Origin of the sequence: Rossellomorea sp. NPDC071047 (assembly GCF_050270195.1) — a bacterium.
Lineage (GTDB): Bacteria > Bacillota > Bacilli > Bacillales > Bacillaceae_B > Rossellomorea.
This window is the reverse complement of record NZ_JBNNJT010000001.1, coordinates 1-57,671: the sequence shown is the minus strand read 5'-3', so window position 1 is coordinate 57,671 and position 57,671 is coordinate 1. Positions and strand designations below refer to the sequence as shown.

Sequence of the window (57,671 nt, the reverse complement as noted above, 5' to 3'; positions counted from 1 at the left end):
TTCAACAGAGAGCATTTAAATATTAGGAGAGGAAATTTCCTCTAGTTCCGTAAGTCTTGCTAGAATCCACTGACATTGTTTGTTTTCAACCTGGTCTTTTAGCTCTTCTTCAAGGATTGCATCGGCAAACATCCCTGCCGTGTAGTAAGCATACACCGAAGCGATTGCTTTCGGTTCCTCCTCAATTGTAAAAGGATAGAGAAGAAAGGCATGCCTTTTCAGTAGTTCTTGAGCGTGCTGAAATAGAGTGGGATTCTTTTGTGCCAGAAGATCGTCCAAAGAGTCTGTGACCATCTTAAAGAAATCAGAATCGAACACATCTTCCAAAGCGGAAGGAGACACCTTCTCCTCCAACCCGAACTTCGCTACCTCTACTTCTTTATCCATTCCATGCTCCCTTAAAACATTTAAGATCATCGTTTGCAGAAATGGGTGGGCGCTTGAATCCTTTAAAACTGATTGCAACTCCTTAACGAACGGTTGAATGTTTCGATGAACCAGCTGCGCTACTATCAGCGTCTGTTCCTCCAGGCTCTTACCGGATAAAATAGACGATTGATCCTCTTCTGATGCTTCTTCTTCAGGAATTTGCGCTTTTCCGTTCACTACTTTTTCACTGAATTGGAGTAGTTTCCTGAAATGTTCTTCCTTTTCAAAGGGCACTTCTTTTTCATCAAACAGGGCGTTGATCGTGTCGACCACTTCCCTGTGCTGATGAAGCTGGATAAGAATCATCAAATACATATCAACTACTTCGAAGTAGTCCCCGATCCCTTCAAGGAGCATCTCTTTACATATGTATCTGGCTTTGTCGTACTGCTTGCTTTCATAAAGAGAAAGCACCAGTGCAGTATTAATATCGGGATTATCAGGTTCTAATTCATAGGCTTGCGTGAGCAACTGAGAGGATTCATGAACCTCTCCTTTCTCAAGTGCCTGCACACCCTTTTCCAGCAGTCGATCCTTCAATCCTGGAAACTGTACGATTTTCCCTTTTCCTTCATGATTTCCCTTAGTCATAAAACGTACCTGCCTAACTTTTTAGTTGCCTTTAGTTTAGCACGATATCTTTTGGATAACAAAAAAAGCCTACCCTTTTCAGGTAAGCTTTGTGTATGTAGGATTTATGGCGTCCCAGGAGAGATTCGAACTCCCGACCTACAGTTTAGGAAACTGTTGCTCTATCCTGCTGAGCTACTGGGACATAATTAATAAAATGTAATCACTCATAGACTACTATCTTAGATCAGATAAAAAAGGGATACTCTCACAGTAAACTGTGTCAGTACCCCTTGTTAGTCAATACCCTAATATAAAGGTATGTATGTAATGAGTATGGCGTCCCAGGAGAGATTCGAACTCCCGACCGACGGCTTAGCTTACCACTATGACTTTCGGCACCAGCATGGAGTCGCTGTTTGTGGTCTGGACTATATCTTCACCAATTTCAGGTGCGACACGTGTAGTCTCTACGGAACCTCACGATAATCAAAAGCATAGCGAATATGTTCTTTTTGATTATTCTTCGGAACATTTACCCTCAGAGTCAATGACTTCAAAAAGAGTTTCGGGTCAAAATAATAGCATTCATCCGTTTGCGGGCAATATACACAGTAAACATCAATTTCTTCTTTATTCACCTCTTTAGATTGAACACCTTTAGAAGTAGAATAATTAGAGCGAAATCTAATTTCGAGTGTACCTTTACTATTAAGTTCCCTATACTTTACTTGCACCCTTTTGAATACTCCATCTTTATAGATAACTATATCGAATGGTGAATGTTCAGTTGAGGGATTAAGTATCATATAACCTTTTTGGTATAAATCAACTTGAGCCTTTAATATTCCTAAATCCCCTTTATCTTTGGTGTGATGATTCAATGTTAATCACCTCACTGGAGATCGTAAGTTTCCTCGGTATTACCATCAGCATTACCTGTTAAGGCTTCACCGATATAGTGTCGTCCACTCTATAGGTTTCTGTTTCCCTAATAGAGGCTCCTATTCTTGAAGGCCGTTGCTCTATCCTGCTGAGCTACTGGGACGTGATTTGTTTTTCAAGGACAATATTTATTATATTCACATAGCATCAATAAGTCAACAGATTTTCAAAAAAAGTTTTATTTATTTTTCCGGGACCGTTTTTTCTATCTGTACTATTGGAAGAGAACCCGCCGCGGCAGGTTCTCACTATGATTTTACAATTGAAAGGATTGAGTCAATTCATCAAGAACCACATGAGCATGCGTTAAGAATCTAACCTTTATTTCCTGATCGTTTGCTTCTACCAATGCGTAGGTTCGTTCTCTCCTGCCTCTTGGCAAAAGAATGCTTCCAGGATTCAAGAACAATATGCCATTATTCAATTCTGCACCGAGTGTGTGTGAATGGCCAAAGAAAACAAATTGCGCGCCAACTTCTTCAGCTTTATAACGCAACTTCATCAGTGACATTTTTATTCCATACAGATGACCGTGCGTCACCATGAGTGAATGGCCCGCTACCTTTTCAACAAGGTCTTCGGGTAACCTGGCATCCATATCACAGTTCCCCCTCACAGCAAGGTAGGGGGATAATGACTGGTCGTCTGCACTTAATTCAGAATCTCCGCAGTGAATCATGGCATCTACTGTAGATTGATATTTCTCTGACAGTTCCAATAGCTCTTCTTTTGATCCGTGACTATCACTTACAACCAAAAGTTTCATTCTGCTCACCCTTTAAATAAAGTCTGAGATTATGTTCTTAAGTTTTATTAATGCATTTCCACGATGGCTGATTTGACTCTTCTCGTCTTGAGTTAGTTCAGCCATGGATTTTCGTAGAGTGGGAACGTAGAAAATCGGATCGTACCCAAACCCATTCGTCCCTCTTTTTTCTTTCAAAATCATGCCTTCGCATGTTCCTGTAACGGTTCTGGTCTCCCTGTTTGGCCCAGCAATCGCTAATACACAGTGAAAACGTGCGGTACGGTCAGATTCTTCAACAGATTCAAGCTCGCTTAAAACCTTCTCCATGTTCGCCTCGTCACTCTTTTCTTCACCGGCATAGCGTGCAGAATACACTCCCGGCCGACCTTCCAAGGCATCGATGGCCAATCCGGAATCATCAGCGATCACCAGTGCACCTAATTCTTCCGCAACCGTTTCGGCCTTTAAGATGGCATTTTCCTCAAACGTTTCTCCGGTTTCTTCAACATCCTCAATGTGAGGAAGGTCTAGTAATGTCTGTACCTCATATCCGTATGGAGCAAACATATGTTGAAATTCTTTTGCTTTTCCCCTGTTTTTCGTGGCTATGATCACTCGTTTTGTCATCTGAAATCTCACCCTTTATTGAAATCTTTTTACTATTTCACCTAATGATTGCTGTTGGATTTGGAATAGTTCGTGGATTCCTTCTTGTCCAAGTTTTAACAGTTGATGCAATTGGTCCATTGTAAAGGTTGCTTCTTCCCCTGTTCCCTGCAGCTCAACAAATTCGCCTTCACCCGTCATGATGATGTTCATATCCACTAATGCGCTGCTATCTTCAATATAATTCAAATCAAGAACCGCACCGTGCTCTTCAACAATCCCCACACTTGTGGCTGCCAGGAAACTTTTCAGTGGAAAAGAAGAGATTTTTTTACTGTCTTGAAGCTTAGCCACTGCGATTGCCGTGGCAACGAAAGCTCCCGTGATCGAAGCCGTTCTGGTCCCGCCGTCTGCTTGTATGACATCGCAATCAATCCAGATCGTGCGTTCTCCCAATGCATCCAAATCGACTACAGATCTTAACGCCCTTCCAATAAGACGTTGAATTTCCATTGTTCTTCCTGAAACCTTCCCTTTAGAAGATTCACGAATGTTTCTCGTTTCCGTTGCTCTTGGCAACATGGAATATTCAGCCGTGATCCACCCTTTTCCACTGTTTCTCATAAATGGAGGCACTCGTTCTTCAATGCTGGCATTACAAATGACCTTCGTTTCTCCAACCGTGATGAGGACGGAACCTTCCGGATGTTTCACATAATCTGTCTCGATTTCAATATTCCGCAATTGATTCTTTTCTCTACCATCTGTTCTCATATCATTACCTCCTGTATTTTCGTACGTTATGTAAAAAAGGTCTAATCAAAAATAGAAGAGGCGGCATTATGCCAACCTCTTTTCCGATGCTTCTATAATAGTATATCAAAAAATTGTTATTTAAAAACTAATTGCATTCACATTTTCTGGTCTTGTCACTGGTTCCGTGATGGTTTCGCCGTCTTTAGACACTGCCGTTGCTTCACCATTCACTAAAACGGAGACTCCTTTAATTCCTTTTTGCTCTGTCAAAGATAGAACGAGAGAATTCAACATATGTTCAGAAACCATTTTTTCTTCAAGGCTTCCATAGACCGCTTCGTTAAAGTTCAAAGTAACGGTCCCGTCTTCAAGCTTCGGATCATCCAATAGTTTGGCACCTGTAAAATCACTTGCAAGCGATGAGGAATATCCTGGTCCATCAATCAATTCATTCACAACTGCAGTGACTTCATCCACTGAATTTGAGCTCACGCGCTTGGTAACAGGGACGTAATACGATTTATCATCGGTTTGGGACACATAATACACCGTTAACGGCTTTGTACTGGTAGGGTCCACCACACCTGAAGTATCCACGTTAATACCGACTTTTCTTGTTAATCCTTTTTCATCAATCGGTGTTCCGTTAACAGGCATTTCAGTCAGTGGATATCCGTTCACTCTAAGCTCTACTTTTTCAACAGATTCAAATTGAGTAAGTGTCCACGTGACGGATTGAAGAATTTTCTGCTCATCTTCAGGCTGGTAGTTATTGAACTCCGGTGAGAAATCGGCAACGGCCGTTCCGTCTTTAATATCGACCGTCACTTGCGTATCTGCGGGAAGAACGGCTCTAAAACCATTCGGCAGCACATTTTGAACCGGTCCATTTACGACCAGATACTCAAGAGCTTGTTTAGCCACACTCTCTTCACCTGGAAGGGGCAGGGATTGTGAGACAACATACCCATTTTTATCGATTAGATAAAGCTCTGTCATGACCGTTTCAGCATTAGCTTCTTCCTTGCTCACCTCTTTTTCTGCGTCTTCTCCTTTAGCCGTATCCACTTTCTCCCCTTCCTTTAAGTAGGATAGGTCTTGAGGAGGATCGATTTTCTCTTTATCATCACCGAAACTAAGTAATCCACAACCTGAAAGATATACAGAAGAAGCTAAAACCGTTACAGCAATTGACACCTTTGCTTTTTTTGCCATTGGGAAACCTCCTAAAAGACAGTTTGTACTAACATATATACGAGCCTTCTCTATAAAATAGACCGAAACTTTTTGAAAATAAAAGAACCATCCGATCACAAGATCCTAATCCTGTAATCGAATGGTTTCTGCTTTCACTTCTCCAACTGTCAGCCAATCAAAGGCAATGCGTGAAAAGATGGCCGAAGACCCTGTGTTGAAAAAGCGGTGTTCCGGCTTTTGTACTCCCCTGTATAGGAGATTGTAGTAATCAAGAATCGTACTCACTTCCCGTGCCGTTTCATCCCCAGAGCTTATCACACTGATCCCAGGACCCATGTAGGCTTTGATCTTAGGCTGTAATAGCGGGTAGTGGGTGCACCCCAGGATCAACGTATCAATATCCGTATCTTTAATAGGGCGTAGAGTCTCTTCTACTATTTCATCCGCCATGGAGCTATAGTATTCTCCACTTTCAACTAAAGGGACAAACTTCGGACAGGCGAGTGATGTGACATCCAAGCTGCCGTGCAGGGAGTGGAGCGCTTCTACATAGGCACCGCTATTAATCGTCCCCACTGTTCCAAGGACACCGATTCTCTTATTATGAGTATGCTTGATTGCCGCTCTGGCCCCAGGGTGAATGACGCCTATGACCGGGATGTCCAAATGGGTCTGAATTTCATCCAGCACAACGGCAGTTGCGGTATTACATGCGATGATCAGCATTTTCATATCATATTGCATTAGATATTGGGTCATTTCCCATGTGAATGTTTTCACTTCTTGAGCTGTTCTGGGTCCGTAGGGACAGCGGGCTGTGTCACCAAGATAGTAGATGGTCTCTTTCGGTAACTGACGCATCACTTCCCTGGCAACCGTAAGCCCCCCAACCCCAGAATCAATGATGCCAATTGGTTGAATCACGTTATTCCCTCATTCTGGTTTCATTTCTTGATGAAGCTTTGCTAAATTATCTTTTAATAGTAACACTTCTTGTTCTGAGAAATCCGTCAGGACACTCTGTAAATAATTTTGCCTCTTATTGATGACTTCTTCAATAATTCTTTCGCCCTCTTTTAGCATATGAATCCGTACGACCCTGCGATCATTTTCATCCTTTACGCGTTCCACCAACTGATTTTTCTCCATTCTATCAACGAGATCGGTTGTGGTACTGCAGGCAAGGTACATTCTATTCGATAGATCACCAATGGTCATATCACCATACTCAAATAACCACTGTAGTGCAATGAACTGCGGCGGCGTGATGGTGTACTGACTTAATATTTCCCTTCCTTTTTGCTTGATGATTGATGATATGTAGCGCAGGTCTTTTTCTATATCTGCAACAACTTGTAGTTCTCCAATGATTTCTTTAGAATTCGTCATGATTACTCTCCTTTTAAAGTCAGAAACTGGACATGTACTCCTTATTGAAAACGGGAATCGATCACATTAGACCTTCCTGTTTTAGCTTCTATTTATATTATGGGACAAAAGCGGCCTTTCTTTCAGCCTAGACTTCCCCTACTAGCATTTTCGCTCTTTTACTGTAAAAATTCAAGACAAGTTCTCAAATGGTCCAGAACTAAAAGAGACTGACTCTCATTCAAACATTAATAGGTATCCGCGGAAGACCCGTTAATTGTTTGCCATTAGAATCAGTCCCTTACATTTAAAGCTTGAGTTCCCCCATGCGAAGAAGCTCTACAACAGCTTGAGATCGCCCCTTCACTCCAAGCTTTTGCATGGCGTTGGAAATATGATTTCGAACTGTTTTCTCGCTAATAAATAGATCACTAGCAATTTCTTTAGTTGTTTTGTCTTGAACTAACAGTTCGAATACTTCTTTTTCTCTTTTGGTGAGCAACGGTTTGTGTGTAAAATCATTGTCCTTCAATTATGGTAACCCTCCTTGCCTTCGCCAGCTTTAAACCGCGGGGATGGGTATTGTTGGTCGTCAGAATATCATATGTGAAGGGAGGGTTTAGAGTGACATAGAGGAGGAAGTTAAATGAAAAATAGGCAACGGTTTTTATAACACACTACAATGGGCTAAGAAACCGCCATTTTGCAGTCAAGCTTCGCCTTCATTTCTTCCGTCCAAGGGACACCTTTTCCAGTCTGTTTTGATATTTGGACCATGGTTCCTCTACCTGTAAAGCAAACCTCTTCTTTTTCATTCAGACCCATATAGTGTAAATCCACTGAAGATTTCCCCACACTATTTGCCTTTACACACACCTTGAGCTGTTCGTCGAAGAATACTTGTTTGACAAAATCACATTGTAAATCCGCAACGACAGGAATCGTATCGTGTTCAGGTTTTACCCAGTTTTGCATAAACCCTTTGTGTTTAAAAAATTCGATTCTAGCTTCTTCGAAATAAGTGAATGGAATTGTATTGTTCATATGTCCAAACATATCAGTCTCGGAAAACCGAACCTTTATATGGATTGAAAACGAAAATTCTTTTTGCCATGTTACTATATCTTCAATGTATGTAAAATGTTTCAAATTGGCTCCTCCTTTTAGGAAATGAATATAGAATAAGAAAATGAATAGTCATTCATTATTATAAGCTTTTTCTGAAAAATAAGAAACATTAAAAGCAAAAAAAGCACTCCCCCTAAGGAAAGTGCTTTTTGTTTAACGGTTAATCAACCATATGGTCGCTTCCGAAGAAGTTTTTAAACATTTGGAAAGTTGTCTCTCTGTTCAGTGCTGCAATCGAAGTCGTCAGAGGAATCCCCTTTGGACATGATTGAACACAGTTTTGAGAGTTCCCGCAGTTTGCAAGGCCTCCGTCGCCCATGATCGATTCAAGACGCTCATCCTGGTTCATGGCACCCGTTGGATGGGCATTGAACAAGCGGACTTGAGATAACGGGGCAGGACCGATGAAATCTGACTTACTGTTTACGTTAGGACATGCTTCCAAACAAACACCGCATGTCATACATTTAGATAATTCATATGCCCATTGACGTTTTTTCTCCGGCATACGCGGTCCGGGACCAAGATCGTATGTTCCATCAATCGGAATCCATGCTTTTACTTTCTTTAAGCTGTCGAACATGCGACTGCGGTCTACCTGCAGGTCACGAACAACAGGGAAAGTACGCATAGGCTCCAAGCGGATCGGTTGTTCCAATTGATCAACTAAGGCAGTACAAGACTGTCTTGGTTTCCCGTTGATCACCATTGAACAAGCTCCACATACTTCTTCCAAACAGTTCATATCCCAGTTAATAGGAGTAGTTTGTTCCCCTTTTGCATTGACCGGATTACGACGGATTTCCATCAGTGCAGAAATAACGTTCATATTCGGACGGTAATCAAGCTCGAACTCTTCTTGGAAAGGGGCTGTTTCCGGGCCGTCTTGACGAGTAATGATAAAACGGACTCTTTTGTTTTCACTCATCATTTATTTCCCCCTTTTTTCTTAGAATAGTCACGCTTCCGTGGTGCAATCAGTGAAGTATCTACTTCCTCATAATGGAATTCAGGTGAATTCGTTGCAGCATTGTATTTAGCCATCGTTGTTTTAAGGAATTCTTCATCATTACGTTCTGGGAAGTCAGGTTTATAGTGAGCTCCACGGCTCTCGTTACGATTTAAAGCACCGATTGTAATAACACGGGCCAGTTGCAGCATGTTCCACAATTGACGGGTGAATGTTGCCCCCTGGTTGCTCCATTTAGCCGTATCATTGATATTGATGTTTTGGTAACGTTCCATTAATTCCTGGATCTTTTCATCTGTCTGTTTCAGCTTATCGTTATGACGCACAACGGTCACGTTATCCGTCATCCACTCACCAAGTTCTTTATGAATGACATAGGCATTCTCAGTACCATTCATGGACATGATGTTGTTCCATTTTTCTTCTTCCTGTTTTACATAGCGGTCGAATAGAGAAGAAGGTACGGATTCAACAGTTTTCTCAAGCCCTGCTATATATTTAATAGCATTAGGACCTGCAACCATACCACCATATATAGCGGATAGTAATGAGTTCGCTCCTAAACGGTTTCCTCCGTGCTGAGAATAATCACACTCACCAGCAGCGAATAAACCAGGGATATTGGTCATTTGATCATAATCCACCCATAGTCCACCCATTGAATAATGAACAGCAGGGAAAATTTTCATTGGTACTTTACGTGGGTCATCACCCATGAACTTCTCATAGATTTCGATGATCCCTCCAAGCTTAATATCAAGCTCTTTCGAATCTTTATGAGAAAGATCCAGGTAAACCATGTTTTCACCGTTAATACCTAGCTTTTGATTTACGCACACATCAAAGATTTCACGTGTTGCGATATCACGGGGTACAAGGTTTCCATATGCAGGATACTTCTCTTCAAGGAAGTACCAAGGCTTTCCGTCTTTATATGTCCAGACTCGTCCACCTTCACCACGGGCCGATTCACTCATGAGGCGAAGCTTATCGTCCCCAGGAATGGCTGTCGGGTGAATTTGAATGAACTCACCATTTGCATAATAAGCACCTTGTTGATAAACGATCGATGCGGCTGAACCTGTATTAATGACAGAGTTCGTGGATTTACCGAAGATAATTCCAGGGCCTCCAGTTGCCATGATCACGGCATCAGCTGCGAACGATTTAATTTCCATCGTTTGAAGGTTTTGAGCAACGATTCCTCTTGCCACTCCTTCGTCATCCACGACGACTCCAAGGAATTCCCAACCTTCGAACTTATTCACTAGCCCAGCTACTTCATGACGACGAACCTGCTCGTCCAAGGCATACAATAATTGTTGACCAGTCGTAGCACCGGCGAAAGCTGTTCTGTGATGCTGCGTTCCACCGAAACGACGGAAGTCCAGCAAGCCTTCCGGTGTACGGTTAAACATTACTCCCATACGATCGAGTAAATGAATAATTCCCGGTGCCGCTTCAGTCATTGCTTTAACAGGCGGTTGATTAGCTAAGAAATCCCCACCATACACTGTATCATCAAAATGTTCCCAAGGAGAGTCTCCTTCTCCCTTGGTATTAACGGCTCCGTTAATACCACCTTGTGCACATACAGAGTGAGAACGCTTAACGGGTACCAGTGAGAATAAATCTACTTGCGTTCCTTTTTCTGCTGCTTTAATTGTGGCCATCAGGCCGGCTAAACCGCCACCGACAACGATGATTTTGCCTTTACTCATCGTGACTCACTCCTTTTCCTACCATACTTCGAGAGCACTTATTTAATCTATTAGACTCGTATCTATTTCTCCTTATACGAAGGCGAAAATTGCACGCATACCGACAACCGATAACGCTACAAAGATTCCGATCGTAACATATGTAGCAATTAATTGAGAACGAGGTGAAACTGTAATTCCCCAGCTCACGCAGAATGACCATAAACCATTCGCAAAGTGGAAGATCGTGGAAAGAACACCCAGCACATAAAATCCTAGCATAAATGGATTCGATAAGATGTTTTCCATCATTTGAAAGTTCACTTCAGCCCCAAATGCTGCTGCTACCCTTGTTTCCCATACATGCCAAGTAACAAAAATAAATGTGATTACTCCAGACACACGTTGAAGTAAAAACATCCAGTTACGGAAATAACCAAACTTACTTGCATTGTTCTTAGAAGTGAATGCAATGTAAATTCCGTAGATTGCATGGAAATACAATGGAAGGAAGATGATAAAAATTTCAAGGATATAACGGAAAGGTAAACTTTCCATGAAGTGTGCCGCCTGGTTAAATGATTCTTCCCCGCCAGTGGCAAAATGGTTCACGACTAAATGTTGTGTTAAAAATAATCCAACTGGAATAACACCTAGCAATGAATGAAGCCTGCGATAATTAAATTCTCGATTTCCAGCCATGATTTACCCCCCTTAATGATAAAATATGAATTCGTTTTCTAATGCATTTATAAGAATGATTAGACGACGATACATATTTTATATTGTAACAATAATGTGACATGTCCATTTTACTCCCAAGGAGTGGAAGCGTCAAGAAAACGTATACATAATTTCGACAATACCGCAAAAATATTTTCAATTTATTGATAACAGAAAAGATGAGGTATTGCCACGTTAAATGTTCGAAAATTCAAATAAATATCAAATAAAAATTATATCACCAAAATATCCCAAGGTCATTTTTCAAGGTATGGGATGATAAATCCCCTTTTCATGTATATAATAGTTTTATAGAAAGAGGGGATTTACTTGGAACAGAAAAAAGAAGAAGTACATCAACCGTCCGTTCCAATCTTCGGATATGAAATGTTACGTGACATATTGATTCCAGAAATTTTAGGAAAGCACACACCCGATATACTATACTGGGGTGGAAAACAGCTTTCTCGGAAATTCCCCCTTCAGTCATCAGAAGAACTGATATCGTTTTTCGCTGAAGCCGGCTGGGGAACCCTTACACTGCTGGAACAAAAAAAGAATGAGATGACCTTTGAAATAAGTGGACCGGTGTTAGAACGACGCCTTGCTTTAAAGTCGGATGTAACATTCAAACTGGAAACTGGCTTTCTAGCCGAACAAGTACAGTTGCAAAAGAAATGTGTGGCAGAGGCTGCCGACGAACTACATAAACGGAGTCATTCAGTGAAAGTGATTGTTAGATGGGACGAGAAAGATAAAGTAGAATAGTACTTACCAACATCCTTTTCCTACTCTAATAAAGGGTTGCCCATGACGGGGCAACCCTTTTTCACTTGTTGCGTACTGTTCCTTTAGTATTATAACGTGATTTCTTCCATCTTCACCGCGTCCAGGTTAAATGCAGTATGTAGGACGCTTGCTGCTTTTTGCATATTTTTCTCGTCTACGACAGCAGATACTTTGATTTCAGACGTGCTGACCATTTTCACCACAATGTCGTTTTGAGCTAACACTTCGAACATTTCCGCTGCCACCCCTGGATTTGAGATCATACCGGAGCCAACGATCGATACTTTTGCAAGCTCACTTTCATGCTCAACGTGGGTAAAGCCTAATTGCTCTTTGTTTCGTTCCAGAACAGCAAGGGTTTCCTCCAGGTCTTGTTCTTTAATAGAGAATGATAGATTGGTCGTATTCTGATCGGTTTGGCTTTGAATGATAATATCTACATTCAAGTGATTTTTGGCTAAGGTGGTAAACACTGAAGATAGTCCCGTTAATGCGTTTCCTAGTCCAAATACAGTTACACGTGTGATTTCACCTTCAAATGCTACTCCTCTCACGATCAGGTTTTGTTCCATGCTTGCTTCCTCCTCAATATACGTTCCTTCAATTTTCTCAATACTCGATCTGACTTCTAATGGAATTTGATAATTCTTGGCAAATTCCACTGCCCGTGGATGCAGGACTCCGGCCCCTAAATTAGCGAGTTCCAACATTTCATCATATGAAATGGACGGTAACTTCCTTGCTCCTTGAATATAACGCGGGTCCGTTGTGTATACCCCGTCTACATCTGTATAAATATCACAGCGCTCTGCTTTCAGGGCAGCCGCGATCGCAACGGCGGTTGTATCTGATCCGCCACGACCGAGAGTTGTAATTTCCCCCGATTCCGTCATCCCTTGGAATCCCGCTACGATCACAACTCTTCCCGATTGAAGATTACTCAACATCTTTTCAGTATGAATATTGGTGATCCTCGCGTTGCTGTGAACGGATTCCGTCTCGATCCCGGCCTGCCAGCCTGTGAATGAAATGGCATCGTGTCCCGATTGAATCAGGGCCATCGTGAGGAGCGAAATGGTGACTTGCTCTCCTGTAGAGAGAAGCATATCCATTTCTCTCTTACTTGGTTGCGATGTAATTTCCCTTGCCAATCCAACGAGTGTATCCGTCGTTTTCCCCATGGCGGATACCACGACCACAACATCATTTCCTCTTTCTTTTTCTTCTGCGATTCTTGACGCAACATTTTGAATTCTTTCCACAGAACCTACTGAAGTCCCACCGAATTTTTGAACAATAATACTCACTGCTTCTCCCTCTTTCTCACTTGAGTGCTTGGTTAAGACTCATCCTTTGATGGTGAAGAGTACAATCACAATCATCCTAAACGTTCATGGAACAGGTTCATCACCTGTGCTGGATAATAAAAAAAGCAATGAGAATAATATCTCATTGCTTTATGAACATACAGCAGAACATACTAAATAGGTTCATGGGCATTGTGAGATAGCTCTCCAAGATTGAATCATCTTGACAATCCTACATTTCTTAAACGTAGAACCAGCGGAATCAGCATGAGACCAAGACCACTTCGGCGAATCTCCCCTTTCTAGGCATCTCAACAGAGCTCATACTCCTCTTTACCTGTACTTTTGAAGTTCGCACCTCTATCACCACTTTAAAAAGTGATAATGTTATAAATTTTCGTTAATTATAGCATAGGGGGAAAATTGATTCAATGTCTAATTGAAACAATATTTTATTTTATTATTCATTGGTGAGCTGTTTTGAATGAGCATGCGGTGGGTGATTTCCGCTGCAGGTGCTCGCTTTCCGCGGGGCGTGGGTTGAGCCTCCTCGGGCTAAATGAACTGCACCCCTATTGTTGGACAACAAAACCAACAATAGGAGGGTGCATACACATATGGCCAAGTTTACCCGAGAATATAAACTTCAAATTGCTAAACGTTATCTAAATGAACTAGTTAGTTATCGAGATCTTGCGAATCAAGTAGGCGTAGATCAATCTGTTCTGCGTTACTGGGTGATGTTAGTTCGACATCATGGTGACCAAGCATTTGTCTTTCCCTATACAAACTATCCTTCTGCCTTTAAACTGAGGGTAATTCAATATATTACGGAAAAGAATTACTCTATTCGAGAGGCATCAGCCATTTTTCATGTCCCCGATCCTTGTATGGTTCGTAGGTGGATGAAAAAGTGGGAAAGAGCTGGAGAACATGCCTTCGGATCATTAGAAATGAGGCCTTCTACAATGACACCTAATCATAAGAATAAGAAGATCAAAGATAACTCTTCTAACCAAACGATGGAAGATATGAAAAAAGAACTTGAATACCTTCGTATGGAGAATGCGTATTTAAAAAAGCTAAACGCCTTAGTTCAGGAAGAACCATCACCAACGAAATCAAAGCGAAAGTAGTATTTGAACTAAGGAACGAATTCCAGGTGACTCGGATGATAAAAGTAGCTAAGCTGTCTAAAAGCACTTACTACCACATCATCAAAAAATTAGACCAACCAGATCCAGATCGTAAATGGAAAAGAAGAATTAATTTCATCTACCACAAACACTTAGGGCGCCTTGGGTACCGTCGCATTACGGACGTTCTTCAAGCAAAAGGACACGATGTGAACAAAAAGAAAGTCCTTCGGATCATGAGAGAATTGGGCCTTAAATGCATTGTGCGAATGAAAAAATATAAATCCTACAAAGGGAAAGTTGGAAAAGTAGCTCCCAACATCCTAAATCGCCATTTTAGAGCAGATAAACCTAATCAAAAATGGGTGACAGACATTACGGAGTTTAAACTGTTCGGTCAAAAACTCTACCTCTCCCCCATTCTAGACCTATTTAACGGAGAGATCATTACCTATACGCTCCAATCCAGGCCGACATTTGACTTGGTGGAGACGATGTTAGAACAAGGATTAAAACATGTAAATGAAGGCGATGAGCTCTTAATCCATTCAGATCAAGGATGGCATTATCAAATGGCCCAGTACCGAAGGACACTGAGAAACCATAACATTACCCAAAGTATGTCTCGTAAAGGAAACTGTTATGACAACTCCGTCATGGAAAACTTTTTTGGGATAATGAAGTCTGAATTCCTTTACTTACAAGAATTTGATAGTATTGAGCATTTTAAGGACGAATTAAAAAAATACATGTATTACTACAATCATCTGAGAATCAAATCAAGGTTAAAACGAAAAAGTCCGGTAGCTTATCGAGTGAGTGCTGAATTAGCTGCTTAGAATTTAAGTGTCCAACATTATGGGGCCAGTGCAAAAGCCCTGTGGGGTCTCAACTTCCACGCGTTTCCCGCAGGAGTCGAGCACCTTCCGCTCCAATCAACTCTGCTAATTCAAGGTATTACTTCTACACCAAACACAAACATCACATACCTAATAATGACTTAATCAATAGTACTTCACTGATTTCTAACATTCTATTTTAATTTCTGCACCAATTCCTTAGCAACGGCTTCAGGAATCCCTATCTCAATAAATTCTTCCACACTGGCTTCTTTCATTTTCTTCATAGAACCAAAGTGCTTTAGAAGTTGCTTCTTCCGCTTTGGTCCGATGCCATCAATTTCATCAAGAGTTGATTGAAATGCGCTTTTCCCTCTGAGTTGTCGGTGGAAGGTGATGGCGAATCGGTGGACTTCATCCTGGATCCGCTGAAGCAAGTAAAATTCCTGGCTTCTCTTTTCAAGAGGAATGATTTCCAAAGGATTTCCATACAGCAGTTCCGATGTCTGGTGCTTATCGTCTTTTGCAAGGCCGCCCAGTGGGATATCCAACCCCAATTCATTCTCGATGACATCCCTCGCCGCTTCAATCTGCCCTTTCCCACCATCGATGATGATGAGATCCGGTAAAGGGAGACCATCCTTCAAGACTCTCGTATACCGTCTGCGAACAACCTCACGCATGGAATCATAATCATCAGGACCCTTCACGGTTTTGATTTTGTACTTTCGATATTCTTTCTTCGCGGGTTTCCCGTCAAGAAACACAATCATGGCAGACACGGGATCGGAACCTTGGATATTCGAGTTATCAAATGCTTCGATCCGGAAGGGAGTATAAATGCCCATATGTTCCCCAAGGCGCTCAATTGCCTTAATCGTTCTTTCCTCATCTCTTTCGATCAGGGCGAACTTTTCTTCCAGGGCCTGCTTCGCATTTTTCTCGGCGAGTTTCACAAGCTCCCTCTTCTTCCCCCGCTTTGGCTGGGTGATTTTCACGTCTAACAGCTTAGCAGCCAGTTCCTCATCGATCACTTCCGGCAAAAATATTTCCTTTGGCTTAAAGTGATTTGATTTAGAATAAAACTGTCCTAAGAACGTAAGGAATTCATCCTCCGGTTCATTGTATAGAGGGAACAGTGACACATCCCGCTCAATGAGCTTGCCTTGACGCACCAAGAATACCTGAACACACATCCAGCCTTTATCAACGGAATATCCGAACACATCCCGATCAGTGAAATCGGTCATGGTCATCTTTTGCTTCTCCATTGTCGCTTCAATGTGAAGGATTTGATCGCGGAATTCCTTCGCTCTCTCAAATTCCAGATTCTCTGCTGCCTCATTCATTTTCACGGTTAATTGATTTTTGATATCTTTGTATCCGCCATTCAGGAACCTGGAAATTTCGTCAGTCATTTCTCTATATGTGTCTTTGCTTACTTCTTTGATACAAGGAGCCAGGCATTGACCCATATGATAATAAAGACATGCCCGGTCAGGAAGGGTAGTGCATTTTCGTAACGGATACAGACGATCCAGAAGCTTTTTTGTTTCATTTGCAGCTCCTGCGTTGGGATACGGACCAAAGTAACGCCCTTTCCCCCTTTGGACTTTGCGGGTCGTAATAAGTCTTGGGTGTCTCTCGTTAGTTAACTTGATAAACGGATAGCTTTTATCATCCTTTAACATGACATTGTATTTAGGATCATATTTTTTGATCAGGTTCATTTCAAGCACCAGGGCTTCCAGATCAGATGAAGTCATGATGTATTCGAAGTCCTCAATTTCTCCTACCAGCCGTTGAGTCTTGGCATCATGAGAACCGGTGAAATATGAACGCACACGATTCTTCAATACTTTTGCTTTACCCACATAGATAATCGTACCTTGTCTGTCTTTCATTAAATAACAACCGGGCTGATCCGGTAATAGAGCTAATTTATTCGTAATGGTAGGGTTCATCGACTCTCTCCCTTCTTGTCTGCCCATTTATAGACGGTGATGGTTGAATATACAGGATCAAATAGCTCCTGTGAGTGGAATACTTGGACTTTTTCTATTTTTTCATCAAGGTTTTCAATACCCTGTTGTTTGAATCCATTAACCACTGCTCCGGTCAAATAGATTTCTTTATTCATATGCTGAATGTCTTGAAGGAATTGAGAATAGGTTAACACTCGCTTATGTGAGTATGGTGCATCCAGATAGGAGTATACTCTTGTTTCTTCCCATGTGTATACCATAATCGGACTTTCCTCATTTTTTTCTGAGAAGTATGACTCTGTTTTGTATACGGCGGGTAGAGATGAGTGATAGTCGGTCAAGACGCCCACACTCGTTCCTATATGCAAAATAAACCAAAGGCTCAGGGTGATGATCTTCATTGTATTGAGGTTTTTCATCCACCCTATCAACATGAAAAACCCTACTATTATGGCCAGAGGCAGAATATGTCTCGGTTTATCAATATTTTGTGCAAATAATCCCCAGATAAAATAGGAGCCGAATGAAATCAGGAGCAATATAGTGCCTGGACCAGGTCTAGTCCACTTTCCAGTCTTTTTTACACTCAATAAAACCAGAAGCGCCGTGATGACCATAATAGAAAGTGATTGTGTAAATAATCCGTTCCAGCCTATATTGATAAATATATAGTTCCATAACCTTTCAAAATATCCTGTATCGGGCTCTACCGTTCCTCCCCATTCCGTAAAGTGTCCGTCGGTAAACCCAAAGGCAATCTGTAGCAGGGTCTTGAGGCTCCCTGCATTGGCAGCCAGTGCCGATAGCCACACTCCTTGTGAAAGTACGAGAAGAGTCAGATGAAAAGCGATGGCTTTCATTTTTTCTGAACCATTGCCACTCTCCTTCCAAAACAAAAACCAATAGTAGAGGATCCCCGCACCAAATCCGATATAAGATAATCGTATACCCATCAAGATGGCAAAGAGGAGAATGGGAAGGACAGCCGCATCCTTCGTCTTCCGTATCATAGCCTGGTGCAGACTCCATAAGTACCACCATAATACCGGTATGGCAGCACCTTCACTCATAGCTTGAACGGTCATCGCACTCGGATAAGAAAGGGAAAATAGTAATAGCGTCGCAATGATGGCTTTTTTTCTCTCTAGGTAATGGCCAAACAGCCAATAAACAGGAAGAATCGAGCTAACCAGCAATATCGTATTTAAAAGTTGGAGGGATAGAACCGCGTCAGCTATAAAAGTGTGAACCATCATCCCCCCGAAAATAAAAAAAGGATATCCTGGAAAATGAGGCTGCATCTTCAATAAATCAAATTCGATGACTCCCAGAGCATAATCGACTTCATCCCAGCTTGAAGCATAGGGCGGAAGCAATATAAGTCTGTATATGAAGTACAGGCTGAATACAGCCAGTATACTTAACATCCACTTGTTCAAATGTTTATCGATCATTGTTTCTCTCCTGTTTCTCTCCAAATAAAAACCAACTCAGTTTGGAAACCTTCTTAGCCTATTGTAAGGCTTTCTTAGAATGGTTTCCAATCATGAGTTGGCTCAGGGGGATTTAAGCATTTATTGAATTCACATCATCCGATTTTTTGATTGTCTTTTTCTGTTGTTCCATCCCTGCAGGCACGGACTTTCGTTTAAATGGGTTAATGAGTTTATCCGTTCGGATCAGGTAAATCCATAAGAATACGAATCCGAAGTAGAACCAATAGGCAAGCACCTGTTCAATCGTTGGATTATGGCTATAGCCGAACATTGCCGCCATGAACAGCCCGACTTGACCGCTGATCAGAACCTCATTACCCGTGTCTCTCTCATAGTGAAGCTCATCTTGAAAGTGTTCAGGCATGATCTCCACCAGATTATATACCTCCGCAGGCTTCCCTTCTGCTGTTGTGTATAAAGAGCCCATGATCCCAAGATCCTGAAGAATCCCTACTCCTTGAACAAGTAACCCGGCTGCGATGAACATGATCAGCAAACCTGTCACATTAAAGAACGTTTTCAATTTGAATTTCATGGCACCTGAGAAGAACGCATATCCAAGGACCATGGCAAGTAATAATCCACTGAGTGCCCCGTAGCTTGTGAATACTTTCGTTACGTCTCCTCCACTGATGGCAGCGAAGAAAAATACGGTTTCGACACCTTCACGAAGGACGATCAAGTATGAGTGAATGATCATCGCTGATACGCTGCCTGCCGTTAAGGCTGCATTGATTTTCTTCTCCATTTCAGTGTTGATCCCTTTGGACTGCTTCCTCATCCAGCCAACCATATGAGTCAGAAGTAAAACGGAAGCAAACATGATCCCCACCTTCAAGTAAACTTCAGCTCCAAAACTCGAGAACCCTGTCAGGACGACCTGGAACAGTAAAGCAACCAAAAAGCTGGATACAAGAGCAAGCAATACTCCTACATATACCCATTTCTTATACTTGTCTGCTTTTAATCTTGTAAGATAAGATAGAATCAACCCTACAATCAAAATCGCTTCTAAAGACTCTCTCAGTGTAATCAAAAACGCTTGAAAATCCACTTTATTTCCCCCTTTGATACCCCGGTGCTACTGTTTATTTTTACGTTTATTGATCGTAATCAGTATGATTAGAATCAAGACCAGTGCTAGTGAGAAGTAGAGCCAGAAGCTTGAGCTTCCCCCTTCACCTATCCCATCTAAAAATCCAAGATTCTCTTCGTTCAGATGACTTTCATCCGCTTTCTCAGAAGGAATCGGAAATAACGGTCGAAGTTCTTTAATGATCGATTCAACTTCTTTATCGAAAGCTTCAGGATCATTATCTTTGCTTCCAATCCCGAACAAACCGGGATTTCCCAAGGAATTTAACGCAGTATCGAATGCTGCATATATCTTGTCTGCCTCTTCCTGGCTTTTTTCTTCAACAACAAATGGTTCCAGTACATTAAACGTCCCTCTCGCTTTAGCAAGAAGAAGTTTCGCCTGCCCATAATCGTCGAATTGCTCTTGAGCGAAATGCAGTCTTCTTTCGATATTCAGCATCAACGCTGCTCTCCAGCTTTCTAATAAAAGATCCTTGTCTTTTTCCTCGAAAGCTTTTTTTATATCGGGCTGCACCTTTGAAAAATATAGTTCAAAATCTTTTTCATACGAATCATATATTTTCTTTGCGTTATCCCAGTCATCATTCTCTAAGCTGTTTTCCAGCTCTTTATACGCTTCAGCGATTTTCTCTTCCCCTGGATCCCCATAAGAATAAGCAGATGCCTGTGACGGGATAAATATGTAATTGAGAATAAATATCAGTGAAAGACTAAAAAAAAGGCTTTTTTTCATATGGAAATCCTCCTGTATTTTCAATGATAATGATTATCATTATACTTGTCAATACGATTTTAAAGGCCTTCAATGGATGTTGCAGAAATTTTGTGAACATTATAATCTATATCCACTTTTTCAACAGGCCGTTTCATTTCTTGTGCGATAGCCGGAAGCACATTAAACATATAGGCTTTGAACTTGATGAAGGATTGTCCCTTCGTCCGGACTCTATATTCAATCGGAACTTCCATCATTCTGAAACCTTTACGCATGATATTTAGAGTCACCACTTGAGCATAATTATAGTCATGAATGATTTCTGCATGTTCCATTACTTGTTTAGAGAATGCCCTCATCCCTGATTGACCATCATAGATCCAGGTTCTCAGCAACACACATTGTAGTAAGGTAAAACAATAATTACCGAGGCGGCGATGGATCCTCATTCCGTCGATGGTCCCCTTAAAGCGGGATCCCATTGTATAGTCTGACTGATTCGTGAAGATCGGCTCTAACAGCTCAGGAATTTGAGATGCAGGATATTCCCCATCCGCATCAATCATGACACCGATATCCGCTCCTTTTAGCAGCGATTCCTTTAACCCTCTTCTTACCGCAGCCCCTAAGCCTGAATTACGTTCCATATGTACGATATAGTCTGCTCCTGCTTCTTCTGCAACCTTAACGGTGTCATCGGTCGACCCATCATTCACCACAAGTACTTCGACCAGAACATCAGGATGAAACTCCCTGGGAATGTCACGGATGACATCCCCGATGGTTTCTTCTTCGTTATAAGCAGGTAAAAAAACAACAACCTTCTGTTTATTCACGATGTTCTTCCTTTCTTCTAAATGCTTCTTCTAATACAGGTCCACGTGCATGGCCCGGGAATGGTGCTCCCAGAATATGAGCGATGGTACTGGCCATGGAAACAAGACTATGCTTGGACTCTACCTTCCGTCCCTTATGGATGTTAGGTCCGTGCATGATAAATGGAACGAATCGTTCTCCTTCATCAAGATGCCCGTGTCCCCCGATTCCATCAGCCTGTCCATGGTCGGCACAGATAAATAATGTTGTGTTTTCCATCTTGCCTTCTTCTTTCATCCATTGGACAAAGTCTTCAATCAATCGGTCTGCTTCTTTTATCTTTTGCAAATACTCATCGTATAAAACCCCGCGACTGTGTCCGGTTTGATCGGTCCCGATCATTTGTACGATGAATAAATCCGGGTCTTGTTCTTTCATGATATGTTTCGCTTTTTTCATGATTGTCGGATCCGCTTTATCGTTATGCATGACGGCTGTGAACGTATCGACGTCAGCCCCCATGGAATCGACCAGATGGGCCACACCTAATAGTCTTCCCTTTTTCCCGACTTTTCGTAACGAGTCAAAAATGCTTTCGACTTTAATCCCAAGCTTCCATACCATATTCGAGGTGATCCCGTGTTCATACGGATACGTCCCGGTGAACATGGATGAAAAGCAGACGACCGTGCGGGCAGGATATACCGTCTCCATGTTGGAGAATTCTGTTCCTTCTGCCTTGAGGGAATCCAAAAACGGGGTTTCCGCTTCCTGAAATCGTTCTTTCCTCATTCCGTCTACCACGATGACCACTACACGATCTGCCCGATCTTCTTTCCAATCCTCCGCCTTCTTTGCATATTCTTCATACATCTTTGGCTTCCAATCAAATAAGTAACGGTGAAGAATAAATGTGAAAACCAAAAGACCTCCAAAGAAACTTAAGAACTGAACGATTGGCAGCTGCTGGCTTGTATCAAGAAGGGAGTACGTGTACTGCCAGTAAGCCAGCAATAATAGAAATTTAGGAAGCTGCTCCTGGGCATTCCCGCTTGTGGAGTCACTGTTTTTCAGTACGAGCTTCCAGAACCTTGTGAAGTTAAGCCACGACGTTCCGATGCGTAAGTGATAATATAATGTTCCCCAGAATAAGATCGTGAAGAAAAAGTAAAGACCGATTCCTAACAGGGATAACCCTAGATCCCATTCCCATCCAATGATTAAGTAAGCCACAATCGGCAGCCACAGGTAGTTTCTTAAAAACAATGGGAAATCATAAACAAAGAATAGTATAAAAAGTGGCAAGGTGATCGCTAAACTAATCGTGAAATTCAGCCAAAATGGTAACGAGGCAAAATCACCAAGATGAAAGAGAAGCATCGTACCTACAGTAAAAATGGGTGTGAAGGGTTTTCCTTCATTTAATAAATTCCAGCAGCGTGCCGCTACCTTTTCAAACTTAGAGGCGCTTTTCACTTCATGCCCCTCCTTTTCTTTTACTTAACTTTTTAATGAGTGTCAGTGAAACAGGATACTTCACTAGCGCATACAGTCCAACAGAATATGAGAATATGAATTTGATCCCATGTGTCAGAACTGCGATGGTAATACCTGTTTCCATCGTTATGGAGAATTGATTGAGGCCAAAAGCCATGATCGTTTCATAATTCGCTAGCCCACCCGGTGTAATTTGAAAGACCTGACCTAGAATGGTTAGGCTATTCACCCATATCCCCTGAAAGGTGGAAATTCCTGTATTCGTTGCGATGCAAACAGACAGCAACAAGGCCGCTTCCAATATCCAACTGATGAAAACAAGGAAAAATGCATAGAAAAATCCCCTCCCCTTTATGAGAGAGAGCATGACATTCCATTGCTGATAGAGAAATTGACGTTTGTAATAAGAAATCAATCCTATCAATAATAAGAGGATTCCTCCGACAACTAAAATGACATCAGTTGATAATGGGTTTTCTAATGATACATACGATATCCCCAATAATACGAGTAGAAAGAGTGAAAGAATATCCATCAGCCTTACTATAATAACAGATTGAGCAGAAGCTGATTTAGATAATCCTTCTCTTTCATATAAAATATACGAACGGAGAACATCCCCGCCCTTGATGGGCAGCAGATGATTGAGTGCCAAGCTGTACCAAAGACCATACATGGCACTGGAAAGCTTGATTTCATCACCTAGAAGTTTTTTCGTGGCTATCCCTTTTAAATAGAAAGAGGAACCATAAATGACCATACCCGAAATCACCATGACGGGATGAAGAATCAGTTGATATAAAAACCGCTTAAACTGCACATGGTCCCACCCTGTTGCAATGAACCATATAAAATAGCAAACGATCCCGAATCCGATTAAGTATTTAAGAGATTTATAAATGCTTTTCATTTTGTTTTGCCCACAGAATGGTATTCCCTATTCCCTCTTCAATGGTAGTGGTTGGAGAATATCCCAAATGAGATTGAGCCTTTGAAATATCCGAATGAGTAGAAAAAACGTCCCCCAGACGATACGTATCATAGTTCACGTTCATTCCAGGAAAATGACGGTGAAGAACCTCTAATAATGCGGTCATTTTCACTACCCGGCCACTCCCCAAATTATAGGTTTCTCCTCTTATCCCTTTTTGTAAAGTTAATTCAATCCCGTTGATGATATCATCAATATACGTATAGTCCCGTCCACTATCACTACCAAAAATAGAGATGGAATCGTTTTTCAGTAGTTTCGATATGAATTTAGGGATCGCCATATCCGGCCTTCCCCATGGACCATACACCGTAAAGAAACGAAGGATGTTCACATGCATATCATACATATTTGCGTACATATGGCAGAAGCTTTCTGCACTCCACTTCGAAGCAGCGTATGGTGAGATGGTCATACCATCTGCATCCTCTTCCTTTAACGGCATTCCCGGCTTATCCCCGTAAACAGAGGATGAAGACGCAAACAAGAAATGTTTGACTCCGGCTTCTCCACAAGCCTCTACAATATTGATCGTGGCTTTAATGTCATAATCCACATATTTAAGCGGCTCTTCCAATGAATAGGCCACCCCTGGCAAAGCGGCTAAATGGATGACCACATCAGGCTTTAATTCATTGATAATCGCTCTGGTCTTGTCACGATCTATTAGATCGACTTCGTATAAATCCCCGGTAGGGAATTGAATCTCTTTCAAATGCTGTTTCTTTCGATGAGCTGAATAATAGGCATGGAAACAATCAATGATTGAAACCTGATGACCCACTTTAAGAAGCCTTTTTGTCAGGTGCATCCCGATAAATCCCGCACCACCTGTAATCACTATTTTCACTTTCATCACACTCTCTTGACTTTTAGACAATAGGTTTAGTTTAGCACAATCGGGCATGGAGAATAAGAATTACTTACAAATAGAGACTGACCCCAACATGCAGGCCAGCCTCTATACACTATATTATAATTGATTCAGGATGTTAAGAATAGCTTCACTATGCTGTTTCGCTTCATCTGCTTTTTCAGCAGAGATTGCTTCAAACCATTTTTGAGAAAGATCAAACAGCTCTTGTGATTTCTCTTCTCCAAGTTTGTCTTTCACATTCACCTCTAGCATTTTAACAAACATATTGCCTTCCATCGCTTCTACTTTTGCTTTGGCAATATCACCAGACTCTACAGCTTCTGCCGCTTCTCCATGATATCCTTCTGCTTTACCTTTGATTGCTTTCGTATATAGAGAATTCACTTTATCAGCATCAATCGTAGATGGATCATTTTCCAGTGAGAAGATGGAATCCAATTCATTCGCAGCAGCCTCGTCTCCACCAGATAAAGATCCTTTAATAGCCTGGAGGAAGCCATATCCTTCTGCTTGCATAATCGCTAACTCTTCCGTATTTCCTTCTTCAACCGCTTTACTGATTTTTTCAGCATAGGAATTTGAAGCAAGGTAATAGCTTTGATAGATTGATTTATCCGTCACTTGCTTATAAACTGCGAAGTCTTCAGCATTTGAATCTGCCAATGCTTCTTCCTGTAGTGACAGGCCGTTGTTAATGTTTTCTACCATACTGGATTCACCTGATAACTCATATAATCCATCACGCTTTTCAGCTGTAGGAATGAATACATTTTCTGCCAAGTACTTGACTTCTGCAAACTTTGCTTTCGCATCATCCGCATTATCTGCCTCCAGATCTTCACTTGCTTGACCTTGTAACCCTTTTTGAACTTGATAAAAATAAGACTGCGTCAGTTTATCGATGATTTGACGAGCAACGTTTTTGTCGAGCTCACCTGATTGTCCACCTGAAATAGCGGCTTCAATCCCTTGAGAAAATTCACCATTCACTTCATTTACCGATGCTTGTAACTCAGAAGTGTAAATGTCATTGACAGTATCCCAATTTACTTCCTTGTCTTCTTTCATTTTCTCTAATTCAGCTTTCATATCTGAATACGCTTTAACTTGTGATTCTGTATTAAGCGTCATTTCTTCTTTTTCTTCTTTTGGTTCTTCTTTCTTCTCTTCAGAAGATTGACCTGTTTCTTTCGGTTCTTCAGATGAGCTTCCGCAACCTGCTAATACGGAACCAGTTAATAGAAATGCTGCAAAGATTTTGGTTAAGTCTCTCTTTTTCATATGTATGTACCCCCGAATGAATTGTAGATATAAATGATAATGATTTTCATTTCCGTTTAAAATTATATCGAGAATGATTATCATAGTCAACGTTTTTTGAAAATTTTGTTGAAACAAAAAAAACACCGGGGCTGTCATGACAGCCCCGGTGTTTGAAAAGAATTTCTTATACGTGTTTGTTCAATAGTTCAGCAAGTGCTTCCTTAGGTTGGAAACCGATTACTTTATCTACAACTTCGCCGTCTTTAAGGACAACTAAAGTCGGGATACTCATAACCCCGTATTTACCTGCTGTTTCCTGGTTTTCATCAACGTCAACTTTGACGATTTTCACTTTGTCGCCCATTTCGCCATCTAACTCTTCAAGTACTGGAGCGATCATTTTACAAGGTCCACACCAAGGTGCCCAGAAATCCGCTAATACCAGTCCGGAATTTGTTTCAGTTGAGAATGATTGATCAGTAGCATGTGTAATTGCCATTTATATGCGCCTCCTAAAAACTTTGAATGTAACGTTAGTATATCACCGTTTTTTTTGTGATGCTATTAATCTGCTCGTAGGTAATATTCCCTTCATATAACGGAATATACAGGGAAGAAAAATAAGGAGCAGCCACCCGGCTGCATCCTTATTTTCACTACATAATATGCTCATACCCTTTAGACGCTACTTCAAAACGTCAATTATATTAAGAAGAAGATACTTTAAGCTTTTTAAACTCTTCAGTCAGCATCGGTACCACTTCGAACAGGTCACCCACGATCCCATAATCCGCTACGTTAAAGATGTTCGCTTCAGGATCTTTGTTGATCGCAACGATGACTTTTGAATTCGACATACCCGCTAAATGCTGGATGGCTCCAGAAATACCACATGCAATATATAGGTCAGGCGTTACGACCTTTCCTGTTTGACCAATTTGCAGGGAATAGTCACAATAGTCGGCATCACATGCTCCACGTGATGCTCCTACTGCTCCACCAAGAACATCTGCCAGTTCTTTAAGAGGATTGAATCCATCTTCACTTTTCACTCCACGTCCACCGGCGATGATGACTTTCGCTTCAGACAGGTCCACACCTTCGCTTGCTTTACGTACGACTTCTTTAATGATTGTGCGTAAGTCTTTAATATCAACGGAAAGGGAAGAAACTTCTCCTGTACGTGACTCATCTTTCGCTAACGGCTCGATGTTATTTGGACGGATTGTCGCAAAAATCACACCGCCAGTCACAATTTTCTTTTCAAATGCTTTCCCGGAATAAATCGGTCTTGTGAAAACGAGGTTCCCACCAGCTTCTTCAAGGTCAGTTGCATCAGAAATCAATCCTGTGCTTAGCTTACTGGCCACTTTAGGAGACAAGTCTTTTCCAAGTGCAGTATGTCCGAAGATGATTCCTTCAGGCTTCTCTTGGTCGATAACCGATAGAACCGCTTGTGAATAGCCATCTGATGTATATTGCTCAAGTTTATCATCTTCCACAACCACTACTTTGTCCGCACCATATTGAATCATTTCCTCACCTAAAGCGCTTACACTTTTGCCGATTAAAACGGCTACTACTTCTCCGCCTTCAGACACTGTTTTACCTGCCGCAATCGCTTCAAAGGAAACATTACGTAATGATCCGTCCCGAACTTCTCCAAGTACTAATACTTTTCTCGCCATGTTAAATACCCCCTGAATGTTAGTTATTACTATGAGTCAGCCTTATATAACTTTCGCTTCATTGCGAAGAAGTGAAACAAGCTCTGATACTTGAGCATCCAATTCGCCTTCTAACACTTTACCTGCTTCCTTCTTCGGCGGAAGGTAGATTTCAATTGTTTTTGTCTTCGCTTCTACTTCATCTTCATCTAAATCAATATCATCCAATTCCACTTCATCTAAAGGCTTTTTCTTCGCTTTCATGATTCCTGGAAGTGAAGGATATCGTGGTTCGTTCAATCCTTGCTGTGCCGTTACAAGTAAAGGCAGAGATGTTTCAATTACTTCTGAATCCCCTTCTACATCACGTGTGACTGTTACCGTTCCGCCATCAATTTCTAATTTCGTGATCGTGGTTACATAAGGGATATCAAGCTGTTCTGCCACACGTGGTCCAACTTGTCCAGATCCACCATCGATCGCAACATTACCTGCCAGGATTAAATCTACTTCCTGTTCTTTTAAATAGTGGGCAAGGATTTTGGCTGTAGTGAATTGATCACCATGATCAAGGTCATCCTCTGTGTTGATCAGCACTGCTTTATCTGCACCCATTGCAAGTGCTGTTCTCAGTTGCTTTTCACTTTCTTCTCCGCCAACTGTTACAACCGTCACTTCTCCACCATGTGCATCGCGAACTTGAATAGCTTCTTCCACTGCATATTCATCGTAAGGATTTATGATAAATTCAGCTCCATCTTCAGCAATTTGACCGTTTTGGATCGAAATTTTCTCCTCGGTATCAAACGTTCTTTTCAAAAGTACATAGATGTTCATGCGTAAGTCCCTCCTAATAATGTAAACATTCTTTCCCTTAAAAAGATTTTGACAATTTAGCCCCTTTGAATGGGCAGCTTGAACATTCAAGACTGCCCCTCAATAAGAGTTTACTATATTACTAGAATGTATTCTAGCCTTTAAAGTGAGGTTCTCTCTTTTCAACAAACGCTGAAATACCCTCTTTGGCATCAGCGGATACAAAGATTTCACCGAAAAGATCCGATTCTCTCATTACACCCTCATAGAATCGATCATCTTTTGTATAACTTAACAGCTCAATGGCTGCTTTCATCGCCCCTGGGCTCTTCTTCGCTATCTTATCGGCCATTTCCTTCGCTTTATCAAAGAGCTGATCCTCAGGGTAAGCTTTATTGGCAAGTCCCCACTGTACAGCTTCTGTTCCACTGATTGGCTCACTCGTTAATAGCATTTCTGCCGCTTTTGCCCTGCCTACCAATTTCGGCAAGCGCTGGGAGCCGGCAAATCCAGGTACAAGGCCTAACTGAAGCTCCGGTAGACCGAGCTTTGCATTCTCGCTGACCAATCGGATGTGACATCCCATTGCAAGCTCCAAACCTCCGCCTAGGGCTGCGCCATGGATGGCTGCAATGATCGGCTTTGAGAAGTTCTCCATCCGTTCAAAAACGTCCTGGCCTTTTTTCGCCAACTTAGAGAATTCTTCACCCGTTTCAATCGTTGTGAATTCTTTAATGTCAGCTCCTGCAGAGAAGAATCGCCCCTCACCCTTCAGTAAGATCACCCGTACTTCAGCGTTTTCTTCAAGCTCATCCAGAACTGAATCGATTTCTTTAATAAGTCCGCTGGCTAAAGCATTAGCAGGAGGTCTTTGGATCAGAACCGTTGCTACCTTTCCCTCTAATGACCATGTTAAACTTTCCATCTCTCATCCCCCTAAACTAATTTAGTTCCTGCCGCCACACCCATGAAGTAATAGTTTGTGAATAGCAGGGACTTGAGCTACTAAGTCATATTTCTGTTCGTTCATCACCCACGTTGTCACCATTTCGTCCAGAGTCCCGAAGATCATTTGTCGGGCCAGCCTGACATCCAGGTCACCAGAAAACTCTCCGGATTCTATTCCGCTGATCAGAATTTTATCGACTAATTGCAGATATCCTTTTAATACATCGTTGATCTTCAAACGGATATCCTTATTGGACTGCCTGAGCTCCAGTTGTGTCACAATCGCTAGATGATGATCATCCGACAGAATTTTACAATGATTTTCAATCATCACTAATAATTTCTCTGAAACTGTCTGTTTTCCTGCTATAACTTCCTCAATTTTTTCGACAAAGAGTACCATTTTTTCTTTAAACAACGAAATCAGGATATCTTCTTTATTTTTAAAATAGAGATAAATCGTTCCATCAGCGACCCCGGCCTGCTTCGCAATCTTGGATACTTGTGCCTGATGGTAACCATTTTCTGCTATAACAATAACAGCAGCATCGATAATTTGCTTGTATTTAGGTTTATTTCGTTTCATGAGTTCTTGACCTGCCTTAAGGAAATATGAATGACCGTTCATTCATATTTTTATAATAAAAGTTTTCTCTTTACTTGTCAAGAAGAGATGCCTTGTCCAAATTTACAACAAAAAGAAAAAGCCCAATGGTATTCATTTTAACTTGTTTTCTGTTCTTCCTCTATTTTTTGGCGCTCTTCTTCTACAAGTGCTCTGCGTAATATTTTTCCAACTGCCGTTTTGGGAAGCTCTTTTCTAAATTCATAAATCCGGGGCACCTTGTAGGCAGCCAGGTATTTACGGGCAAATTCATTGAGTTCTTCCTCTGTCAGGACTTCTCCTTCTTTCAGGACCACATACGCCTTTACGGTTTCTCCCCTGTATTCATCCGGAACGCCTGCAGCAACAACTTCTTGAATCGCAGGATGTTCATAAAGGACCTCTTCGATTTCACGAGGGTAAATATTAAAGCCTCCCGCAATGATCATATCCTTTTTGCGATCCACAACATAGAAGTAACCTCTCTCATCCATATACCCCAAATCACCGGTCAATAGCCAGCCATCCCTTAACGTCTGCTCGGTTTCCTCCGGACGATTCCAGTAACCCTTCATCACCTGTGGACCTTTCACGACGATTTCACCCATTTCATTCGGTGGGAGCGGTTCTCCTGTTTCCAGTGAGAAAATGGCTGCATCCGTACTTGGCCACGGGACTCCGACGCTTCCTTTTATTCTTTCTTTATCCCAAAGGAAATTGGAATGTGTGACAGGTGAAGATTCTGTCAATCCATAGCCCTCTACCAGTTTCCCGCCGGTGACTTCTTCAAATTGCTGCTGCACTTCCACAGGCAATGGGGCACTTCCACTAAGGCATGAATCGATGGAGGATAGGTCATATTTCTTAAGTTCCGGATGATTCAGCAAACCGATATAGATGGTAGGAGCACCAGGAAACAGGGTCGGTTTCTGCTTTTGAATGGTTTTCAAAGTTGTTTCCGGATCAAATTTAGGGAGTAAGATCATTTTATATCCCTGCATGACGGATAATATCATAACGGCTGTCATACCGTACACATGAAAGAATGGGAGGATTCCAAGGACACGCTCTTCGCCCTTTTTACATTTATAAAGCCACGCATCACACATGGAAGCATTAGCGACAAGGTTTTTATGGGTAAGCATAACCCCTTTTGGAAAACCTGTCGTCCCGCCTGTGTACTGAAGAAGGGCCACATCGTTATCAAAATCAAATGCATGATCGGGACTTTCCGGTTTCGCTGTTTTCATGATCTCCGTAAATAAATGATTCTGTCCTGAATGGTCCACTTTTACAACAATGCCGTATTGTTTCTTCTGGATGAATGGGTAGATGAGATTCTTGGGAAATGGAAGGTAGTCTTTGATAGCGGTTACAATAATGTGCTCAAGTCCTGTATTCTTCATCACTTTCGACACTCTTGGATATAAAATATCCAACGTCAGGATCACCTTGGCCCCTGAATCCTTCATTTGGTATTCAATTTCCCTTTCCATATATAATGGATTGGTTTGTACGACAATTCCACCTGCGTAGAGAATGCCATAGTACGCGATGACGGATTGAGGAGTATTCGGCAGCATGATTGCCACCCGATCGTCTTTCTTAATTCCAAGCGATTTAAGGTAATGGGCGAACTTGAGTGCGGATTCATGTAATTCTGTGTAGGTCATTTCCTTGCCCATAAATTGAATGGCTACCTTACTGCTATAAAGGGTAGCTGCTTCAGTTAAATAGGACTGAAGTGGTTTTTCAGTCAGATCGAGCTCCGTGGGAATCTCTGCTGGATATTCAGCAAACCATGGTTTGTTCATTGTAATCCCTCCCTTTGAATATTTAGAAAATTTCTTCTATTCACTATTATAATATAAGGGGACTTCAGTTACAATTTCAATTCAATCCACTTGATACTTTTTTCCTATTTCTTAGGCTTGACCTTCCTTACAGATGATTTTATCAAAGAAAAAAGACTGCCTATTCAACCATATGACAGTCTGCTCGTACATTATTATTATTTTAGCATTGTATCAATATCAGCTTTATTCACAGATTGCATCGATTGAATTGAATCTCGTTCGTTATTCAACCGTTACGTAAAGAACAACATATAAATGATCCCAACGAGTAAAAATCCCCCACATAGAGTGAGTAATACCTTTGCCAATGTTTCCATATTCCCTCTCCTTACGATATACCGGCTCCTATTACATAGGATAAACCAACTGAAATAACTAATGAAATGAAGCCCACCGCCCTGTTATCTTTAGCGATTTCTTCATCAATTTTAAATTTGGGTGTGAGGAATTCATAAATGAAATAGCCGATCAGTAATAGAAAAAAGCCAAACACACCCCATCCGATTGTTGTCAGGATGGTATCGTTATGGCTGATGGAGTGGCGGAAAATATTCGCTATCCCAAATATTTTCCCTCCTGTTGCCATCGCCACGGCCAAGTTGCCTTTTTTTATTTCTTCCCAGTTCTTATACTTTGTGACCAGTTCGAAAATAGCTAAGAACAGAACCAAACATAGTATGACCACGCTATAATTCCCAGCCGTTTGAATAAATTCATTTTCCCAAAAGTTCTTCATCGTAAAGCTCCCTTTACCGCTTTAATTAAACCACTCGATTATTTTCACTATGAAAACCCGAACATATGAGCAGTCTAAAGGCTCTTATTTAAATTGAACAACTGTTACGCCGGTTCCACCTTCACCTGCATCCCCGAAACGAATGTTTTTGACCGATCGGTGATTTTTCAAGTATTCCTGCACACCTTGCCTTAAAGCTCCAGTACCTTTTCCATGAATGATGGAAACGCGGGGATAACCGGCAAGGAGAGCATCGTCGATGTATTTCTCCACTCTGGATAATGCATTTTCGAAACGCTCACCACGTAGGTCTAGCTCAAGGCTGACGTGAAAATCCTTTCCTTTCACTGTGGCGAGAGGTTTCGTCTCTACCTTCTGTTGAGATTGAATGAATTCAAGATCTGATTCTTTTACCTTCATTTTCATGATGCCCATCTGTACTTGCCATTCTTTCGCAGACACCCGTTCGACCAAGTGGCCTTTTTGATCAAAGCTTAAGACTTTGACTTCGTCCCCTGGCTTTAACTCATGCTCAGCCTGATTGACTTTTTTCTTTTGACCGGAAGTCTTCAATTTCGGAGTGGCATCTTCCAGTTGTTTTTTTGCCTGGATCAGTTCATGTTCTTTGATTTGAGCTGATTTTTCATGCTGCATTTTTCGTAAATCTTTGATCACTTGTTCCGCTTCTGCTTTCGCCTTTTCAACGACTTCAGTGGCTTTTTGTTGAGCTTTTTCATACAGTGTATCCTTTTTCTCATAATACTCCATCATTTGCTTCTGCATATCTTTATGCATTTTCTCAGCTTGTCTTAAAAGTTCATGGGCTTCTTCAAGCTCCCGTTCACCCTGACGTCTGCTGTCTTCGAGGGAGGCAATCATATTCTCCACTTCTTTGCTATCCGTTCCGATATGGGACTTCGCTCTCTGAATGACTGAATCTGAAAGCCCTAAACGCTTCGAAATCTCAAAGGCATTACTCCTTCCAGGAACCCCGAGCAAAAGCTTATAGGTAGGACTTAATGTTTCTACATTAAATTCCACACTTGCATTCACGACTCCTTCACGATTGTACCCATATGCTTTTAATTCAGGATAATGGGTGGTCGCCACGACTCTTGCACCCTTTCCATGTACTTCATCCAAAATGGAAATGGCAAGCGCAGCACCTTCTTGAGGGTCTGTACCGGCACCCAATTCATCAAACAGCACTAAACTCTCATGATCTGCCTTTTTAAGGATGTCCACGATATTGACCATATGAGAAGAGAAGGTACTTAAGCTTTGTTCAATCGATTGTTCGTCCCCGATATCAGCGTAGATGGTATGGAAGACGCCCACTTCTGATCCATCGAGAGCCGGGATCGGGAGACCGGCCTGCGCCATTAAACTCGTTAATCCCAAAGTTTTCAGGGTGACGGTTTTCCCCCCGGTATTTGGCCCTGTTATGACAATGGAAGAAAAGTCAGTCCCCAACTCGATGTCATTCGCCACCGCTTCATCTATCGGCAAAAGAGGATGTCGTGCTTTGTTCAGCCGCACCCGGCGTTCATTATTGATCGTCGGTTTAGACCCTTTAATGGATCGTCCGAACTTCGCTTTTGTGAACATGAAATCAATGTCTGACAGGACGCTGACAATCAATAGCAGTTCTTCTCCGGATTCCTGCACACTTTCAGACAGCTCCAGGAGAATCTTTTCGATTTCAGCTTGCTCTTTTAATCGAAGCTCACGAAGTTGATTATTCAGTTGAACGATGGCTTCCGGTTCGATGAATAATGTTTGACCCGATGATGATTGGTCATGAATGATCCCGCCATATTGACCCCTGTACTCTTGTTTAACCGGAATCACATATCGATCGTTACGAATGGTAATGATCGCATCGGATAACATTTTTTGAGCATTGGAAGAGCGGATCATTCGCTCAAGTTTCTCCCGGATCCGACCTTCATTGGCCCGTAGCTGCGTACGGATCGTGCGGAGTGCCTCACTTGCTGTATCAAGGATTTCCCCGTTATCATCCACGACTTTCCTTATATCCTGTTCTAGATAGGGTAGAGGAATGACCGTCCCTATTTTCTCCTGCAGAAGGGGAATGTCCACCTCTTCCTCCAGTAACTCCTCTACAAAAAGCGTCAGCTTCCTGCTTGCCCGTATCGTACTCGCTACCTGAACGAATTCAGAAGGGGAAAGCATTCCGCCTATTTGAGCACGCTTGACGTGTGGACGTATATCGAATATCCCGCCTAATGGGGCATGACCCTTCAATCTGAGGATGGTCATGGCTTCATCTGTTTCTTCGTGAAGAGCTGAAATTTCCTCATAATCAACCGAAGGCATGAGGGAGGATACCATTGCATGACCAAGTGCGGATGCAGAATATTGCTTTAATAATTCTTTGATTTTATCAAACTCTAACGTTTTTAATACTTTAGAATTCACGGAATGTATTCCACCTTTTATCAGTTTCGCTTAATAAATTTGATTAACTCTTTTTTATCCCATGTATTGATGACAGTATCTTTCTTGATCCAGCCTTTTCGAGCTGTTCCGATTCCGACTTTCATGAATTCCAGGTGATCGATACTGTGTGCATCTGTGTTGATGACAAGCTTTACATTCTGTTCCTGGGCTTTTCGGATATTTTCTGCCGACAGATCCAGACGGTTCGGATTTGCATTAAGCTCCAATGCCGTACCGGTTTCTTTCGCCAGCTGGATAAGGAGATCCATATCTACGTCATAGCCTTCTCTTCGGCCAATGATTCTCCCTGTTGGATGAGCGATGATATCCACATGGGCACTCTTCAGGGCAGTAGTCAGCCTTTCCATGATCTTTTCCTGGGGTTGTGAAAAACTCGAATGAATCGAGGCAATCACAAGGTCCACTTTTTCAAGAATGTCATCCTCATAGTCCAATGTACCATCGGGGAGTATATCCATCTCGATTCCTGAAAGGACTTCTATATCATCATACTTCTTGTTGATTTCTTTAATTTCATCGATTTGCTTAAGTAATCGTTCTGCTGTCAGCCCGTTGGCCACACGTAAGTACTGGGAGTGATCTGTGATGGCCATATATTGATATCCTTTGGCACGGCAGGCTTCTACCATTTCTTCAATCGAAAATGCACCATCCGACCAGGTGGTGTGCATATGAAGATCCCCTTTTATATCTTCTCCTCTGATAAGGGAATAATCTTCATGGAACTCTTCCACTTCTTTCCCATCTTCCCGCAGCTCTGGTGGGATCAAGGGCAAATCAAAATGGTGATAAAATTCTTCTTCGGTTTTAAATGTCTGTATCTCACCGGTTTCACTATTCTCCACGCCATATTCACTGATCTTTTCCCCGCGTTCTTTGGCCAGCTTTCGCATACGGACATTATGATCCTTTGATCCGGTAAAATGGTGAAGGGCAGTAGCAAATTCTTCAGGCTTTACGATTCGGAAATCGATGCTGACATCCCAATGATACGAAAGAGTCAACGAAACTTTTGTATCTCCTGCTGCAATGGTTTCTACGATATTGGGCAGTTTCAACAGACCTTCCTTCACTTCTTGGGGATACTCTGTTGCCAGAATGAAATCAAGGTCCTTGATGGTTTCTCTCATTCTCCTTAAGCTTCCCGCTCTTGAAAAGGTTTGGATGCTGTCCATGCCGAGGAGAAAACCTTCAATCTCCTCAGCGATCCCGTTCATAAAAGCGATCGGCAGACGGTCAGGTCTCTTGCCAACCTGGTCGATGGATGCCAGGATCTTCTCTTCCGTCTTCTTACCGAAGCCTGCTAATCCTTGTACTTTATTTGCTTTACACGCTTCCTCCAGGTCTTCTATATTTTCCACCCCAAGTTCACTATAAAGCTTCGCGATTTTCTTTCCGCCCAAACCAGGTAATTGAAGGAGGGGAATCAATCCCTTTGGAACTTCTTCCTTTAACTCTTCAAGGACAGAAGATGTGCCTTCGTTTATGTATTCCTCGATCACTCCTGCCGTTCCTTTGCCGATTCCACTCAGCTTCGTGAAGTCACTGATTTCCTGTAAGCTCCGGTCATCATTTTCAAGTGCCGCTGCCGCTTTTCGGTAGGCAGAGATTTTAAATGAATTTTCGCCTTTCAATTCCATATATATCGCAATTTGCTCTAATAATTTTATAATATCTTTTTTATTCAAGAGATTCACCTACTAACTTAGAATTAACGATCAGGGTCCTTTATGACTCCTCGTCACTTGCAAAAGCAAAACGATCCCATCTATATAGTAGCAAAATTGATAAAAAAAGAAAAAAGACTGACTTATAAGATGAACAAATCCGCTAAGGCATCCCTAACGAATTTGAATTGCATACTTATAGTCAGCCCCTTCTTTTAGGCTACATATTCAATCCACCAAGATTTCACCATATCAGAGAAAACAGGAGTATGTTTAACCATCGCTTGCGCAATAAATGAGTTATTAATGAATGTTTGAACCGACTCGATCGGCAATAATACGGCAATGAATAATAGAATGAAGATCATTAAATATGCTTCAATAAAGCCTAATACCCCTCCGCCAAGAACATTTAACTGCTTTAATAACGGAAGATGTGCGACAAAATCGAGCATCGATCCAATGATTTGCAGAATGATCCGGACCGCGAAGAAAATCATTGCAAATGCAATCACACGATAATAAGCCTGATCTAAATTGGTCGATTCAAAAATCATATTCAATGTGGATTGCTCGTCCAATACAGGATAAGGAATCCATAATGTTAACTTCGGTGCAAGCTGATCATAATATATGTATGCTACAATAAAAGAAACAATAAATCCGAATATGTGGACTACCTGCAAAATGAATCCACGTTTTAAACCTATTAAAAATCCTATCACCAGGATAATTAACAAAGCTAAATCCAGCATCTTTTTTTCAATCCTTTAAACGTTTGATTTCTCGTTCCAGCTCTTCAAACTTTTCTTGTAGTTTGAGATAATCATTTACGGCATTCACCGCTGTCAGGACGGCGAGCCTGCTTGTGTCGAGAGATGGATTCATGGAGTTTATTTCTCTCATCTTGTCATCCACTTTAGAACAAACAAATCGGATTTGACTTGTTGATTCAGTCCCAACAATCGTATATTGTTGACCATATATGTCTACAGTGGTGCGATTTTTTTGTTCTTCAGACAACCTGAAAGCCCCCCATTCATAAGAATCCTAAACATAATCATACCACGAAATCTTTAAATTTTGGAAGGGATTTGTCATATTGACTCACATTTTTTATTAAATACAAGAATTTTGTCATAAGGAGAGAGAAACTTGGCTAATACCGTCATTCAAGCAAACAAAGAAACCATCGAGAAGATGAAAGGCCACTACAAAAACGTATTAACGGACAAACTGCCTCCGGGTGCCGTTTTTGTAGCAAAGCCATCCGGCTGTACGATCACTGCCTATAAATCGGGGAAAGTATTGTTTCAGGGATCAAACGGAGAAGGAGAATCAAGTCAGTGGGGCAAAGTTGAGCCTCCAAAGGTAAAATCACCTTCCAAGGGTACGACGACATTGCCTGAAAACTTCGCCGACTGGTCTGTCATCGGATCAGATGAAGTGGGCACAGGCGACTTCTTCGGGCCGATCACGGTGGTAAGTGCGTACGTGAAGAGAGAGCACCTTCCACTTATGAAGGAACTGGGAGTAAAGGATTCTAAAAATTTATCCGACCCTCAAATCATCAAAATAGCCAGGGATTTAATAGCCGCCATTCCTTATTCATTACTCATTCTGCATAACCCTAAATACAATGCGATGCAAGCAAAAGGAATGACACAGGGAAAGATGAAGGCCCTCTTGCACAATCAGGCGATCCTGAATCTGTTGGAAAAAATGGCCCCGGAACTGCCTGAAGGAATATTGATTGATCAGTTTGTCGAAAAGAATACATACTACAAACATATTTCTGCACAAAAGAAAATCCAACGGGACCGCGTGTATTTCAGCACAAAAGGTGAAAGCATCCATCTTGCTGTCGCCGCTGCCTCGATCATTGCACGTTATGCCTTCTTAAAGGAAATGGACAAATTGAGTGAAAAAGCCGGTGTCGAGATACCTAAAGGTGCCGGTAAACATGTAGACGTTGCAGCAGCCAAGATCATTAAGCGTAAAGGGATTGAAGAATTAAAGTCTATGACCAAATGGCATTTCGCCAATAGTGAGAAGGCGATGAAGTTAGCCAGGAAATAAATAAAATCCCCATCGGCTGTGCCGGTGGGGATTTCTTTTGGATGGTAGTGTTATCTTGGATGCAACAGTTGAATTATGAATGATTTTTAACTGCTGAATTTACTGCAATATTCACCTGTTAAAATTCCATGGATATTCTCCTGCTGAATTCACTGCAATATTCACCTGTTAAAATCCACCGGATATTCTCCTGTTAAAATCCGTTCATTTTTCAACAGGCAAAACCCTCTCCAAACAGCAAAAAGGCGCCAGACCATTGTCTGACACCTTTCACTTGAATGTATTACCCTCTCAACTCTGCTCCAGCTTTTTCCTTCACTGTTTGCAGCACATTATCATGTACTTTAACCACTTCTTCGTCCGTTAATGTCTTAGCCGGATCGAAGTATTTTAACGAGAACGCAAGGGATTTCTTGCCTGCTTCCATATGTTCCCCCTCATAAAGATCGAAGACTGATACTTCTTTCAGAAGCTTGCCTCCAGCGTCTTTAATGATGGATTCCAATTCTCCCGCTTTCACTTCTGTATCGACTACCAGGGCGATATCCCTTGTAATCGATGGATGACGCGGGATTGGCGTGTAACTCAATGCCGGCTTTTCATAATGGAAGATTGGTGATGCCTTCAGTTCGAACACATAGGTTTCGTTCAGGTCCAAATCTTTTTCCGCTTCAGGATGGATCGCTCCTACAAAACCGATGACTTCATTGTCCAATAGGATTTCAGCGGTTCTTCCCGGATGCATGCCATCTACCACTGCCTGGCGGTAAGAAATGGCTTCAGAAACGCCGATTTCTTCGAACAGACCTTCAAGGATACCTTTCGCTACGTAGAAGTCAGCAGACTTCTTTTCTCCCTGCCAAGGATGAAGATGCCAAAGGCCCGTCATAGCACCTGCAATATGCTCCTCTTCTTTTGGCAGCTCTTCTCCTGGTTCCTGTAAGAAAACGGATCCCACTTCATAAAAGGCAAGTGAGTCATTCTGACGTGCTTTATTGTACGAAAGCACTTCAAGAAGCTGTGGAATGATGCTTAATCGCAGGTTGCTGCGCTCTTCACTCATTGGCATCAATAAGCGGACAGGCTCTCTTACGTCCAGTGCATATTGTGTTGCTTTCTTATCGTTTGTTAGAGAATACGTAATCCCTTGCAGGAGTCCCGCTCCCTCTAAATAACGGCGGACCGTACGGCGTTTCAACTGATGATTTGATAGTCCTCCAGGTGTTGATTCTCCCTTGGGAAGAGTCAGCGGAAGGTTGTCATAACCGAATAGACGTGCCACTTCTTCAAGTAAATCTTCAGGGATGGTAATATCCCCTCTTCTTGTAGGGGCGGTTACAACAAACGTTTCTCCATTTACTTCAACATCAAATTGAAGTCGGCGGAAGATATCTAAAACTGTGTCAGCTGAGATGGATGTTCCCAGTGAAGAGTTGATTTTTTCTAACGTAATCTCTACTTTCACAGGCTCAACTTCAAGTTCGTTAAATAATACCGTTCCTTCAAGCACTTCCCCCTGTGCATATTCAGCCATCAGTTGTGCAGCTCTCTCTCCTGCTTTCAGGACACGATCAGGATCGACTCCCTTTTCATATCGTGTGCTCGCTTCACTACGCAGTCCGTGATCTTTGGAGGCTCCTCTGACAATCGCCCCGGTGAAATAAGCCGCCTCAAGAAGGACAGTCGTTGTATCGTTTTGGACCTCGGAATCCGCTCCACCCATCACGCCTGCAAGAGCGACCGGCTTCGTACCATTCGTAATGACAAGCTGGCTGCTTGATAAAGTTCTCTCTGCATCATCAAGTGTGACGAATGTCTCCCCATCAGTCGCATGACGGACAAGGATCTCCTTCGAACCAAAGCGGTCGTAATCAAACGCATGAAGAGGCTGACCATATTCCAATAATACATAGTTCGTAATATCGACTACGTTATTATGTGGTCGGATCCCGGCTGAGATCAACGCATTTTGCATCCATAATGGAGATGGACCGATTTTTACATCTTTAATGATTTTAGCACCGTATAGAGGGTTATCTTCTTTCGCCTCCACTTTTACCGATACATAATCCGACGCTTTTTCACTGCCTTCGGATAACTGCGTTTGGGGTAGCTTCACTTCACGATCCAAAATGGCTGCTACTTCATACGCCACTCCCAGCATGCTTAAGCAATCAGAACGATTAGGCGTCAAGCCCAATTCAAGGATCGCATCATCAAGATTCAATAATTCCACTGCATCTCTGCCTACTTCAGCATCATCCGAGAACACATAAATTCCCTCTGCATGTTCTTTCGGTACAAGCTTTCCTTCTACGCCAAGCTCTTGCAGGGAACAAATCATTCCGTGGGATACTTCACCGCGAAGCTTGGCTTTCTTGATTTTGAAGTTACCCGGCAGGACCGCTCCAACCTTTGCGACAGCCACTTTTTGACCCTTTGCCACGTTTGGTGCTCCGCAAATGATTTGAACGGGTTCTTCTTCTCCTACACCCACTAAGCATTTATTTAGTTTATCCGCATCTGGATGTGGCTCACATTGTAAAACATGACCGACGACCACATTTTTGATTTCTTCCCCGATCCGTTCAACACCTTCAACTTCAATCCCGCTTCTTGTAATCTTCTCTGCTAACTCTTCAGGTGTGACACCTGATAAGTCTACATAATTTTCTAACCATTTATATGAAACAAACATGTGTTAGTACCTCCTACCGATTTTCTTTTACTCTTCTGTTCCGAACTGAGTGACAAAGCGCGTGTCGTTTGTATAGAAATGACGGATATCATCGATTCCGTATTTCAGCATGGCAATACGTTCAGGTCCCATTCCGAATGCGAAGCCTGTGTATTTCTTTGAATCAAACCCTGCCATTTCGAGTACGTTCGGGTGAACCATTCCTGCTCCAAGAATTTCGATCCATCCAGTTCCTTTACATACACGACAGCCTTTCCCACCACAGATTTTACATGAGATATCCATTTCGACTGAAGGCTCTGTGAACGGGAAAAAGCTTGGGCGCAAGCGGATTTCGCGGTCTTCTCCGAACATTTTCTTGGCAAACACATTAAGCGTTCCTTTCAGGTCACTCATGCGGATGTCTTCATCAATGACGAGTCCCTCGATTTGAGTGAATTGATGAGAGTGTGTTGCGTCATCTGTATCACGACGATACACTTTCCCTGGACAAATGATTTTAATTGGTCCTTTGCCTTTGGCCAGTTCCATCGTTCTTGCCTGAACCGGAGAAGTATGAGTACGCAGCAGGGTTTCTTCCGTAATATAGAAGGAATCCTGCATATCACGGGCCGGGTGTCCCTTGGGAAGGTTCAGTGCTTCAAAATTATAATAATCCTTTTCCACTTCCGGTCCTTCAGCAACGGTATAACCCATTCCGATAAATAAATCTTCAATTTCTTCCACAATCATCGTGAGCGGATGATGATTTCCCTTTTTAACAGGGCGACCCGGTAACGTAACATCGATCGTTTCAGATTGAAGTTTCTTTTCAACCGCTTCTTTTTCAAGAACTGCCTGCTTCGCTTCAATGGTTTCTGTAATGGCTCCACGAACTTCATTCGCAAGGGCTCCCATTTTAGGACGTTCTTCCGCTGAAAGTTTCCCCATTCCTTTTAAGGCTTCGGTTACGGGTCCTTTTTTACCCAGATAAGCTACACGGATATTGTTCAGTTCTTTTAAGTCCTGTGCCTCGTTCACTTTTTCGATTGCTTCTTGTTGAAGGGATCGTAATTTGTCCTCCATTTATACTTCCTCCTTTAATGTATATCCTCCGAATGATCGTACTGGATTGGTTTAAAAACAAATAAAAAAACCCCATCCCAAAAAGGGACGAGGTTTATATCGCGGTACCACCCTTATAAGCATATCCATGGTTATTTTGCTTTCGCAAAAAAACTTGGCAGACATACTCACTTCATTCGGATAACGGCTTTGCCGGAGCATCTTTACATTCATCATATGAATGGTCCCGATGCCAACTCGAGAGGTGAAATCTTCACATCATGCGTTCCTAAGAATGCTTTCAGTCCAGGGCATTCTCTCCCTTAAAGAAGGTCATGTGCTACTTTCCTCTTTCAACGTCTTTTAAGTTATATGTGCATTATTATAGTGAATTTCCAGGCAAATTTCAAACCTTTTCAAGAAATTCACTGCCCATTTTTAAAATAGTATAATAAAACCCCCGCAGCGATCGCTACATTTAACGATTCACTTTTCCCATAAATGGGAATATAGAGATTCTGATCGGTTTCAGTCAAGAGTTCGTTCGACATGCCATTTCCTTCGTTACCCACTATCAGTGCATAAGAAGATTGGGGCTTAATCGTTGTATACTCCACACCATTTTCAAGTGCCGTTCCATACACCGGGATGTTCCTTTCTTTCAACTCTGGAATGGTTTCAGCAAGGTCCCTTCTGATAATCGGTATGTGGAAGTGAGCTCCTTGTGCAGACCGCAAAACCTTAGGGTTATATGGGTCCACCGTCCCCTTTCCTAACACGATCATATCAATCCCAGCTGCATCGGCCGTCCGGATGATGGTTCCAATATTCCCGGGATCCTGAAGGCCATCAAGAAGCATGAATGTTGCCGCTTGTTCAATTTCATGCTCATCTTCTTTTTGCTTACAAATAGCAAAAATCCCTTGCGATGTCTCTGTATCGGACAAGGCTTTTCCGACTTCATCCGACACCATGGTCATAGAAATCGAGTCCACCGTCCATTTCTGAGGAAGATCGATTCCTTCCACTTGGATCAGTTCAAGGACCGTATCCTCCTGCTTCAATGCTTCTTCCACGAGGTGGAAGCCTTCAATTATGTATGTACGGGTAAGATCCCGTTCCTTTTTGGTCAATAACTTCTTCCACTGCTTCACAACAGGATTTTTAGAGGATTGAATATACTTCAATCGTATCCGCTCCTTTTACTTACTATTCAAGGTCTCATTATACCTTAACTTTCCTACATAATAAATTCAATTTGAGACAAGATAACAATGAATTCCTCATCCTAGCAAAAAGGAGAAATGTGTGATGAACCTTAACTTACGAAAAGCAATCATACACAACGTATCTGGCAACAACCAGGACGAACTGAGAGACACCATCGTCGATGCAATCCAAGGCGGAGAAGAAAAAACCCTTCCCGGACTGGGTGTACTCCTTGAAGTCTTCTGGCAAAACGCAGATCCACAGGAACAAAAAATGGTCCTCGAAACATTAGAGGAATCATTGCAACAGCAACAAACACAGTAAGGACATGGGCGACCCTTTCCAGGGGTTGCCCTTGTTTTTTCCTTCCCCATTTAAAATTTTCTCCAGTTTTGTTTTAGTATTACTCTTTCAGTGGTAATGAAAACATACAACTACTAACGGAAGGGGAGCGAATGTATGAGTCAGAAGAATAGCGCATTACTGATCATCGATATGATTAATACTTTTGATTTTCAAGGTGGAGAGAATTTATATGAAAACACTTTGAAGATTGTAGATAATATCCGTGACTTGAAGACGAAAGCGAAGGAATCCGGCATTCCGGTCATTTATGTGAATGATAACTACGGTCTATGGCAGGACAATATGAATGACATTATCGACCATTGCAAAAAGAAAAAAGGAGAAACCGTAATCGAAAGACTCCACCCTGATACAGATGACTATTTTATCATCAAACCGAAGCATTCATGCTTTTTCGGGACTCAACTTGATATCCTGCTTCACCAGCTGGATGTAAAAAACTTGATATTGACAGGAATCGCAGGCGATATCTGCGTGCTCTACACCGCTAATGATGCCTATATGAGGGAGTATGAAATATCGATACCGAAGGATTGCATGGCTTCAGAAACAGATGAAGACAATGAGAGTGCCATTCGCATTATTAAAAAAACGATCGGTGCCGACATGTCTTTATCTTATCAAATGACTTTTTAATGCCAGCTCCACTATTTCATGAAAAAGAGACCCTAAATCCGATAGGGTCTCTTTCCTTGCAATCAATCAAATGTAATCTTTGCCACTGTATCTTTATCTAACTTCTTGATTACTTCTGTAATCAGTTTAACCGCATTCTCATAATCATCACGATGCAACATTGCTGCATGGGAATGAATATAGCGGGTTGCAATGGTAATGGATAAAGCAGGGACTCCATTCGCTGTTAAATGAATCGCACCTGAATCCGTTCCACCACCGGCAATCGAATCGAATTGATACGGGATGTTATGTTCATCCGCTGTATCTGTTACAAAGTCACGAAGTCCTTTGTGAGAAACCATGGACGCGTCATACAGGATGATTTGCGGGCCTTCACCCATCTTACTTGATGCTTCCTTGTCAGAAACGCCAGGTGTATCCCCTGCAATTCCGACATCTACACCAAAGCCAATATCAGGCTGGATCTTGGCTGCTGACGTTCTTGCTCCACGCAGGCCAACTTCTTCCTGCACCGTTCCTACACCATATACCACGTTTGGATGCTCTTGACCTTTAAGGTTTTTCAGTACATCAATGGCAATCGCGCATCCTATGCGGTTATCCCAAGCTTTCGCAAGAAGCATTTTCTCATTGTTCATCACCGTGAATTCGAAATGAGGGACAACCATATCCCCAGGCTTCACTCCCCACTCCAGTACTTCTTCACGGCTTGAAGCTCCGATATCGATAAACATATCTTTAATATCAACCGGCTTTTTACGGGCTTCCGGAGGCAGGATATGCGGTGGCTTGGAACCGATCACACCCGTTACTTCCCCTTTACTCGTCACGATCGTCACTCGCTGGGCAAGCATGACTTGTGACCACCAGCCTCCCACTGTTTGAAAACGCAGGAACCCTTTGCTGTCGATTTGAGTGATCATGAAGCCGACTTCATCAAGATGCCCGGCCACCATAATCTTAGGTCCGTTCTCATCGCCGACTTTCTTAGCAATTAAGCTTCCGAGATTATCAGTTGTGATTTCATCTGCAAATGGTTCTATGTATCGCTTCATTACGTTTCGTACTTCTCTTTCATTTCCCGGTACACCTTTTGCATCGGTTAAATCCTTGAGCATGGTCAATGTTTCATCTAATTTTGTCACTGTTTCGACCCCCTAAATGTTTATTCACTCTCATTATACTAAAATCTGTCCGATTCATCAAAATTTCCTGAATCTTCTCAAACTATCACTGGTGATCCGGATTAATATCCTTCTTTTTGACGATTATAATTCACTTCATTCTTCTTCACATAAGCGTCAAACACCTCTTCATGGGAGAAGCCTAACAGCTCACCCAAATAAACATAGTGCCTGAACAATTGTTGAAAATGCTCAACCGAACGTTCTTCAGAGAAATGATTGGCCGATTTGAACACTTCCAGGAATTGTTTGGTCACATCTTCATTTGCGTAATTGGTTTCCCCTAAATCAAATTGCTGGATGCCGATTTCCAGTCCCAGTGACAGGATGAAATGGATTCCATCTACAAATTCTTCAAGGATCACTTCCTTCGATGATGATGATTTCTTGCTCCAAAACTTAAAGCTTCTTGTTTCATTGGCAAGTTCCCCTACTTCAACAAGCAGGGCAAGGATCTTCTTTTCAATTAAATCTGCGTTTTCCAACCCGTGTTCTTGCTCAATATGTTGATCCAGCTTCTCTTGCATGTCCAATAACTTTTCAATATTCATGACGTTTTCTCCCCTCATGATGCCTGTTTTTCTAGTGCTCTCTCTTAGTATGACAAATTTTCAAAGAAATTTTAAATAAAATGAAACCTTTTTCTGTTTTCAACGTAAATAATAGAAGAATACTTATGCCTAGGGAGGTAATGGTAATGCTTTGGTTAATTCGGTTAGTGATTTTTTTCCTTATTCTTTATCTTTTATACCGCAGTGTGAAATACATTATAGACCCAAAGCGAAAACTGGAACTTGCCCAGGAGCAGAAACGTTTTTACTTTCTCGATGATCAGGAAAATGTACGTAAGAATTTTCACATAACGTATAAAGGAGTTCTTTTTGAAGGAGAAAAATATTTAGGAGCAACAGAAAAATCCTTTGAGGTGGTTTCCATCTTTGTTTGGTCAAGGAACATCTCTTCTTTAAAGGGACTGACTCAAGAGGATTTTCAATACCTCCACAATGAAATCAAAGAAAGATACCCGAATGCAAAGCTGGATTGGAAAAGCCCGATCCATGAATTCCTTCAAAAAAAGCAATAAAAAAATGGCTTAACCAGCCATTTTTTTTATTTACCCGGAAAGAACTCTCTCCATTCAATCACTCTTACTTTTTCTCTTAGTAGGTAAAAGAGTACGATGAGTGCAAGGAAAATCATGACGAGAATAGGAGGGGAAAATTGTTTGATGTATTGACCGAAAACCGTGTAAAAAAACGCCAGGGGAATATTAGAAATAACAGAGGCCCGGATGAAAGGTTTAAGCTTTTTCTTACGTTCAAGTAAACAAAGGTTCAAAAGCTGATAATGGACAAAAGGAATTAACCGCAGAATGGCAATTTGACCGGTTGTGAGGGTAGCATTTCTTCCAAACCATTTTTCCTTCAATCTCAGGAGCTTTTCATAGAATGATGTAAAACTCTTTATGACGAAATAAAAAGTAACAGATAAGAGCGTTAATCCGATTAATGAATACAGAGTGCCGAATATACTTCCGAACAGCACTCCTCCCGCCATACATACAAGGGCTACAGGGATGAACAGAAATTGCCTTAGAATATGAAACAAAACAAACAGAACAGGAGCCAAATACCCGCTAGCTTCCATGAGGGCGAATGCAGCAACTAACCGTTCGTCCATGGCTAAGGTGACCTCCTTCTGCTTTTCTAAGCTGTTATAGACACTCTCTATATAGTATGTAATGGAGACGGGTTAAAGAATGAAAACTTCAATTTCTACAACTTAGTATTCAGCCAGATAAAAAGCAGACTATGAAGCATGACAAGCAGTGGAAAACCGAAAGCGAATACTTTATGTTTCGTTTTATGCCTGTATACCTTCATTCCCATATATGCGCCGATGCTGCCCCCGAGGATCGCCACCTGCCACAAAGTACTCTCCTTGATGCGATATTCATTTCGCTGCGCCTTTCTTTTATCCTTGCCCATGATGATAAAGCCGATGATATTGATGACAATGGCATATAGATATAAGATAGCTGTTAATGCACCCATGTTTTCTACCTGCTTTCTGAATTGATTGATATAAGAAGGTTCTTCTCGTAAAGTTTGTTACTTTCTTAAAGAAGAGAGTAGTAGTTGATTTCCGCTACAGGATGCTCGCTTTCCGCGGGGCTGGCGGTGAGCCTCCTCGGCCGAACGCTAGCTGTAAGCGGAGCAGTTCCCCCCACCATCCAGCACACACTGATGGACAGAGCCTAAGCAGACCCTATGATAAATAATAACAAGCTTTTCGAATAAAGCCTATAAGAAAGGACCGGCCAGAGGCCAGTCCTTTTTGTCTGCCAACTTAGTCAGCAGTTAATTATTTGTTAAGTTGAGCTTTAGCAGCATCTGCTAATTGGTTGAATGCTTTTTCGTCAGCAATCGCAAGCTCAGCAAGCATTTTACGGTTAACTTCGATACCAGCAAGCTTTAAACCGTGCATTAAACGGCTGTAAGAAAGACCATTCATACGAGCAGCCGCATTGATACGTGTGATCCATAATTTACGGAAATCACGTTTCTTTTGGCGACGGTCACGATAAGCATACATGTATGATTTCATGACTTGTTGGTTTGCTACTTTATATAAAGTATGTTTTGAACCGAAATAACCTTTGGCTAATTTAAGAACTTTTTTACGACGTCTGCGTGTTACTGTTCCGCCTTTTACGCGTGGCATAATAATTCCCTCCTGTTTCTATTACTTCTTATTTTAGGTTGTCAAGCATATGACGAATGCGTTTGAAATCTCCTTTAGAGACAACAGCCGCTTTACGTAGCTTACGCTTTGCTTTAGTAGATTTGTTTGCGAATAAGTGGCTTGTGTAAGCGTGTGAACGTTTAAGTTTACCAGAACCTGTTTTCTTGAAACGCTTAGCTGAGCCGCGGTGAGTTTTCATTTTTGGCATGTGCTTTTCCTCCTCGGGTCCTTTATTTTTCGTTAACTGGTGCAAGCACCAAGAACATACTGCGACCATCCATTTTCGGTTTTGATTCAACGGTTGCTACATCTTTACACTCATCACTGAAGCGATCCAGAACACGTTGACCAATTTCTTTGTGCGTAATCGCACGACCTTTAAATCGGATTGACGCTTTAACTTTGTCTCCTTTTTCAAGGAACTTACGAGCGTTACGAAGCTTAGTATTGAAATCATGCTCATCAATCGTCGGGCTTAAACGAACCTCTTTAAGATTGATGATCTTCTGATTCTTACGCGCTTCTTTTTCTTTCTTCTGTTGTTCAAACTTAAACTTACCGTAGTCCATGATACGAGCAACGGGTGGTTTAGCATTTGGAGCAACAAGAACAAGATCAAGGTTTACACGTTCAGCAATTTCAAGAGCTTCATTCTTGGATTTAATCCCAAGTTGCTCACCGTTTTGATCGATAAGACGTACTTCACGGGCACGAATCGTTTCGTTTAAGATCATGTCTTTGCTAATAATTAGCCACCTCCAAGGTTTATTAAAAGAATACACGGCTTTGGCCGACGCACTCGCTTCCTTTTTTGCGTGTAACACACAAAAAAAGATGCGAGTGTCGAAACACCCGCACCTGATTATTAAGCATATATAAATGGCTTTAATAGTCAATCACATACCTGTAAACAGCACGAACGCGTTATTCAGGTGAGAAGCGGGTAGCTTCTTCTTGTACCAAACTGTATTCAATTCACCTTAGATACTATATCACATGACAATACCGCTGTCAAATAATCATTTAATATCACAACGTATTTCATAATATCAGACATCTAAGGAGAGTGCAATAGTTTTTTTGAAATTTATACGGCAGGGACGGACCTTGGAGCAAGGTCCGTCCCTCTTCTTTATTTATCGTTTCGCTTCTTTTGTGATGTGGCCGATGAACTCATCAAGAGAAATCGTTTCTGATTTTTGCTCTCCGTATTTACGGACGTTTACAGCCGTTTCCTTGATTTCGTTGTCTCCCACTACAAGCATGTAAGGGACCTTGCTCATCTGTGCTTCTCGGATCTTGTAACCGATCTTTTCATTACGGTCATCGATGTCCACACGCAGCCCTTCAGCCTGAAGCTTTTCTTTCACTTCTTTCGCATAGTCGAAGTGAACATCCGGTGAAACCGGGATCACCTGAACCTGCGTTGGAGCGAGCCATGTCGGGAATGCTCCTTTGTATTCTTCGATCAGGAATGCCACGAAGCGTTCCATTGTGGATACGACTCCACGGTGAATGACTACCGGGCGATGCTGCTTCCCGTCTTCCCCTACATATGTTAAGTCAAAGCGCTCCGGAAGTAAGAAGTCCAGTTGAACCGTTGATAGAGTTTCTTCCTTACCAAGTGCCGTTTTCACTTGAACGTCCAGTTTAGGGCCATAGAATGCCGCTTCCCCTTCTGCTTCAAAGTACTCAACGTCCAGTTCATCCATCGCTTCCTTGATCATCCCTTGTGCACGGTTCCACATCTCATCATCATCGAAGTACTTCTCAGTATCCTCAGGATCACGATAAGACAGACGGAAGGAATAGTCATTGAGATCAAAGTCTTTGTACACTTCCTGAACGAGGCGCACGACACGCTTGAATTCTTCTTTGATTTGATCGGGACGTACGAAGATATGAGCATCGTTCAGAGTCATTCCACGTACACGTTGAAGTCCTGATAAGGCACCTGACAATTCATAACGGTGCATCAGACCAAGTTCGGCGATACGGATCGGAAGCTCACGATAGCTGTGAATGCCGTTTTTGTAAATCATCATATGATGAGGGCAGTTCATCGGGCGAAGGACAAGATCTTCATTATCCATCTCCATGACCGGGAACATATTCTCCTGGTAATGATCCCAGTGACCGCTTGTTTTGTATAGCTCGACGCTTCCCATGACAGGTGTGTATACGTGATCATAACCTAAGCGCTCTTCTTTATCAACGATATAACGCTCGATGATACGACGGATCGTGGCACCTTTAGGCAGCCACATCGGCAGGCCTTGTCCCACTTTTTGTGAATTCATGAATAGATTCAATTCTTTACCGATTTTACGGTGATCTCGCTCTTTTGCTTCTTCTAAAAGACGCAGATGCTCTTCCAGGTCTTCTTTCTTGAAGAAGGCTGTTCCGTAGATTCGTTGAAGCATTTTATTATCACTGTTCCCGCGCCAGTATGCCCCGGCGATGCTTAACAGCTTGAATTCTTTAATTTTATTTGTAGACGGAATGTGGACTCCACGGCATAGATCTAAGAATTCACCCTGCTCGTAAATCGAAACCTGTTCCCCTTCAGGAATGGCTTCAAGCAGTTCAAGCTTGTACTCATCACCGATTTCTTCATACATTTTCTGTGCTTCGTCCCGGCTAACTTCTTTACGGACCACTTCCAGGTTTTCTCCCGTGATCTTTTTCATTTCTTTCTCGATCAGTGGAAGATCTTCCGGAGTGAACGTGTGCTCGGAATCAATATCGTAATAAAATCCGCCTTCAATGACCGGACCGATCCCAAGCTTTGTTTCAGGATATAAGCGTTTGATAGCCTGTGCCATTAAATGGGCCGTACTGTGACGAAGGATTTCCAGAGCATCTTCTGAAGGTGCCGTAACAATTTCAATCGTTCCATCTTCCTGGATCCCTGTGCGTAAATCAATCAATGCATTATTTATTTTACCAGCCAGCGCCTTCTTCTTAAGACCCGGACTGATGGACGCAGCAATCTCTTCTGTTGTTGTCCCTTTAGGAAATTCCTTGACATTTCCATCAGGGAACTGCATTTTCACTACTTCTGACATGTGATTTCACTCCTTAAGTAATCTCTATAAAACATAAAAAACCCCGCCCCTTCACGTTTGAAGGGACGAGGTTAATAAGTAAACTCGTGGTTCCACCCAACTTCTCATTGTCCACAAAACACAGACAATGACTTCATTGAAAACGAATAACGACATTTAGCCGTCAATCATTACTGTGAATCCGTCAAGATTCAGTTCATAATTGAAGTTCCGAGGTGGTAAATATCACTACCGAATTAGGAAGCTTGCAGCCAGGAGACTTCCCTCTCTGTGAATGGAATAGGAATATTGTTGTCCTCATCATAACCTTTATTTATTGACTTATTATGTAGGTATTATAATCGGTTATGTTTTGAAAAGCAAGAGCATTCCATAAAATAAGCAGCCTATTCATTCGCGATATCCCAGGAAGGATAGAGAAGTGTTTCAGGAAAATAACTCATCGGCAAAAGATCGATCCGTTCTTCAAAAATATTCTGTAGCGTCCTGATCAACTGATGGTCACGATTCCCGTACACGAGTATCTTCTCCGGTGCAAGGGATAACAACGGAGCAATGGTGTACGAATCAACATATAACGGGTGATTCGTCAGAAGGCGTTTATCAATCGCCTTCGTCAATTCCTGCCTTGTCATCTCTTTCATGTCTTCATCAAAGAAACGATAGCCGTAACCCGTGGAGCACAGATGGATCGTACGTATTTTCTGCTCCCTTGATGCCAGGTACTCCCGCAGCATATGGACAAACATTTGATATTCCTGCTCCATCTTATATTCATCTATCGCAAGATCCAGCATGAGGAGCAGTCTCTCCTGAAGCTTCTTCAGCCTGAACTTGCTGAAGGAGTCGAACGATATGGGGGCCTTTCCTTCCAACAAAAGCTCCAGGCTGTCATGAACGTATTCGGCCTCGTCCCATTCACCGATCAGCTCCATCAATTCAGGTCGTTCCCCCAGTCTCATCTCTGATACAATCTCTAATATTTGATTGATTTCATCCACATCTTCATAGAAGTAATTTTCCTTCAGGGCTGATTCGGACCAGTCCATGCATTTATCATTTAAGACAAAGTGGGAAACCCCGTTGAACAGCTTCTCTTTTTCCTTGAAGAAGGGGGAAACCTCTATCGTCAGATTATAGTGAGTTGTATGTTGAAAGAGCGTTTCATGAAACCATGATTGTACGAACTCTTTATTGAGGTGTGCTTGAAGCTTTAACGCATCATTTTTTTGCTTGAAAATAAATTCAATCAAACTTTCTCGCCTCCTTAAACCCAAATCCCTGATTTATATATATGGGAGGCTTGTATCATTTAGAAGTTGTTGAGGGAATTTAATTGACTCTTTTCGAATCTATTAATAGTAAATAAGGCGAGTAGTGGGATTTCCGCTCCAGGGGGCTAGCTTTCCGCGGGGCGTGAGTTGAGCCTCCTCGGGCTTTGCCCTGTGGGGTCTCAACTTTCCCGCTATTCCCGCAGGAGTCGAGCCCCCTTCCGCTCCAATCAACATTGTTATTTTTAAACATCTCAGAATTCGTTATCATTCACCCAATACAATAAACCCTTATTGGAACAATGCTTAGGAAATAAATAAATGAATCTATTTCACCAAAAATTCATTAATGAAAAAGAGAAGTTCAAACGCTAAGCGAATGACCTTCTCTTCTTTTACTTAATTCTATTCTCTTCTATTCCTTCCATCAATCAACACAGGCTGGGACAGGTATTTAATCCGCTCCATGATCCTTGCAGCCTTCAGCTTTTCTTCTTCTCCTCTTTGACTGTATGTCAAATGATGGGTGAGTTCGTTGAAGTTGAAGTTGGAGGTGAAGAACGTCGGGAGGTTTTCAAGCATTCTGTACTGCAGGATCGTCCCGAGGATCTCATCTCTCCCCCAGCTTGACATGGTTTCTGCGCCGATGTCATCGAGCATGAGGATCGGTGCAGCTTTGACCATTTCCAGTTTTTCATTTACCGAGTTATCTCCCAGCGATTGCTTGATTTCTCTAAAGAACTCAGGAACGTAGACAATCAGGGACGCGATTTTTTTCTCGGCGAGTTCATTGGCCATCGCCCCTAACAAATAGGACTTACCCACTCCGAACTTCCCATAAAAATAGAGTCCTTTCATTTTTGTGCCTTCTGTATAGTTCTCTACGAAATTCTTTGCCAGTCGGACTGCCTCCAATCGGCTTTTCGAATCAAGATCAAGGGTTGAGAAAGATGCTTGTAAAATATCCTTCGGCACATACAGGCTTTTGATTAAACGCTGTGCGCTCGTTCTTTCATCGTGAATGACCTTTCGAGGGCAGCGATGGTAATCGATGTCGATGGTGTTGCCTCTGATCACCAAATGAGGGTCATAACCTTCCATCATATTCTTACACTCCTGTAAAGAAGGACAGTAACGGCATTCTTTGCTTTGCGAAATGTATTCATATAACTTCATCAGACTCTCATTTACCATTTCCCCTGTTACACGGCCTTCATTCCTGCGAATAAAATCCTTCACATCATTGTTTTCAAGAATCTCTTTTTTCATTTGTTCATATCTTTGTTGAAACGAACCAGAAGCCGCCAACCTTTTCAGGGTGTTATTTATTTTCTCCACCGCTACGTTCACCTACTTCCGAAAATTTTTAAGCTCTTCTTCGAGTTTCTTCTTTTCTGCTTCGAAATCATATCCATCAAGGGAAGAATCATTTTCTTTCTCGGTTTCACCTTCTTGGAACCATTCCGGGAGTTTTTCTGTCCGAATCGGCTTTCTTCGTCTATTCGTTTTATTTTCCTTTTTCCCTTCAGCCCACTCAAGATACTGCTTGTGTTCTTTTTTGGCTAATTCCATGGCTTCACTTGCAGTCGTCACCTTTTTTCTCGACCAATGGGACGCGATTTTTTCCATATATCCTTTTGTGAGCTTCATGTCCGTTTTCAGCAAAACATATTGCACCAGGACATTCATGACACCAATCGGCAATTTCTGTGACATGAGCACCTCTTCAACCGCCTGAAGGTCTGACTTAGAAGGAGCTCCTCCATTCGATATGTCAGATAGAACATCCTTGGGCGACGTTGTTTCCAGATATTCAATGAGCTCTTCTTCTTTCGTACGGGGTTTATCCGATTTTACAGACGCTTTAGACTCTATTCTCGCAGTCAAATCCGGCAGTTGATCACCTGTCTGAACCCCATACCAATCACGTGCGGTTTTGCGCAGCAACTCTATATCGATGGTATCATCTGCATCCAGGGAGCTTAAGACGATATTTTTCATTTGAAGAGGGTCAATACCGTACAAATAGCTCAGCTTCAGAACCGTTTCCTTTACATTTGTTGTAAAGGCTTTTCGGGGAACCATTAATTCAGATAACCCTGCAAGTAGTAACTGAAAATCAAAATCGACATCATCCAGTGGAAGACCACCATTCTTCCCATATTTCATATATTGTTCACCAGACTTTGTCTCGGAATCCATATTTGCATCGTGGTGGAGAAAATTAATATGTTCCGATGTGAAAACGTCTTGAAAGGATCGTGTGATGTTTACATGTTGCTGTTTATCTACCGATTCGTCAGTAAAGAATTTCTTTAAACGCAAATAATGAGTTCTGCCTATTTTACGATAAAGATACACATTCAACATACCATCATGAAAGAATTCCTGAGGTGTAAGAGGAGGCTGCAGTTCATAAAGAAAGCTACGATCCTCGTTGTCCCTTTTTTCGTATGCCTTTAACAACCCTATCCCTTCAAGCTTCATTCTCGCTTCATATACTTCCTGAAGATTGACAGACAGAACGTTCATCAGGTGATAATGAGTAGAATCTGTTGACCATAGCCTGTTTTCCTCTACTTCTCCCCACAAACTCATATAAAGACTGTAACAAACCGAACCAATTAAAGGCTGGTACAGAAACGTGATGATTTTCCGATCGTATTCCTGAAGAATCCCATTTGTCCCTACCGTGTAGTGATCGATTGGTTGTATTTCATTCCAATGCTTCTTCATCATAGTTGGATTCTACCTTTCAAAAAAATAAAGAGAAAAGAGCTAAAGAATTACATCTTCAGCTCATTCTTCTACTCTTTTTTTATTAATTCTTTCAGTTCGTCTATAAATACATTAATATCCTTGAATTGTCTATACACAGATGCAAAGCGTACGTATGCAACTTCATCTACCTTAGCAAGCTGATCCATGACCATCTCACCAATCTTAACGGATTCTACTTCAGAAGCACCTTGATTACGGAGTTCCTTTTCAATGTCCGTTGAGATCTTTTCTAATCTCTCAAGAGGTACCGGGCGCTTCTCGCAGGCCTTGATCAACCCTCTCAAAATCTTCTCTCGACTAAACTCTTCTCTTACCCCTTCTTTTTTCACCACAATTAAAGGAAGCTCCTCTACCTTCTCGAAGGTCGTGAAGCGGAAATTACATTCTTCACATTCTCTTCTTCTTCTGATTGAACGTCCTTCATCAGCCGGACGGGAGTCCACTACTCGTGTACCATTATGCTGGCAAGACGGGCACTTCATAATATCAGCTCCGTTATTACATACTATTACTTTCATCATATTAAAAAGCTGCGACTTACACAAGCTTATAAAGGATTTACCGTTATTTCACTTTTGTCAGTTCGCCGTCAAGCTTTTGATAATAATGGTTAATCTGTGCTTTTAAGACCGTATATGTACCAAAGATCTTCCCTTTATCTGCACTGATCTTGAAATCGACTGCCGTTTCAAAAGGCCTTACTGTGATGATCGTTGCGACAATAAACAATTGGGGAGTACCATTTTTACGGACCGTAATTTCACCTCTGTCCTTAGACTGGGAAATCACCTCATACTCAGAGGATGAAAACAACTCTAATACTGCATTAAATGCACCTTGATGCATGGATTTATAATACCGTGATTTCAGGTCTTTATCTTCGTGCTGATCAGATGTCTCACATTCTGATTGAAACCGTTTAAAAAAAGTACGTATTCCGCTCATTTAAAGTTCCTCCCTTTATTTACCCTTATTTTACACGAAAACCACAGGAATGAAAATTCAAAATCAATTCCTGTACAAATGCATAAAAAAAGAGATGCATCTAATACGCATCTCTTCTGAGTTATCTTCGATTAAAGGGCTTGAGCCTGAGACTTCTTCACTTGTACCGGACCCATACCACGTGGCAATTCAATTGTTTCACGTGTGTCAGCACCAAGAGCATCTGCAATATATTCAGCAGCGATGTTAGGATCTAAATCACCGCAAGTATATACATCAATACTGGCATAACCATGTTCAGGAAAACTGTGAATAGTCAGATGTGATTCTGAAATGATCACAACTCCACTCACACCTTGAGGAGCAAATTTATGGAAAGCTACCTCACGTACCTCTGCACCTGACTTTAGCGCAGCATCTACGAATGTTTTTTCAATTCCTACTACATCGTTTAATTTTTCAAAATCGCAACCCCATAATTCTGAGATTACATGACGACCCATTGTTTCCATTTTCGTGTTTCCCCCTTTGACATAATTTTTTTCGTCAAAATGAACGTGTCCTTTGGCAAAATCTTAACTACCACGGGGGAAAGTTAGTCCGAAGAGGTCCTAACCCTTTAAGTAGCTAAATCAGTATTCATTTGCTAATAAGAAGTTCACGAAAAATAGTATACTTTGTTTAAAACTCTTTTGCAATAAATTTTTTTAAACTTTTTTATATGGGTAGACGATCGGTTGACTTCCGTGAATGGATACGGGTTATCACCCTGAAATTTAGTGATATTTAAAACGTTGTCCGTTTCTTTCCGCTCCAGGCACTCGCTTTCCGCGGGGCGGGCGGTGAGCCTCCTGATATGAACGAAACTGTCAATACTCATTATCCACATCGATTTAAAGGCAGCTTTAATAAAAG

General features: G+C 41.8%; 57 protein-coding genes, 1 tRNA gene, 1 riboswitch and 2 other annotated features. Of the genes, 6 read left to right on the top strand and 52 right to left on the bottom strand.

The genetic code is table 11. The annotated features are described in order from the left end of the window. Nucleotides 1-15: 15 nt before the first annotated feature. The 14 genes from ACQKFO_RS00290 to ACQKFO_RS00225 form a co-directional block, all read right to left on the bottom strand. Nucleotides 16-1,020 (bottom strand): tetratricopeptide repeat protein, encoded by a 1,005-nt coding sequence (locus ACQKFO_RS00290; RefSeq protein ID WP_427596380.1) that lies wholly within the window; start codon nt 1,018-1,020, stop codon nt 16-18. A gap of 107 nt (nt 1,021-1,127) precedes the next feature. Next, nucleotides 1,128-1,204 (bottom strand) — tRNA-Arg (locus ACQKFO_RS00285). 265 nt (nt 1,205-1,469) lie between these two features. Beyond that, nucleotides 1,470-1,883 carry a group I intron-associated PD-(D/E)XK endonuclease gene (locus ACQKFO_RS00280; protein WP_427596379.1) on the bottom strand — a complete coding sequence of 138 codons (414 nt, stop codon included), beginning with the start codon at nt 1,881-1,883 and terminating at the stop codon, nt 1,470-1,472. 317 nt (nt 1,884-2,200) lie between these two features. Further along, on the bottom strand, nt 2,201-2,710 hold the full coding sequence (locus ACQKFO_RS00275; RefSeq protein WP_427596378.1) for a metallophosphoesterase: 510 nt from the start codon (nt 2,708-2,710) through the stop codon (nt 2,201-2,203). A gap of 12 nt (nt 2,711-2,722) precedes the next feature. Continuing rightward, the gene (locus ACQKFO_RS00270) at nt 2,723-3,319 is read right to left on the bottom strand and encodes an XTP/dITP diphosphatase (protein WP_427596377.1); all 597 of its coding nucleotides are present in this window, start codon (nt 3,317-3,319) and stop codon (nt 2,723-2,725) included. 15 nt (nt 3,320-3,334) lie between these two features. Continuing rightward, on the bottom strand, nt 3,335-4,072 hold the full coding sequence (rph, locus tag ACQKFO_RS00265) for a ribonuclease PH (RefSeq protein WP_148995891.1): 738 nt from the start codon (nt 4,070-4,072) through the stop codon (nt 3,335-3,337). A gap of 120 nt (nt 4,073-4,192) precedes the next feature. Beyond that, nucleotides 4,193-5,269, bottom strand: a complete 1,077-nt coding sequence (locus ACQKFO_RS00260) for a GerMN domain-containing protein (RefSeq protein ID WP_427596376.1) — start codon at nt 5,267-5,269, stop codon at nt 4,193-4,195. Between the two features lie 105 nt (nt 5,270-5,374). After that, nucleotides 5,375-6,175: a glutamate racemase gene (racE, locus tag ACQKFO_RS00255; protein WP_427596375.1), complete on the bottom strand. Its 801-nt coding sequence runs from the start codon at nt 6,173-6,175 to the stop codon at nt 5,375-5,377. Nucleotides 6,176-6,184: 9 nt separating this feature from the next. Next, nucleotides 6,185-6,640: a MarR family winged helix-turn-helix transcriptional regulator gene (locus ACQKFO_RS00250; protein ID WP_397552031.1), complete on the bottom strand. Its 456-nt coding sequence runs from the start codon at nt 6,638-6,640 to the stop codon at nt 6,185-6,187. A 286-nt stretch (nt 6,641-6,926) separates the two neighbouring features. After that, on the bottom strand, nt 6,927-7,151 hold the full coding sequence (locus ACQKFO_RS00245; RefSeq protein ID WP_032087424.1) for a helix-turn-helix domain-containing protein: 225 nt from the start codon (nt 7,149-7,151) through the stop codon (nt 6,927-6,929). A 155-nt stretch (nt 7,152-7,306) separates the two neighbouring features. Further along, a complete protein-coding gene (locus ACQKFO_RS00240) occupies nt 7,307-7,768 on the bottom strand; it encodes an acyl-CoA thioesterase (protein ID WP_427596374.1) in 462 nt (153 codons plus the stop codon). Between the two features lie 139 nt (nt 7,769-7,907). Beyond that, a complete protein-coding gene (gene sdhB, locus ACQKFO_RS00235) occupies nt 7,908-8,675 on the bottom strand; it encodes a succinate dehydrogenase iron-sulfur subunit (protein ID WP_149156252.1) in 768 nt (255 codons plus the stop codon). After that, nucleotides 8,675-10,438, bottom strand: a complete 1,764-nt coding sequence (gene sdhA / locus ACQKFO_RS00230; RefSeq protein ID WP_148969862.1) for a succinate dehydrogenase flavoprotein subunit — start codon at nt 10,436-10,438, stop codon at nt 8,675-8,677. The genes sdhB and sdhA overlap by 1 nt, the downstream gene beginning before the upstream one ends. A 72-nt stretch (nt 10,439-10,510) precedes the next feature. Further along, nucleotides 10,511-11,119, bottom strand: a complete 609-nt coding sequence (locus ACQKFO_RS00225; protein ID WP_148969863.1) for a succinate dehydrogenase cytochrome b558 subunit — start codon at nt 11,117-11,119, stop codon at nt 10,511-10,513. 351 nt (nt 11,120-11,470) lie between these two features. Between ACQKFO_RS00225 and ACQKFO_RS00220 the strand changes: the two genes are divergently transcribed. Next, nucleotides 11,471-11,908, top strand: coding sequence for a YslB family protein (locus ACQKFO_RS00220; protein WP_262371960.1), 438 nt, complete (start codon nt 11,471-11,473; stop codon nt 11,906-11,908). A gap of 89 nt (nt 11,909-11,997) precedes the next feature. Here ACQKFO_RS00220 and ACQKFO_RS00215 read toward each other — a convergent pair whose 3' ends face one another. Next, complete coding sequence (locus ACQKFO_RS00215; RefSeq protein WP_427596373.1) at nt 11,998-13,236, bottom strand: aspartate kinase; 1,239 nt, start codon at nt 13,234-13,236, stop codon at nt 11,998-12,000. Nucleotides 13,237-13,428: 192 nt separating this feature from the next. Next, a riboswitch (Lysine riboswitch) is annotated at nt 13,429-13,607 on the bottom strand. Between the two features lie 246 nt (nt 13,608-13,853). On the opposite strand from ACQKFO_RS00215, the gene ACQKFO_RS00210 reads away from it, so the two are divergent. Continuing rightward, a protein-coding gene (locus ACQKFO_RS00210; protein ID WP_427596372.1) for an IS3 family transposase occupies nt 13,854-15,211 on the top strand; the annotation gives its coding sequence in 2 pieces (ribosomal slippage) (nt 13,854-14,325 and nt 14,325-15,211; 1,359 coding nt in all). Nucleotides 15,212-15,405: 194 nt separating this feature from the next. Here the strand turns inward: ACQKFO_RS00210 and uvrC are convergent. From uvrC to zapA, 20 genes are all read right to left on the bottom strand, one after another. Next, nucleotides 15,406-17,175: an excinuclease ABC subunit UvrC gene (gene uvrC, locus ACQKFO_RS00205; protein ID WP_427596371.1), complete on the bottom strand. Its 1,770-nt coding sequence runs from the start codon at nt 17,173-17,175 to the stop codon at nt 15,406-15,408. Next, nucleotides 17,172-18,650, bottom strand: coding sequence for a hypothetical protein (locus ACQKFO_RS00200; protein ID WP_427596370.1), 1,479 nt, complete (start codon nt 18,648-18,650; stop codon nt 17,172-17,174). Before ACQKFO_RS00200 ends, uvrC begins: the two co-directional genes overlap by 4 nt. Before the next feature lie 112 nt (nt 18,651-18,762). Further along, on the bottom strand, nt 18,763-19,746 hold the full coding sequence (locus ACQKFO_RS00195; RefSeq protein ID WP_427596369.1) for an FTR1 family iron permease: 984 nt from the start codon (nt 19,744-19,746) through the stop codon (nt 18,763-18,765). 27 nt (nt 19,747-19,773) lie between these two features. Further along, nucleotides 19,774-20,523: a hypothetical protein gene (locus ACQKFO_RS00190; RefSeq protein WP_427596368.1), complete on the bottom strand. Its 750-nt coding sequence runs from the start codon at nt 20,521-20,523 to the stop codon at nt 19,774-19,776. A gap of 59 nt (nt 20,524-20,582) precedes the next feature. Then, the gene (locus tag ACQKFO_RS00185) at nt 20,583-21,341 is read right to left on the bottom strand and encodes a glycosyltransferase family 2 protein (RefSeq protein WP_427596367.1); all 759 of its coding nucleotides are present in this window, start codon (nt 21,339-21,341) and stop codon (nt 20,583-20,585) included. Then, nucleotides 21,334-22,797, bottom strand: a complete 1,464-nt coding sequence (locus ACQKFO_RS00180; RefSeq protein ID WP_427596366.1) for an alkaline phosphatase family protein — start codon at nt 22,795-22,797, stop codon at nt 21,334-21,336. Before ACQKFO_RS00180 ends, ACQKFO_RS00185 begins: the two co-directional genes overlap by 8 nt. A 1-nt stretch (nt 22,798) precedes the next feature. Continuing rightward, a complete protein-coding gene (locus ACQKFO_RS00175; RefSeq protein ID WP_427596365.1) occupies nt 22,799-23,728 on the bottom strand; it encodes a lysylphosphatidylglycerol synthase transmembrane domain-containing protein in 930 nt (309 codons plus the stop codon). Further along, nucleotides 23,712-24,659, bottom strand: a complete 948-nt coding sequence (locus ACQKFO_RS00170; protein WP_427597743.1) for an NAD-dependent epimerase/dehydratase family protein — start codon at nt 24,657-24,659, stop codon at nt 23,712-23,714. The genes ACQKFO_RS00175 and ACQKFO_RS00170 overlap by 17 nt, the downstream gene beginning before the upstream one ends. A 123-nt stretch (nt 24,660-24,782) precedes the next feature. Then, a complete protein-coding gene (locus tag ACQKFO_RS00165) occupies nt 24,783-25,967 on the bottom strand; it encodes a hypothetical protein (protein WP_427596364.1) in 1,185 nt (394 codons plus the stop codon). Between the two features lie 166 nt (nt 25,968-26,133). Next, nucleotides 26,134-26,448, bottom strand: coding sequence for a thioredoxin (gene trxA, locus ACQKFO_RS00160; RefSeq protein ID WP_148969866.1), 315 nt, complete (start codon nt 26,446-26,448; stop codon nt 26,134-26,136). A 208-nt stretch (nt 26,449-26,656) separates the two neighbouring features. Next, a complete protein-coding gene (locus ACQKFO_RS00155; RefSeq protein ID WP_427596363.1) occupies nt 26,657-27,637 on the bottom strand; it encodes an electron transfer flavoprotein subunit alpha/FixB family protein in 981 nt (326 codons plus the stop codon). A 42-nt stretch (nt 27,638-27,679) separates the two neighbouring features. Further along, a complete protein-coding gene (locus tag ACQKFO_RS00150; RefSeq protein WP_149156248.1) occupies nt 27,680-28,453 on the bottom strand; it encodes an electron transfer flavoprotein subunit beta/FixA family protein in 774 nt (257 codons plus the stop codon). Between the two features lie 133 nt (nt 28,454-28,586). After that, nucleotides 28,587-29,357 (bottom strand): enoyl-CoA hydratase, encoded by a 771-nt coding sequence (locus tag ACQKFO_RS00145; RefSeq protein WP_427596362.1) that lies wholly within the window; start codon nt 29,355-29,357, stop codon nt 28,587-28,589. Nucleotides 29,358-29,378: 21 nt separating this feature from the next. Next, nucleotides 29,379-29,966, bottom strand: a complete 588-nt coding sequence (locus ACQKFO_RS00140; protein WP_427596361.1) for a TetR/AcrR family transcriptional regulator — start codon at nt 29,964-29,966, stop codon at nt 29,379-29,381. Between the two features lie 137 nt (nt 29,967-30,103). Next, a complete protein-coding gene (locus ACQKFO_RS00135; protein ID WP_427596360.1) occupies nt 30,104-31,798 on the bottom strand; it encodes a long-chain-fatty-acid--CoA ligase in 1,695 nt (564 codons plus the stop codon). Between the two features lie 370 nt (nt 31,799-32,168). Further along, on the bottom strand, nt 32,169-32,576 hold the full coding sequence (locus ACQKFO_RS00130; protein ID WP_427596359.1) for a DUF350 domain-containing protein: 408 nt from the start codon (nt 32,574-32,576) through the stop codon (nt 32,169-32,171). An 84-nt stretch (nt 32,577-32,660) separates the two neighbouring features. Beyond that, nucleotides 32,661-35,018: an endonuclease MutS2 gene (locus ACQKFO_RS00125; RefSeq protein ID WP_427596358.1), complete on the bottom strand. Its 2,358-nt coding sequence runs from the start codon at nt 35,016-35,018 to the stop codon at nt 32,661-32,663. A 20-nt stretch (nt 35,019-35,038) separates the two neighbouring features. After that, nucleotides 35,039-36,748, bottom strand: coding sequence for a DNA polymerase/3'-5' exonuclease PolX (gene polX, locus ACQKFO_RS00120; RefSeq protein ID WP_427596357.1), 1,710 nt, complete (start codon nt 36,746-36,748; stop codon nt 35,039-35,041). A 194-nt stretch (nt 36,749-36,942) separates the two neighbouring features. Beyond that, complete coding sequence (locus ACQKFO_RS00115) at nt 36,943-37,482, bottom strand: CvpA family protein (RefSeq protein ID WP_427596356.1); 540 nt, start codon at nt 37,480-37,482, stop codon at nt 36,943-36,945. 7 nt (nt 37,483-37,489) lie between these two features. Then, the gene (zapA, locus tag ACQKFO_RS00110) at nt 37,490-37,750 is read right to left on the bottom strand and encodes a cell division protein ZapA (RefSeq protein ID WP_201716634.1); all 261 of its coding nucleotides are present in this window, start codon (nt 37,748-37,750) and stop codon (nt 37,490-37,492) included. Nucleotides 37,751-37,882: 132 nt separating this feature from the next. On the opposite strand from zapA, the gene rnhC reads away from it, so the two are divergent. Next, nucleotides 37,883-38,806, top strand: a complete 924-nt coding sequence (gene rnhC / locus ACQKFO_RS00105; protein ID WP_427596355.1) for a ribonuclease HIII — start codon at nt 37,883-37,885, stop codon at nt 38,804-38,806. Between the two features lie 283 nt (nt 38,807-39,089). Here rnhC and pheT read toward each other — a convergent pair whose 3' ends face one another. The 3 genes from pheT to ACQKFO_RS00090 form a co-directional block, all read right to left on the bottom strand. After that, entirely contained in the window at nt 39,090-41,504 is a 2,415-nt protein-coding gene (gene pheT / locus ACQKFO_RS00100; RefSeq protein WP_427596354.1) for a phenylalanine--tRNA ligase subunit beta, read from the bottom strand. 27 nt (nt 41,505-41,531) lie between these two features. Continuing rightward, on the bottom strand, nt 41,532-42,569 hold the full coding sequence (gene pheS / locus ACQKFO_RS00095; protein WP_148969878.1) for a phenylalanine--tRNA ligase subunit alpha: 1,038 nt from the start codon (nt 42,567-42,569) through the stop codon (nt 41,532-41,534). Nucleotides 42,570-42,973: 404 nt separating this feature from the next. Further along, the gene (locus ACQKFO_RS00090) at nt 42,974-43,735 is read right to left on the bottom strand and encodes a TrmH family RNA methyltransferase (RefSeq protein ID WP_427596353.1); all 762 of its coding nucleotides are present in this window, start codon (nt 43,733-43,735) and stop codon (nt 42,974-42,976) included. A gap of 124 nt (nt 43,736-43,859) precedes the next feature. Between ACQKFO_RS00090 and sspI the strand changes: the two genes are divergently transcribed. Both sspI and ACQKFO_RS00080 read left to right on the top strand, forming a co-directional pair. Then, nucleotides 43,860-44,081 carry a small acid-soluble spore protein SspI gene (gene sspI, locus ACQKFO_RS00085; RefSeq protein WP_113969566.1) on the top strand — a complete coding sequence of 74 codons (222 nt, stop codon included), beginning with the start codon at nt 43,860-43,862 and terminating at the stop codon, nt 44,079-44,081. Nucleotides 44,082-44,216: 135 nt separating this feature from the next. Continuing rightward, complete coding sequence (locus tag ACQKFO_RS00080; protein WP_427596352.1) at nt 44,217-44,759, top strand: cysteine hydrolase family protein; 543 nt, start codon at nt 44,217-44,219, stop codon at nt 44,757-44,759. Nucleotides 44,760-44,821: 62 nt separating this feature from the next. On the opposite strand, the gene ACQKFO_RS00075 is transcribed toward ACQKFO_RS00080, so the two are convergent. Both ACQKFO_RS00075 and ACQKFO_RS00070 read right to left on the bottom strand, forming a co-directional pair. Next, nucleotides 44,822-45,907, bottom strand: a complete 1,086-nt coding sequence (locus ACQKFO_RS00075) for a M42 family metallopeptidase (protein WP_427596351.1) — start codon at nt 45,905-45,907, stop codon at nt 44,822-44,824. A 101-nt stretch (nt 45,908-46,008) separates the two neighbouring features. Beyond that, nucleotides 46,009-46,497: a dUTP diphosphatase gene (locus ACQKFO_RS00070; protein WP_282138737.1), complete on the bottom strand. Its 489-nt coding sequence runs from the start codon at nt 46,495-46,497 to the stop codon at nt 46,009-46,011. A 146-nt stretch (nt 46,498-46,643) separates the two neighbouring features. Between ACQKFO_RS00070 and ACQKFO_RS00065 the strand changes: the two genes are divergently transcribed. Next, a complete protein-coding gene (locus ACQKFO_RS00065) occupies nt 46,644-47,030 on the top strand; it encodes a sigma-w pathway protein ysdB (protein ID WP_427596350.1) in 387 nt (128 codons plus the stop codon). Between the two features lie 26 nt (nt 47,031-47,056). On the opposite strand, the gene ACQKFO_RS00060 is transcribed toward ACQKFO_RS00065, so the two are convergent. The 12 genes from ACQKFO_RS00060 to speD form a co-directional block, all read right to left on the bottom strand. Next, nucleotides 47,057-47,626: a TVP38/TMEM64 family protein gene (locus ACQKFO_RS00060; RefSeq protein WP_427596349.1), complete on the bottom strand. Its 570-nt coding sequence runs from the start codon at nt 47,624-47,626 to the stop codon at nt 47,057-47,059. 95 nt (nt 47,627-47,721) lie between these two features. Next, nucleotides 47,722-48,000 (bottom strand): DUF1294 domain-containing protein, encoded by a 279-nt coding sequence (locus tag ACQKFO_RS00055; protein WP_427596348.1) that lies wholly within the window; start codon nt 47,998-48,000, stop codon nt 47,722-47,724. 310 nt (nt 48,001-48,310) lie between these two features. Then, a complete protein-coding gene (gene rplT / locus ACQKFO_RS00050; RefSeq protein WP_113969573.1) occupies nt 48,311-48,670 on the bottom strand; it encodes a 50S ribosomal protein L20 in 360 nt (119 codons plus the stop codon). A 28-nt stretch (nt 48,671-48,698) separates the two neighbouring features. After that, the gene (gene rpmI, locus ACQKFO_RS00045; RefSeq protein WP_032087387.1) at nt 48,699-48,899 is read right to left on the bottom strand and encodes a 50S ribosomal protein L35; all 201 of its coding nucleotides are present in this window, start codon (nt 48,897-48,899) and stop codon (nt 48,699-48,701) included. A gap of 22 nt (nt 48,900-48,921) precedes the next feature. Further along, a complete protein-coding gene (gene infC, locus ACQKFO_RS00040) occupies nt 48,922-49,425 on the bottom strand; it encodes a translation initiation factor IF-3 (protein WP_034757009.1) in 504 nt (167 codons plus the stop codon). An 88-nt stretch (nt 49,426-49,513) separates the two neighbouring features. Next, nucleotides 49,514-49,653: a sequence feature (ribosomal protein L20 leader region), on the bottom strand. A gap of 174 nt (nt 49,654-49,827) precedes the next feature. Continuing rightward, nucleotides 49,828-51,759: a threonine--tRNA ligase gene (gene thrS, locus ACQKFO_RS00035; protein WP_427596347.1), complete on the bottom strand. Its 1,932-nt coding sequence runs from the start codon at nt 51,757-51,759 to the stop codon at nt 49,828-49,830. Nucleotides 51,760-51,817: 58 nt separating this feature from the next. Beyond that, nucleotides 51,818-52,072: a binding site (T-box leader), on the bottom strand. Nucleotides 52,073-52,145: 73 nt separating this feature from the next. Continuing rightward, nucleotides 52,146-53,012 carry a putative sporulation protein YtxC gene (locus tag ACQKFO_RS00030; protein WP_427596346.1) on the bottom strand — a complete coding sequence of 289 codons (867 nt, stop codon included), beginning with the start codon at nt 53,010-53,012 and terminating at the stop codon, nt 52,146-52,148. A gap of 423 nt (nt 53,013-53,435) precedes the next feature. Continuing rightward, on the bottom strand, nt 53,436-54,368 hold the full coding sequence (gene dnaI, locus ACQKFO_RS00025; protein ID WP_148995911.1) for a primosomal protein DnaI: 933 nt from the start codon (nt 54,366-54,368) through the stop codon (nt 53,436-53,438). 12 nt (nt 54,369-54,380) lie between these two features. Continuing rightward, nucleotides 54,381-55,769 (bottom strand): replication initiation and membrane attachment family protein, encoded by a 1,389-nt coding sequence (locus ACQKFO_RS00020; protein WP_427596345.1) that lies wholly within the window; start codon nt 55,767-55,769, stop codon nt 54,381-54,383. 68 nt (nt 55,770-55,837) lie between these two features. Further along, nucleotides 55,838-56,293: a transcriptional regulator NrdR gene (gene nrdR, locus ACQKFO_RS00015; RefSeq protein WP_148969889.1), complete on the bottom strand. Its 456-nt coding sequence runs from the start codon at nt 56,291-56,293 to the stop codon at nt 55,838-55,840. 82 nt (nt 56,294-56,375) lie between these two features. Further along, nucleotides 56,376-56,756 carry a cytosolic protein gene (locus ACQKFO_RS00010; protein ID WP_427596344.1) on the bottom strand — a complete coding sequence of 127 codons (381 nt, stop codon included), beginning with the start codon at nt 56,754-56,756 and terminating at the stop codon, nt 56,376-56,378. Between the two features lie 131 nt (nt 56,757-56,887). After that, the gene (gene speD, locus ACQKFO_RS00005; protein ID WP_034756998.1) at nt 56,888-57,268 is read right to left on the bottom strand and encodes an adenosylmethionine decarboxylase; all 381 of its coding nucleotides are present in this window, start codon (nt 57,266-57,268) and stop codon (nt 56,888-56,890) included. Nucleotides 57,269-57,671: the final 403 nt, after the last annotated feature.

Bases quoted from the DNA above. Each gene is read 5' to 3' on its own strand.
- ACQKFO_RS00060 (WP_427596349.1), bottom strand. From the start codon at position 47,626: ATGGACGAACGGTTAGTTGCTGCATTCGCCCTCATGGAAGCTAGCGGG.
- ACQKFO_RS00190 (WP_427596368.1), bottom strand. From the start codon at position 20,523: ATGAAAAAAAGCCTTTTTTTTAGTCTTTCACTGATATTTATTCTCAAT.
- ACQKFO_RS00145 (WP_427596362.1), bottom strand. From the start codon at position 29,357: ATGGAAAGTTTAACATGGTCATTAGAGGGAAAGGTAGCAACGGTTCTG.
- sdhB (WP_149156252.1), bottom strand. From the start codon at position 8,675: ATGAGTGAAAACAAAAGAGTCCGTTTTATCATTACTCGTCAAGACGGC.
- ACQKFO_RS00080 (WP_427596352.1), top strand. From the start codon at position 44,217: ATGAGTCAGAAGAATAGCGCATTACTGATCATCGATATGATTAATACT.
- ACQKFO_RS00275 (WP_427596378.1), bottom strand. From the start codon at position 2,710: ATGAAACTTTTGGTTGTAAGTGATAGTCACGGATCAAAAGAAGAGCTA.
- sdhA (WP_148969862.1), bottom strand. From the start codon at position 10,438: ATGAGTAAAGGCAAAATCATCGTTGTCGGTGGCGGTTTAGCCGGCCTG.
- uvrC (WP_427596371.1), bottom strand. From the start codon at position 17,175: ATGAACCCTACCATTACGAATAAATTAGCTCTATTACCGGATCAGCCC.
- speD (WP_034756998.1), bottom strand. From the start codon at position 57,268: ATGGAAACAATGGGTCGTCATGTAATCTCAGAATTATGGGGTTGCGAT.
- ACQKFO_RS00290 (WP_427596380.1), bottom strand. From the start codon at position 1,020: ATGACTAAGGGAAATCATGAAGGAAAAGGGAAAATCGTACAGTTTCCA.
- ACQKFO_RS00175 (WP_427596365.1), bottom strand. From the start codon at position 23,728: ATGAAAAGCATTTATAAATCTCTTAAATACTTAATCGGATTCGGGATC.
- ACQKFO_RS00020 (WP_427596345.1), bottom strand. From the start codon at position 55,769: ATGATGAAGAAGCATTGGAATGAAATACAACCAATCGATCACTACACG.
- nrdR (WP_148969889.1), bottom strand. From the start codon at position 56,293: ATGAAGTGCCCGTCTTGCCAGCATAATGGTACACGAGTAGTGGACTCC.
- ACQKFO_RS00010 (WP_427596344.1), bottom strand. From the start codon at position 56,756: ATGAGCGGAATACGTACTTTTTTTAAACGGTTTCAATCAGAATGTGAG.
- pheS (WP_148969878.1), bottom strand. From the start codon at position 42,569: ATGGAGGACAAATTACGATCCCTTCAACAAGAAGCAATCGAAAAAGTG.
- ACQKFO_RS00200 (WP_427596370.1), bottom strand. From the start codon at position 18,650: ATGATCGATAAACATTTGAACAAGTGGATGTTAAGTATACTGGCTGTA.
- ACQKFO_RS00250 (WP_397552031.1), bottom strand. From the start codon at position 6,640: ATGACGAATTCTAAAGAAATCATTGGAGAACTACAAGTTGTTGCAGAT.
- rpmI (WP_032087387.1), bottom strand. From the start codon at position 48,899: ATGCCAAAAATGAAAACTCACCGCGGCTCAGCTAAGCGTTTCAAGAAA.
- ACQKFO_RS00225 (WP_148969863.1), bottom strand. From the start codon at position 11,119: ATGGCTGGAAATCGAGAATTTAATTATCGCAGGCTTCATTCATTGCTA.
- ACQKFO_RS00055 (WP_427596348.1), bottom strand. From the start codon at position 48,000: ATGGGTGCATTAACAGCTATCTTATATCTATATGCCATTGTCATCAAT.
- ACQKFO_RS00260 (WP_427596376.1), bottom strand. From the start codon at position 5,269: ATGGCAAAAAAAGCAAAGGTGTCAATTGCTGTAACGGTTTTAGCTTCT.
- rph (WP_148995891.1), bottom strand. From the start codon at position 4,072: ATGAGAACAGATGGTAGAGAAAAGAATCAATTGCGGAATATTGAAATC.
- ACQKFO_RS00155 (WP_427596363.1), bottom strand. From the start codon at position 27,637: ATGGCGAGAAAAGTATTAGTACTTGGAGAAGTTCGGGACGGATCATTA.
- infC (WP_034757009.1), bottom strand. From the start codon at position 49,425: ATGATCTTAAACGAAACGATTCGTGCCCGTGAAGTACGTCTTATCGAT.
- ACQKFO_RS00130 (WP_427596359.1), bottom strand. From the start codon at position 32,576: ATGAAGAACTTTTGGGAAAATGAATTTATTCAAACGGCTGGGAATTAT.
- ACQKFO_RS00065 (WP_427596350.1), top strand. From the start codon at position 46,644: ATGCTTTGGTTAATTCGGTTAGTGATTTTTTTCCTTATTCTTTATCTT.
- ACQKFO_RS00150 (WP_149156248.1), bottom strand. From the start codon at position 28,453: ATGAACATCTATGTACTTTTGAAAAGAACGTTTGATACCGAGGAGAAA.
- trxA (WP_148969866.1), bottom strand. From the start codon at position 26,448: ATGGCAATTACACATGCTACTGATCAATCATTCTCAACTGAAACAAAT.
- ACQKFO_RS00115 (WP_427596356.1), bottom strand. From the start codon at position 37,482: ATGCTGGATTTAGCTTTGTTAATTATCCTGGTGATAGGATTTTTAATA.
- ACQKFO_RS00135 (WP_427596360.1), bottom strand. From the start codon at position 31,798: ATGAACAAACCATGGTTTGCTGAATATCCAGCAGAGATTCCCACGGAG.
- ACQKFO_RS00140 (WP_427596361.1), bottom strand. From the start codon at position 29,966: ATGAAACGAAATAAACCTAAATACAAGCAAATTATCGATGCTGCTGTT.
- ACQKFO_RS00270 (WP_427596377.1), bottom strand. From the start codon at position 3,319: ATGACAAAACGAGTGATCATAGCCACGAAAAACAGGGGAAAAGCAAAA.
- sspI (WP_113969566.1), top strand. From the start codon at position 43,860: ATGAACCTTAACTTACGAAAAGCAATCATACACAACGTATCTGGCAAC.
- thrS (WP_427596347.1), bottom strand. From the start codon at position 51,759: ATGTCAGAAGTAGTGAAAATGCAGTTCCCTGATGGAAATGTCAAGGAA.
- ACQKFO_RS00165 (WP_427596364.1), bottom strand. From the start codon at position 25,967: ATGAAAAAGAGAGACTTAACCAAAATCTTTGCAGCATTTCTATTAACT.
- rplT (WP_113969573.1), bottom strand. From the start codon at position 48,670: ATGCCACGCGTAAAAGGCGGAACAGTAACACGCAGACGTCGTAAAAAA.
- ACQKFO_RS00070 (WP_282138737.1), bottom strand. From the start codon at position 46,497: ATGAATATTGAAAAGTTATTGGACATGCAAGAGAAGCTGGATCAACAT.
- pheT (WP_427596354.1), bottom strand. From the start codon at position 41,504: ATGTTTGTTTCATATAAATGGTTAGAAAATTATGTAGACTTATCAGGT.